The organism is Flagellimonas aurea (assembly GCF_017313785.1).
Lineage (GTDB): Bacteria > Bacteroidota > Bacteroidia > Flavobacteriales > Flavobacteriaceae > Flagellimonas > Flagellimonas aurea.
On record NZ_JAFLNL010000001.1, the window covers coordinates 519043 to 576713 of the forward strand.

Genomic DNA, 57671 nt, shown 5'->3' on the forward strand with positions numbered 1-57671 from the left:
AAAATGGGTGAATCAACCTGTAAAGACCCAACAAAAGGTGTTCAACCACTTGATCACCCAGGGCAAGGGCACCCTTTTTGGCAAGGACCATCAGTTCGCAACCATTACATCCCACCAAGATTTTGTTGAGCGCGTTCCCATACGTGATTATGAGGAACTAAAGGGATATGTACAGCAAATAATTGATGGAAAAGAAGATGTGCTGTGGCCCGGAAAGCCCATCTATTTTGCAAAAACCTCGGGAACCACTTCGGGCGCCAAATATATTCCGATCACCAAACCTTCCATCAAAAACCAGGTGGAAGCTTCCAGAAATGCCATTCTCAATTACATACACGAAACGGGGAACGCCGATTTTGTGGATGGCCGGATGATATTTTTACAAGGAAGTCCTGAACTGGAAGAAAAAAATGGAATCAAGCTGGGAAGGCTTTCAGGGATTTCAGCACATTATGTGCCCAACTACCTTCAAAAAAACCGATTGCCAAGCTGGGAAACCAATTGCATCGAGGATTGGGAGACCAAGGTGGACAAAATTGTCGAGGAGACCGAAAAGGAGAATATGTCCGTAATTGCCGGCATTCCGTCATGGGTGCAGATGTACTTTGAAAAATTGAACTCCAAGACAGGGAAAAAAGTCGGGGAACTTTTCAAAGAGTTTCAATTGTTCATATATGGAGGAGTGAATTACGAGCCATATAGGGCCAAATTTGAAAACCTTATAGGAAGAAAGGTGGACAGCATTGAACTGTTCCCAGCCAGTGAAGGATTTTTTGCCTATCAAAACTCCCAAAAAGAAAAGGGGATGTTGTTGTTGCTGGACGCGGGTATTTTTTATGAGTTTGTCAAGGCCGATGAATTTTTTGATGAGAACCCAAAACGATTGACCATTGCAGATGTGGAACTGGGCGTCGATTATGCCATGGTAATTTCTACAGATGCCGGACTTTGGGGCTATAATCTTGGGGATACCGTTCGGTTTATTTCCAAGAACCCATATAAGATAATGGTTTCGGGGCGCATCAAGCATTTTATTTCTGCTTTTGGGGAACACGTAATCGCTAAGGAGGTTGAAGAGGCACTACGCCTAGCCGTGGAACAGACCGATGCGTTGGTCAACGAATTTACCGTAGCTCCACAGACCAATCCCGTGGAAGGAGAACTGCCCTATCATGAATGGTTTATTGAATTTGAAAGAGAACCATCGGATATGAAAAAGTTCCAGGGCATCATGGAGAAGAGCATGAAGCGACAGAACAGCTACTATTTTGACCTCATCGATGGGAATATTCTCCAGCCGTTGAAGATAAGCAGCATCAAACCAAATGGTTTCCAGGATTATATGAAATCCATGGGTAAACTGGGAGGGCAGAACAAGGTGCAACGCCTTGCCAACGACCGAAAAGTGGCCGATGGACTTCATCCATTTAAAATTAGTTGACTTAGAACAGCTTAACTTTCATAGGAATTCATTTATTTTTGCCAGAAGATATGATGGCAACAGAAGTAAAACAGACCACTAGGGCACAGGAGTCCACCAATGCGATCGAACGCTTGTACATTACCATGCGCCATTTGCTGAACAGGGGATTTTACAAGCCTTCGGGGGTTTCTGGTAATGCTCTCAGAACCGCGCTTTTATTGCTCCGTCCGGAAATTTATGGGACCATTGCTGAGGACAAGGCCGAACTGAACGGGTTGATCTATGTGTTGGAACGCTTGCCCGAAGGGATAGAAGAATGCCGATTCATTAACCTCACTTCCGACGAAGGTTTCGGCAAATCACATTTAAGACCCATTGTGCCTCCAAAGCGAAGAAGAAATTGCTACCGCATCGATGATGAGCAGATGAACATCGAGATCACACGAGGGCGTAGCGACATTTACGATATTTTGACCCACCTGACCTTCTTGTTCGTGGAGTCCGGCAAAATTTCCAAAAGGGTCTTGGTGGACGATGGGACATCTACCATAAGGGACTGGGACAAGCTTACCGAGTTTGTACTGTCCGAAGAAAAAAACAATGAAGAAAGAGAAGTGGCACTGATACACTGTGCCAATATCTTGGGCAGGACCTTTGATGAGGTGGTGGATCTTGAAAACAAGTTAAAGACCCCGGAGGACCCGGACCGCTTTTTAAACGTAATCTATTGGCTGGGCAAACTGGCCATTGAAGAGGAGACCACGGGCAACAAGAGGACAATCACATTCAGTCCGCTGCTAAGAGAGCGGTTGGGCCATCATATCCATGGGGAAAAGTGGGCCGATAAGATCAAGGCGACCCTCAAGGAACACAACTTGATGGACAGACCCCTTCATATCATCAGTGCAAATATGCACAGTGTTATGAACTCGCTCTTTGCCAAAAAGGCATTGGCCGAAGAATTCCCGGACAACGAATCTTTGGATATTTATGAGGCTTTGGGTTCCGACAAGAACAAATCCCTCAACAAGAAGGTAAGGAACTTGGCCCAGAGCAATGGAATGATATTTTTGGAAGATGAGTCCGGCGCCAACATTGACGTTCAGATTTTTGATACTGCCAAATTTGGAAGCAAAAGTTGTTGCTATCAACTTCCGCAAGATGTCGCTGAAGAAGATAAACCCGTTATATTTGTGATGGACTACGCCTTTGGCGAGCAGGCCTACGAGACCATAGATGAACTTTTGAAACCGATGGAAGATGGGAAGGAAAAGGTTTTTCTTAACGTAGATTCGGTCTCCATCATGGGGAAGGCGGGCATCTTGGAAGGGGGCAAGGGGGATTTGATGATTCCTTCCGCCCATATTTTTGAGGGCACGGCGGATAATTATCCCTTCAACAACGAACTCAAGGGTTCGGATTTTGAAGGGCATGGGTTAAAGGTAATGGAAGGAACCATGGTGACCGTATTGGGCACATCGCTTCAAAATAGGGACATTCTCCAGTTTTTCAATGAATCCACTTGGAACGTTATAGGATTGGAAATGGAGGGAGTGCACTATCAAAAAGCAATACAATCGGCCTCACAGATACGAAAGAGCATAAAAAAAGATGTCAAGGTAAGATATGCTTACTACGCATCTGACAATCCTTTGGAGACCGGGAGCACGTTGGCTTCGGGCGGACTGGGAACAACCGGGGTAAAGCCCACATATTTGATAACGGACAGAATTTTAAAACAAATATTCAATTCATAGGTATGGCAGACCAACCAGTAAATCAGAATAATTCGGACGAGATAGACTTGGGGCAATTGTTCCAGATGATCCGAAATGGATTCAATAAGTTAGGAATACTTTTTTTACGTCTTTTTCTATATCTAAAAAAGAGTGCATTGATACTCATAGGTCTGGTTGTTTTGGGTGTGGCCATAGGGTTTGGGTTAAAGTTCATAACCACCGAAAAAGTACAATTAGATGTTATAGTAAGGCCCAATCTGGAAAGCAAGGATTATTTATATGATGTTATCTCTGAAATAGAGTCCAACATCAAGGACAAGAATCCAACTTTTTTGAATAGGCTCGATATCACAGAGGCGGACCTAAAGGGTTTTGAAATTTCGATTGCTGCTGTAAAAAAGGAGGAGGCAGAGGATAATGAGAAGCAATTGGAATATTTGGAAGTGCTTCAAAAATTTCAGAACACGGATTTGATCGCTGATGTGATCAGAGAGGAATTACTAAAGAAAACGGAGCTCAACCATAGGATAACATTTACCTATAAGAACTCCAACGGCGAGGAAATAGCCCGTAAGCTTTTGGACTATATCAATTCCAATGGATATTTCACGGAACTCTTATCCGTACAAAAGGAAAATTCAAGGGAGAGGATTGAAAAAAGCGAGGTGTTGATTTCTCAGATAGATACGATTATCCAGAATTACTCCAATAACCTGAACAAACAGAGCGCCTCACTTGAAACCGGGAAACTGGTATTCCAAAACGAAGAAAAGCTTAATGTTACAGGGCTTATCACCTTAAAAACAGAGCTGATAGAAGATATAGAGGAAAAGAAAATGGAGCTAAAGCAACTTAACGGCCCCATTAGTGTAATCAATTTTGGAAACCCCCATCAAGTCAGTAAGGCGTTCTTTGGAAAGAAGATAATTGTTCTACCGTTATTGTTCCTTGGGGTATTCTTTTTGTTGTCTTTCCTAAAGTACCTCAATAGGAAAGCTTCAGAAATTGAAGTTTAGAACATTTGTATGGTTAAGGTTGTTGTAACAGGATCTGATGGTCAACTCGGAAAGACTTTTGCTGAGGTTGTGTCAGGTCTGGATGCTATTTCCTTTGATTTTAAGACATCCAATGAGCTAGATATAACCTATGGTGACCAATTACGGGACACTTTTGAAAAAGAACACTATGATTTCTGTATCAATTGTGCCGCGTATACTAATGTTGAACAGGCAGAAAAATACCCGGATTTAGCGTATCAAGTCAACGCAGAAGGGGTCAAAAATCTAGCAGAAGTTTGCAAAAAACACCACACTACTTTGATTCATATATCCACTGATTATGTTTTCGATGGCAAAAAGGACGGGGGCTATACTGTGGAAGACAAAACCAATCCCATCAATGTATATGGAAAGTCCAAGTTGGCAGGAGAAAAAGTTATTCAACAAATTCAACCCAACCATTACATAATTCGCACATCTTGGTTGTACAGTAAAAAATATGGACATAATTTCTACCGTACAATTTTAAAGAAGGCACTGGCCGGAGAGGATTTGTATGTTACAGATGCCCAAAAAGGTTGTCCTACAAACACAGAGTCATTGGTCAAATTTATTTTGAACGAAATCGTATTGGGAGAAAAACCTTTTGGGATGTATCATTTTACGGATGGGAATCCCATGACATGGCACGATTTTGCCAAACAGATATTGAAAGAGAACGGGCTGACGGAGAAGGTAGATCTTGTATTGGATTCGAATTATCGTACATTAGCAAAGAGGCCAAAGAACAGTGTTCTCTTATAATCCAAACGCAAGGCCATAAAGGCGTATAAATGTGATTAGATGGATAAAAAAAATAGTCCAAAAAACATTTTAATTACGGGAGGAGCCGGTTTTATCGGCTCTCATGTGGTCCGACTGTTTGTAGCTGAATACGGGGATTATCAAATTTTTAATCTAGATGCTTTGACCTACGCGGGAAACTTGGAAAACCTGAAAGATATAGAGCAAGCCCCAAACTATTCATTTGTTAAAGGAGATATTACTGATGCGTATTTTGTTAATGACCTTTTCTCCCAAATCAATTTTGATGGGATAATTCACTTGGCCGCGGAATCCCATGTAGACCGATCTATATCTGACCCCTTATCTTTTGTGCGCACCAATGTTTTGGGCACCGTCAATTTATTGAACGCCTCATTACAGTTGGCCAAGGACAACACTGATTTTTTATTTTATCATATCAGCACCGATGAGGTTTTTGGAAGCTTGGGACGGGAAGGTTTCTTCAACGAAAGTACGGCATACGACCCCAACTCGCCTTACTCGGCATCCAAGGCAAGCTCTGACCATTTTGTAAGGGCATATGGTGAAACCTATGGTTTGCCTTACATAATCTCGAATTGCTCCAACAATTACGGCCCCAATCAATTCCCTGAGAAATTGATTCCCCTATTCATCAACAATATCATAAAAAACAAGCCATTGCCCGTTTATGGTGATGGGAACTATACCCGGGATTGGTTATATGTAAAGGACCATGCCGAGGCCATCGATTTGGTATTTCATAAAGGAAGAAAAGGAGAAACCTACAACATTGGCGGTTTCAATGAATGGCGGAATATAGAATTGACCCGCTTGCTATGCCAACTAATGGATAAAAAACTTGGAAGAAAGGAGGGAACTTCAGAAAAACTGATAACCTTTGTAAAAGACCGCCCAGGACATGATTTAAGGTATGCCATTGATGCATCCAAAATAAACAAAGAATTAGGGTGGAAACCCTCGGTCACCTTTGAAGAAGGGCTCGAAATGACCATAGATTGGTATTTTGAAAACCAGGAATGGTTGGACCATGTTACCTCAGGGGACTATTTGGAATATTATATAAAGCAATATCAAACACAATGAAGGGAATCATTTTGGCAGGAGGAACAGGAAGCAGATTGCACCCACTTACCCTTTCGGTAAGCAAGCAGCTGATGCCCATTTACGACAAGCCGATGATCTACTATCCCCTTTCTACTTTGATGTATGCAGGAATCCAGGAAATATTGATTATTTCCACCCCAAAAGACCTTCCGCTGTTTAAGGACCTTTTGGGAGACGGAAAAAAGTACGGATGCTCCTTTTCTTATGCAGCTCAAGAATCCCCAAACGGATTGGCAGAGGCATTTATCATAGGAGAGGAATTTATTGGCAAAGAAAAGGTTGCCTTGATTTTGGGAGACAACATTTTTTATGGCAGCGGTTTGTCCAAATTGTTGCAAACCAACAATGACCCAGACGGTGGCACCATATATGTATATCGAGTAAATGACCCGGAAAGATATGGTGTGGTGGAGTTTAATGATGAGGGAAAAGCCATAAGTATCGAAGAAAAGCCCAAAAAACCTAAATCCAATTATGTCGTGCCAGGCATATATTTTTATGATAATAATGTAATCTCCATAGCCAAGAGCATTAAACCTAGTGCTCGGGGAGAACTAGAGATTACCGATGTAAACAAGGAATATTTAAGAAGGGGAAAACTCAATGTGAGCATACTGGACAGGGGGACAGCATGGTTGGACACCGGAACGTTCCAGGCACTTATGCAAGCTTCACAGTTTATAGAAGTTATTGAAGACCGTCAAGGATTGGTGGTAGGGTCCATAGAAGCTGCCGCTTTTGAGATGGGCTACATCGATGAGAACAGTTTCAGGAAGCTAGCAAAACCTTTGATTAAAAGTGGTTATGGTGAGCGATTATTGGGAATTTTGAACAAGGAGGCATGATCAAAGCAACAGAGACCAAGTTAAAGGGTTGTTTCATCATTGAGCCCACCATTCATGAAGACGAAAGGGGTTATTTTTTCGAGAGCTACAACCAAAAAGATTTTTGTGAAGCGATAAACCAAGAAGTAACTTTTGTTCAGGATAACCAGTCCTTTTCAAAAAAAGGAGTGTTGAGGGGGTTGCATTTTCAAAAAGGAGAGCATGCCCAGGCAAAATTGGTTTCAGTGTTAGAGGGAAGAATTCAGGATGTAGTGGTCGATTTGCGTAAAAATTCCCCTACTTTTGGCGAGCATTTATCCATTGAATTGAAGAGTGAAAACAAAAAACAATTATTTGTTCCTAGAGGTTTTGCACATGGATTTTTGACTTTGAGCGATTCTGCAACTGTCTTTTATAAGTGTGACAACCATCATAAGAAAGAAGCTGAGGGGGGTATAGTTTATCGGGATATAGATTTAGGCATAGAATGGAAAATCAATTCTAAGAATTTGTTGCTTTCTGATAAAGACCAAAAGGCACCAACCTTGAAAAATTATTTGGAAACCGGACAGTTCTATCAAAACTATTCAAAGAAGTAGGTAGTTTAACAGTCAGCTAATAATAAATTTTTGAAGAAAAAAAACCTTATTGTTTTTGGGACTCGTCCAGAGGCCATCAAAATGGCTCCTTTAGTAAAGCAATTTGAGAATTATACGGATGAATTCGAGACCAAAGTTTGTATTACTGCGCAACATAGGGAAATGTTGGATCAGGTTCTGTCTTTTTTTGAGATAAAACCGGACTACGATCTTAACCTTATGAAACCCAATCAAAACCTCTATGGTTTAACGGCAGACATCATCTTGAATTTAAAAGAAGTTCTCGAAGAGTTTGAACCGGACTATGTTTACGTACATGGTGACACCACAACAACAATGGCTACAAGTATTGCAGCCTTTTATTCTGGGTCAAGAGTTTGCCATGTTGAAGCGGGGTTGAGAACCTTTAACAAAAAATCTCCTTTCCCAGAAGAAATGAACCGATGTGTCACGGGAGTAGTCAGTGACATTCATTTTGCGCCAACGGAAACATCTAAAGAAAATCTTTTAAAGGAAAACAAGCCTTCAGATTCGGTTGTAGTAACAGGTAATACAGTAATTGATGCGTTGAAGATAAGCGTTGCTAAAGTGAGTTCTAGTACATATGAGGATGAGGAAATCAACAGGTTGTCACAGATTTTGAACGCGAATAAAAAATTAATTTTGGTGACGGGGCACCGTCGAGAAAACCATGGAGAAGGGTTTTTGAACATTTGCGAAGCGTTAAAAGAAGTTTCCCAAAAATATAGTGATGTTCAAATAGTTTATCCAGTACACTTAAATCCTAAAGTTCAAGAACCTGTATACAAAATACTTGGTGATTTGCCGAATATAGAATTGATTGCCCCTTTATCTTACCCTTCATTTGTATGGCTCATGAACCAATCGTATTTGATAATAACCGACAGTGGAGGTGTACAGGAAGAAGCACCTAGTTTGGGGAAACCAGTTTTGGTAATGAGGGATACAACAGAAAGACCGGAAGCCGTTGATGCTGGAACAGTTATTTTGGTGGGCACAGATAAAAATCTAATCGTTTCGAAAGCATCAAAATTGTTAGAAGACGAAGATGCTTATGAAAAGATGACAAAATTGCATAATCCTTATGGTGATGGAAAAGCATCGGAACGGATTGTTCAATTTATCAATAATCATAGCTTATGATTGTTGAATTGACGAAAAATAGAATTGGAATTCTAAAACTGCTACCTATTGCCCTAATGGCAATTGGCAATTTTATGATATTGTCTGCCCAAAAAACATATTATGTTTCCTTGTCAGGAGACGATGACAACAGTGGTTTGTCCCAATCCAAACCTTGGCGCACCATTCCATATGCGGCATCTTCAAAAAGTCCAGTTAAACCAGGCGATACAGTTTTTATAAAGGCAGGTGACTACAGTAATGAGAACGTTGTTTTTGAAAGAAATGGTAGAGCTAATAAGCAGATAACTTTTGAAGGATATTCATCCATACCTGGGGATGCCCCAAAACTAAATTGGGAATATGGAGATGGTCTGAATCCGGACAAGATGCCACTATTGGATGGCAACAACAGGACTTCAGGTATAGGGATATCTTTGCACAACAGAAAATATATCAACATAAGAAACTGTGTTGCCGTGAACATGAAAATAAACGGGTATGAATTGAGGTACAGGGGGGTTAAAAACAACCTTATTGAAAATTGCAAGGCAATTAATTGTGGGTATTCGATTAGAGATGGCGCCAGCTATAATACAATCAGAAATTGCACATCTGATGGCGCAGCCTCCTCAATTTTATTTTTTGACACAACAGAAGATGAAGGCGCCCAATATGCCGGCAGATTTAACGTTTTTGAGAATTGTGTTTTCCGAAACTCCAAAGAGAATGCCATAAAATTTTTCCATTACAATCCTGCAACAATGTCGATTGTTGACAACAACACTTTTATGAACTGTGTTTTTGACGGGGGTGAATTTTTGATAAATGCCGACAGGGAAAATGTAGACAACAAGATGGTCAACTGTATTGTCACCAACGTAAAAAACTATTCTAGAAGCACCTTTTTTTCGGTAAACCCCTTTGAAGTGAATTTTGACTTTGAATTCACCAATTTTTGGAACAATGGTTTTGAGGCACCTCAAGGAGTAAGTATAACTCCATTCGACCCAAATTTTGTTGATTTGAAAAATGGGGATTATCACTTAACGGAAACATCTCCTTGTATCGGTATTGGGACCCTAAAAAATGCCCCTCAAATAGATTTTGATGGACAAAAAAGGAACAAGGAGCAGATAGATTTAGGACCATTTATGTTTAAAGGCACAAATAAAACCCAAGAAAAGTAAAAAAAATGAATCAACCAGAAGTTGTAATGATTGGGATGGGCTACATAGGCTTGCCAACAGCTGCATTGATTGCCCAGAATAAAAGATATGTCCACGGAGTAGACATTAATCCGGAGGTGGTAGAAACGATTAATGCCGGGAAAATACACATTGTAGAACCTGAACTGGATGAAGCAGTATTAAAAGCGGTGACCCATGGGTATTTGAAAGCAGCTATTACACCTGTAAAGGCAAACACTTATATCATTGTTGTTCCAACACCATTTAAGGATAAGAATCAGCCCGACATCTCTTTTGTTAAAGCTGCAACCTTGGCAATAATACCATTATTAAAGGAGGAGGATTTATATATTATTGAGTCAACCTCTCCCATTGGGACCACTGAGCGAATGTTGGAATTAATATACGAACATAGGCCCGAACTTAAAGGAAAACTTTATGTAGCCTATTGCCCAGAAAGAGTATTGCCCGGAAATGTAATGTTTGAGTTGGTAAACAATGATAGGGTAATTGGAGGGGTTGATGATGTTTCAACAGATAAAGCTGCTGAATTTTATGCGCAGTTCATAAAAGGAACACTACATAAAACCAATGCAAGAACTGCTGAAATGTGCAAGTTGGTGGAAAATTCATCAAGGGATGTTCAAATCGCTTTTGCCAATGAACTATCATTGATATGCGATAAAGCTGGAATAAATGTTTGGGAACTGATTTCGTTGGCGAATAAGCACCCACGGGTTAATATTTTAAACCCCGGATGTGGTGTTGGTGGGCACTGCATAGCAGTAGATCCATATTTTATTGTTGCTGACTATCCTATGGAGTCAAAAATTATTGGTACCGCCAGGGAGATAAACAATTATAAGTCGTTTTGGTGCGCAGAAAGGATTAAGAACACAAAATTGGAGTTCCAATTAAAACATGGTCGCAAACCCAAGATAGCTTTGATGGGGCTTGCCTTTAAGCCTAATATTGATGACTTAAGAGAATCACCTGCAAAATATATTGTACAAAAGGTATTACAGAATGCACAAGACGAGGAATATTACATTGTGGAGCCAAATATAACGTCGCATAAAGTATTTAAGCTGACAGACTATCAAAAAGCGGTAGATAAGGCAGACATTATTGCTTTTTTGGTTGCACACAAACAATTTAAGGAATTAACGATTGAAAGAGGGAAACAGGTACTTGATTTCTGTGGTATCATGAACAACTAAATCACATAAATATGTTATCAAAGGTCTCAACGAAAGAATTAATGGACACTGTGGTCAAAGGCGGATATTGTTCCGGTTGTGGCGTCTGTACCGCTTCGGAGGGAAGCGTTCTTAAAATGGGCCTAACCTCCAATGGTAATTTTGAACCCTATAAGAGCTCTTCTGCCGCTTCTGAAACACACGTGGTTTGTCCATTTGCTAATCATGATTTCAATGAAGACAATATTTCTAAAAAATTGTTTTCCAATGTAGATCAAATCATGAGGGAAAAAGAAATAGGCCATTTTAGGAGTATTTATGCGGGGTTTGTAAAGGAAGGGGACTATAGGCAAAAAGGAAGTTCAGGGGGAGGGGTCTCATGGCTATGCGCTCAATTGTTCAATGAAAGGAAGGTGGATTTTATTATTCATGTGAAACAATCCGACAATGACAAAAGCGATGTTTTTTATGAATATGACATAAGTTCCAACCTATTGGAACTACAAGAAGGTGCCAAATCGCGGTATTATCCGATAACATTGGAAAAAGTACTGGAAAGAATTAGGAACTATCCGGGAAAGTATGCAATTGTGGGCGTGCCATGTTTCATTAAAGGCATACAACTGTTGAGATTTTCAGAAGAGGTGTTCAAGGAAAGGATTGTCCATACAGTTTCCATTTTTTGTGGTCATTTGAAAACAACACACTACATGGATGTGCTTCTGAATCAATTTGGCGTTCCCAAACAGGAATTGATAAAGTTTGATTTTAGACATAAGATACCCAACAGATCGGCTTCGGATTATGGTACATCTATCCTAACCACCTCCAACGAAAAAAAAGTCAAACTCAACAAGAGTCTGTTTGGTACCAATTGGGGATTAAACCTATTTAAATTGAAAGCATGTGACTATTGTGACGATGTGATTGGAGAAACAGCGGATATCTCTTTTGGAGATGCCTGGCTTCCACAATATTTGGATGATGCCAAGGGAACCAATGTAATTGTGGTAAGAAACCAATATCTGGATGAGCTCATAAAAAAAGGGGTGGAAGAGCAAACCCTTTTTGTAGAAGAACTTTCCAAAGAAGATTTGATAAAGAGTCAGGCAGGAGGGTTTAGGCATAGGAGGGAGGGATTGAGACATCGACTTTTTCTCCAGGATAAAAATAACGAATGGAGGCCACAAAAAAGATACTCTGCTCAGAAACTTGCCGACGAGAAACGAGCTCGTATCTACGAGAATCGAATTAAAATGCAAGAGGTTTCCTTTAGCTCAAAAAACCATGAAGATTTGAGCGCCTTAAAAAAAGAGCTCGAGCCATTTATCGCTATTAATTCCAAGTTGAACAAGGTAAGTTTAACCAAGAGAATATGGAATAAAATCAAAAGGACATTCAACTGGGGACAATAAACCAGGCCTAATGCTTGTCGATTTAGAATCACATTATGAGTTCTTCCAAACTGATTTTAAAAAACACTTCTTTTCTATACCTGAAAATGGTTATTACAATGGTATTATCCTTGTTGATAACCAGAATTTTATTAATTGAATTAGGTGTTGTAGATTATGGAATCTACAATCTTATCATGGGGGTTGTTGGTCTTTTGGCCTTTTTAAATTCGGCTATGGCGCTCTCTACACAGAGATTTTTGTCTTATTTTATTGGGGCCAAACAAGAGCATAAATTAAAAAGTGTTTTTTATTCGAGTGTTTGCTTGCATTTAGGTCTTGCTATTTTGATTCTTATGGGTTTGGAGATTTCAGGGCTTTTTTTGTTTGATGGGTTTCTGACCATTCCACAGGACAGGATATCGGCTGCAAAGTTCACATTCCAATGTTTGGTGGGCACCTCTTTTTTAACCATTGTTTTTGTTCCTTTTGATGCTTCCATTATCTCACACGAAAAGTTGGCGTTCGAGTCCATTGTTAGCACAGTTGAAGTCACTTTAAAATTGGTGTCCGCATTTTGGATATCCATGTTGTCCGAAAGCAAGTTGGAAATGTATTCTTTTAGCATCTTGGTTATAACCTTAGCTACAAGGTTGATCAAAGCATTCTATTGTTATAGCAACTTCGATGAATGTCGGTCACTATCAATTAAGCTTTTTGATGTGAGAGTTTTTAAAGAAATGTCATCCTTTGCTGGTTGGAATTCTTTTGGGGCTTTATGTGGCGTTGCCAAAAACCAAGGGTTGGCTGTAATAATGAATCTGTTTTTTGGAACCGTTGTAAATGCATCATTCGGAGTTGCCGCACAAGTGGGAAGTCAAATATTTAGCTTTTCGTCCAATATGCTAAAGGCCGTAAACCCCCAAATAATGAAAAATGAGGGTAAAGGTGAACGCAAATTTATGATTTCACTTTCGTTGAGAGCAACCAAGTTCAGCTTTTTCCTCTTGTCTTTTCTGTTGATTCCCTTTGCGTTCAACATCAACTATATTTTCAAAATTTGGTTAAAGGAAATACCTGAAAATACAATTATCTTCTCGTTGCTCTATTTGGGCGGCACTTTAACCAACCAATTAACCATTGGGCTTCAAACAGCGATTCAATCAGTTGGAAATATTAAACTTTATCAGTCTATTGTAGGAACTATACTGATTCTTAACCTACCAATAGCTTACCTTATCTTTGAACTGGGTTACCCTGCCTACTATGGCTTAATTTCTTTCATTATGATAGAGCTTTTGGCATGCTTGTTTAGGTTGATTATTTCCAAAAAAATATTGGGATTGTCGTTAAAACTCTATTATCATAGTGTAATTTTCAAAATTATACCACCTTTCTTGCTTACATTGTTGGTTTGTTCAATACCCGCATATTATTTGCCAGATAATTTAGTTAAGCTTATTATAATCGGATTTATTTCAGTGTTAATATATGCTTTTACGTTTTACCAGTTTGGAATGGATACCTTTGAACGCGAACAGTTGAAAAAAATAAAGGATAAATTACCCAAACTTAAATCATGAAGAAGAGTCTTAGAGTAGGAATTTTAACGTTTCATTATTCCAACAACAATTTTGGTGCGCTATTACAAACCTATGCGATCTTAAATGCGGTAAAGGAATTGGGATTGGATGTTAAGATTATTGATTTTAAGCCGAAAACGTCCAATGGTCTCAAACAACAATTGTTCGATTTAATTCGATTTTTGCTAGGATATAATTTCACAAGATTCAGGAATAAGTATATTGATATTCTTCCCATTGGCAGCGATATCAGTGATTTGAACAAAGAGTTGGACACCTTTATTGTTGGCAGTGACCAAGTATGGCGTTACAGGGAACAACATGATAATCTGAGGCGCTATTTTTTTGATTTCGTAAACCGACAGAATAAAAAAGTATCATACGCTGCCAGTTTCGGTTTGGATGAATGGGAAGGTAATGAGGAGATTACTAATGAAATTGGCAATTTGGTACAGCGCTTTGATCATATTTCTGTGCGTGAAGCTTCTGGAGTAAAAATATGCAATGATATCTTCAACGCAGAAGCTGAATTGGTTCTTGATTCGACCTTGCTCTTGGACAAGAGCCATTATGAAAATATTGTAAAACGAGAAATAAAAGCTAAAAAAGGCAAAAACAATTTATTGTCTTATATGCTTTTGGACGATTCGAAGGAGAACAAATTATTTTTTAAGGCATTTGCCAAAAAAAACAACCTAAAATTTAAAAAAATCAAGGGGTTAAAGATTTCCAACAAGTATGACTTTTGGTTATTTAACAGTGTTGCAAAATGGCTTTATTATATTGGTAAGAGTGAAATAGTTGTAACAGATTCGTTCCACTGCACCGTATTTTCCATAATTTTCAACAAGAAGTTCATTGTGTTGTCCAATCCCAATCGAGGCATTACCAGAATAGAGAATCTTTTGGGACTTATAAACAGAAAGGACAGGTTATTCCATAATCTAAAGGACATTGACGAAAAAGTCCTGCAGGACGACTTTGATTATGAAAAAATAGATCAGATAATGCAAGATGAAAGAACTAGTTCCTTGGGGTTCCTTAAAAAATGTTTATTAGGATAATCAATAGTACTCTGGGCAGAACTACAATATAAATACGTGAAAAAGAAAATCTGTATCATAAGAGCAAGTGATATTACCTTTATTTCGAGGGTGCACAGAACTGCTCAAGCACTTCAACAAAGTGGCAAATACCAAGTAAATGTGTTGAGCATTATGCCCAGAGGAGGCAAGCCCATATCAGAATATCCGTATGAAACAACATATATTTCCATAAAATCCCGAGCGCTTAAAAGTTCACTTTTTTCCATCTTCAGAATTTTAGAAGGGATGGCCAGGTTATATTTCAGCGCAAAAAAGCAAAAGGCTGATATTTATATACCCATTGGAATTGAAGATTTGGTAATCGTATATGTTATTTCAAAGTTTTTCAAGACCAAGTTCATATATTCTGCGAATGAACTGGAAGGTGACCGAAAAAGGGTGGGCAATAAAAAATTGAATAAGTTTTTGAATCGACAGGTCATTAAAATAGAGAAATGGATGTTGAATAAATCGAACGGGGTAATAGCTGCAGATCTGGAAAGGGCAAAGTTGATGGAAAAATGGTATGGTCTGGATAAAGTTGAGGTTATTAGAAATGTTCCCTCTTATGTGGATGTGGACAATGAAAACCTGATCAGGAAGGAACTAAACTTACCAAAGGCAAGTAAAATATTATTATACCAAGGTATGTTGTCTCCTGGAAGAGGACTGGAAGTATCGATAAAAGCCTGCGCAAAATCTAAAACCCAAAATAAAATCCATTTGGTTCTTCTGGGATTTATTACAGAAGAATACAAGGACAAGTTATTAAAAACAGCTGGTGATTTTGGATTCGCCAACTTGCATATTTTGCCCCCTGTACCTTGGAAAGAACTACTTTTTTGGACCAAAAGTGCAGATATTAGTTTAGTTTTAATCGAAAATGTCTCTATTAGCTATTATCTGGCAGCACCGAACAAACTATATGAAACCATAATGGTCGGAGTACCCTACATAGCCAGTAATTTTCCGGAAATAAAACACGTGCATGAAGTTGCAAAAGCGGGGATTCTGGTGAATCCTGAAAATGTAAACGATATAACCGAGGCAATTGATAAATTAAATGAGGACAAATTATTATACAAGAGTTGTGTTAAGTCTTCAAAATTTGCCAAAACGGTCTTTAACTGGAGCATAGAACAGAAAAAACTGTTGCAAATAATGGAGAATATTGATATTCAATGAATTTATAACAACGACCAAACATGATATTGGCCTACATCATATATCTTTTATTGTTGGTATTATTGTTTACGGTTTCTTCCCATAACCAAAAATTACTTGTTGCCCGCAACAGCCTGGTTCGTATTGGAAAAAGAACGACCATTTGGAGATGGCCCCTTATGTTGGGCCTTTTTGTATTGATGCTCGTAATTGGTCTTAGGTATGATGTGGGGGTTGATTTTTTAGGATATAAACATGATTTTGATGGTATAGCGGAGGGTAATGGCCAATGGAACAGATATGAACTCGGATATTGGTTAGTTGGACGTGTACTTAGTGCTTTAGGGCTGGGCTCGTGGAGCCTTTTCATGTTTACGGCTCTTATTACTTGGTATTATTTTATTAAAAGTTATGAGGTTTTCCCATATCTTTTAAAATGGGGTTTGTTTTTTGCCTTCACTACTGGATTCTTTTTTGCGTCCATGAACGGGATGCGGCAAACCATCGCCTTGGTCATCTTCATGTACGCAATTAAATATATCGAGGAAAAATCCTTGCTAAAATATTCCTTGTACTTATTGCTGGCATCTTCCTTTCACACCAGTATTTTGATGGCATACCCATTTTATTTTTTCATTAACAAAATTTCCTTTACTGGCAAAAAGTGGGTTTTCATCTATATTGTCACCTTTATAATTGGTGATAGGATAGATGTCAGGAGCTTGGTAGTTTATGGAGCTTCAAAGATTCCGAAATACCAACATTATGTAACACGTTTTTTACAAGACTTCGACGAGCCATTGAGTATGGGTTTGGGGGGAATCTATTTTTTCTTGGTTGGCCTCCTTGTTATTATCCTTTCAAAAAGCTTTCTACAGAAAAACCCCAGGCTCAAAATCTATTACAATTTATATTTTTTTGGTGCCATACTTTATAATTTCTTTTGGAAGTATGAGATTTTAGGACGAATCTATTATTTGTTCATTTGGTTTGAAATTTTTTGTCTTGCGGCAATTGCGTATTATTTGGGCAGGTCAAAGTACAAGCTATTCCTATATTTGTTATTGATAACCCAGATTTTATTTTTTATGTACAAAATATTGAAGGGGGAAAACCAATGTGCACCATTTCAATTTATACCAATAAATAACTGATAACTATTAGTTTCGAATGATAAAATAAGGTATATGAAAAAACTCATTTATTATTGGGCTAAATTTTTTAAAAAAATAAGGGGCAGTGCAATAGCGCACTCAAAAATTCATCCTACATCAAAGGTCGAGGCAGGTACCAGTTTTGTAAACTCCTCAATGGACAAACATTCATTCTGTGGCTACAATTGCGACATAAACCATGCCGAGATAGGATCTTTTTGTTCCATAGCCAATGGAGTCATAGTTGGTGGAGGGATGCATCCAATCGATTGGGTTTCCACATCTCCTGTGTTTTATGAAGGAAGGGATAGTGTAAAAAAAAAATATGCCACACACAAGCGTAAGGAAATCCTTGAGACAAAAATCGGCCATGATGTTTGGATTGGTCAAAATGTACTTATAAAACAAGGCGTTACCATTGGGACGGGGGCAGTGGTGGGAATGGGTAGTGTTGTCACAAAAGACGTACCCCCATACACGATTGTAGGTGGAGTACCGGCCCTCGAGATAAAGAAAAGATTCTCAGAATCGATTATAGCCGAACTGTTAAAATCTGAATGGTGGAACTTTACTGATGAGAAACTTATAAGGTTGGCAGTTTATATTAGGGACCCAAAACTTTTCATCCAAAAAATGAATGAATGAAAATACTACACTGTTGTTTGGCGGCTTTTTACATAGATAATTATGGATATCAAGAAAACATTCTGCCTAAGCTGCATAAAATACAGGGGCACGATATTGAAATCGTCGCATCTACAGAAACCTATTTGGACAATAAGGCACTAGGATATGTGGAACCAAGTGTTTATGTTAACGAAAACGGAATCCCTGTTTCCAGAATTCCATATGTAAGCTGGTTGCCTCACATATTAGTAAAGAAATTAAGAATTTACAGCGGTCTTGGAGAGGTACTGTCCAGATTCGAACCAGACATTATATTTTTGCACGATTCACAATTTTTGAGCATCAATCAAATTGTACGTTATGTGAAGAAAAAAAAGGATGCCAAAGTATATGTGGATGGGCATACAGATTTCATAAACAGCGCAAGAAATTGGGTTTCCAAAAACATTCTACACAAAATAATCTATAAGTATTGTGTAAAAAAAATAGAGCCATACACCACAAAATTTTACGGCACCTTACCTTTGCGGGTCGAATTTTTCAAAAATGTATATGGAATTGATGAAAGAAAAGTTGAACTTCTCGAGTTGGGAGCTGATGATAGCTCATTTGATTTTGCTCGACGGGAAAACATTAGAAAGAGCACGAGGAAAAAATTAAAGCTGGAAGAAAATGATTTTGTCATTGTTACTGGAGGCAAGATTGATAGAAGGAAGAATATTCATTACTTGATGAGGGCAATGGAAGTCTTAAAGACAGACAACATCAAGCTTATTATATTTGGATCGCCCAACAACGAGATGAAAGCTGAAATAGAAAGGTTGTCCGCCAACAAAAACATAATATTTTTAGGGTGGCTTTCATCTCAAGATATATATTCTATTTTGTTTGCTTCCGACCTTGGCTTTTTTCCGGGTACCCATTCAGTATTATGGGAACAATCTGTGGGAGTTGGGCTGCCATGTGTTTTTAAGAAGTGGAACAACATAGATCATGTAGATGTGGGTGGAAACTGTGAATTTCTTGATGAGGTCACAGTGAAAAGCATAGCAAATAAAATATTGGACATATACAAAAACAAAGAGCTATACTCAAAAATGAAAGCAAATGCTATGGGAAGGGGAGTAGAAAGATTTACCTACTCCAAAATAGCCAAAAGAGCGATCGAACAATAATTAAGTAAAAACGTAAAGAGGAATCTATAATGGAATATCAGATATGCACAAATTGTGTAATGGATACAACAGACTCAAAAATTGTTTTTGACGAAAATGGAGTATGTGACCATTGCAATACATTCTATAATGATATTTTACCCTATTGGCACACGGATGAACGAGGGGAAAAAAGATTGAAGGAAATTGTGGCCAAAATAAAAAAGGAAGGAAAGGGGAAGGATTTCGATTGTCTAATGGGAATGAGTGGGGGAATAGACAGTTCTTACTTATTATATGCCATGAAGGAAAAATATGGTTTAAGACCTTTGGTGTTTCATGTTGATGCCGGATGGAACTCACAAATTGCCGTCAATAATATTGAGCGTTTGGTGGACGGTCTTGGTCTCGATCTTTATACAGAAGTCATAAATTGGGAAGAAATAAAAGATTTGCAGTTGGCGTTTTTTAAATCAGGAGTGCCACATATAGATACACCTCAGGATCACGCATTTTTTGCAACCATGTATAAATTTGCCTCTAAGCATAAAATCAAATATATTCTTACTGGGGGCAACTATTCAACAGAATGTGTTAGAAATCCATTGGAATGGATGTATTATCAGTCAGATTCGATTCAACTAAAGGATATTTATAAAAAACACGGTACCGGGAAACTTAAAGATTATCCCGTAACCAATATCTTGTGGCATAAAGTATATTTGCCATATTTTAAAGGAATAAAGCTGATTAGGCCATTGGACTATATTCCATACAATAAGGATGAGGCCATGCAATTTTTGGTTGACAATTATGGTTACCAAAAATACCCTCAAAAACATTTTGAATCACGCTTTACCAGATTCTATGAAGCATATTGGCTGCCAAAGAAATTTGGATATGACACAAGAAAAGTTCAGTTTTCAAGTTTGATATTAACAAACCAAATGACTAGGGAAGAAGCATTGGAAGAACTTGAAAAGCCTGCTTACAACCCAATAACTATAAAACAGGATTTTGAATTTGTGGCCAACAAATTGGGCATATCCGTAGAAGAGTTGCAAGGCTATATGGATGAGCCCAACAAAACATATAAAGACTACAAATCACAAGAAAGCATCTATAACATTGGAGCAAAGGTGATGCGGATGTTTGGACTTGAAAAAGGAGGAAAGCGATGATAAAAATCGTAAATTATGGATCTGGGAACATTCAGGCCATTTTAAATATTTATAAACAGTTGGATATAGAATGTGTAGTTGCTGAAAACCCAGAACAACTTGGCGACGCTACAAAGCTGATTTTACCTGGTGTTGGTGCTTTTGACGAAACAATGCAGGAGCTTTTGGATTCTGGGTTTCAGGCTGAATTAAACCGATTGGTACTGGAAAACAAAATACCGGTCTTGGGAGTTTGTGTTGGCATGCAGATATTGGCAAAACGCAGTGATGAGGGAAAACTGCAGGGTCTAGGTTTCATCGATGGGGAAGTAAAGAAGTTTGACAGTAACATTTTTGAGCACAAACCTCACTTGCCGCATTTGGGATGGAACAGTATCGAGCCAGTAAAAAGGCATCCTATTTTTGATAATATAGGATTTGAAGAAGGGTTTTATTTTCTTCACACCTACTATTTTTCCTGTAGTTCAAAAGATGATATCCTAGCCACAACCGAATATGGACTTGAATTTTCTTCAGCAGTGAACCACGAAAATATTTTTGGTATGCAATTCCACCCAGAAAAGAGCCATAGCAACGGGATTCAATTATTTAAAAACTTCGCAAACCTATAATCTATGCTTCGCTCAAGAATAATACCTTGTTTGTTGGTAAAGAACAAAGGACTTGTAAAGACTGTTCAATTCAAGGAAGGTAAGTATGTCGGCGACCCCATAAATGCGGTAAAAATATTTAATGAAAAGGAAGTGGACGAACTTATGGTCCTCGATATCGATGCCACAAAAGAAGGAAGGGAACCGGACTTTGTAATGATCGAAAACCTTGCCAACGAATCCCGAATGCCATTATGCTATGGAGGAGGTGTTAAAACAGTGGAACATGCCAAAAAAATTATTCATCTGGGGGCAGAAAAGGTAGCACTTAGTTCAGCTGTAATTGAAAATCCAAACTTAGTGACCGATATCGCGAACGCAGTTGGAGTGCAAAGTGTTATTGTAGTACTAGATGTAAAAAAGAAGGGGTTATTCGGCAAGTATCAGGTATACACAAACAACGGTACTAAATCCACAGGAAAGAATCCTGTAGATCTTGCTAAAAAATTTGAATCCCTTGGAGCAGGAGAAATTGTAGTCAATTCCATTGACAATGATGGTGTAATGAAAGGTTATGATATTAATTTAATCGACTTGGTAAGATCTGCAATAGATTTACCATTAACTGTGTTGGGAGGAGCCGGTAGCTTGGAAGACATTAAAAATGTTATCGCCAAATACAAGATTATTGGTGTGGCAGCCGGAAGCCTATTTGTTTTCAAGGGAAAGTTTAAGGCCGTTTTGATAAACTACCCCAATAAAGATGAAAAAAGAAAATTACTGAGCTAAATGAAGCAGATAATCCAAGATATAAAGAACGGGGAAACAATATTGGAAGAAGTGCCAGTACCCAAGGTAAAATCAGGTCATGTTCTGATCAAGACCAAAAAATCGTTGGTGTCCCTAGGTACTGAGCGTATGTTGGTCGAGTTTGGAAAGGCAAATTTTATCCAAAAAGCCAAACAACAACCAGATAAAGTAAAAATGGTTTTGGACAAAGTAAAGACCGATGGCCTAAAGCCTACAATAGATTCTGTCCGCAATAAACTGAACCAACCATTGCCTCTAGGGTATTGTAATGTGGGCGAAGTAATTGGTGTAGGTAAAGGTGTAACGGAATTTCAAATTGGTGATCGTGTTGCCTCGAATGGAAATCATGCAGAATATGTGAACATCCCCAAAAATTTGGTGGTTAAAATTCCTGATAACGTTACTGACGACGAGGCTACTTTTACTGTTATTGGCGCCATTGGGTTGCAAGGTATAAGATTATTGAACCCAACTTTTGGTGAAACTATGGTAGTGGTTGGTCTTGGTCTTATAGGTTTGGTAACAGCTGAACTGCTTATGGCAAATGGATGCAATGTTATTGGTTTTGATTTTGATCCCGATAAGGTAAGGATAGCCGCGGAAAAGGGTATTAAGGCCATAAATCCGGCTGAGGGTACCGATCAAGTAAAATTTGTTGAATCTTATACCAAGGGAATAGGTGCCGACGGAGTAATTATTACCGCATCCAATAAAAGCAATGAGATTATTTCACAAGCAGCCAAAATGTGTAGAAAAAGAGGAAGGGTTGTCTTGGTTGGGGTTATTGGTCTAAACATTAGTAGAGCAGATTTTTACGAAAAAGAAATTTCATTCCAAGTATCTTGTTCCTATGGCCCTGGAAGATATGATGAGGAATACGAACAAAAAGGTAATGATTATCCAATCGGATATGTCCGTTGGACCGAAAAAAGAAATTTTGAAGCCATATTGAACGCGATTTCAAAAGGCACTGTAGATGTAAAACCTTTAATTACTGAGCGAGTACCATTAAAGGACTTTCAAAATATTTATGGAGATATGAGCGGTTCCAAGTCAATTGCCTCAATTTTGGAGTACAATCAGGAAAGTGAACCAAGCAGTACCGTAACCATAAAGGAAACTTCCTTTGAAGGTAAAAAGGGGATTATTGGAATTATTGGAGCTGGTAACTTTACAAGCTCAACCATTTTACCCAATTTAGAAAAATTGAATGCCCATATAAAATATATTGGCAGCTCAGGGGGGTTATCCTCCACGATTATGGCTAAACGCCATTCAATCGCGAAGTCCACTTCGGATTATCATGAGATCCTGGGAGATAATGAAGTGGATTTGGTCTTAATTACAACAAAGCACAATATGCATGCACCAATGGTGCTGGAAACCTTAAAATCGGGAAAAAGTGTTTTTGTTGAGAAACCTTTGGCATTGACCTATTCCGAAATTCAGGAAATAATAGATGTATATAGAGACCAAAATGTTAGTTTAAACGTCGGCTTCAATAGAAGATTTGCCCCGATTGCAAAAAGGATGAAACAATTATTGGGCAATAATAATAGCCCAATGAATATCGTAGCAACTATGAACGCCGGATTTATACCCTCGGATGTTTGGGTACATGACATGGAAATAGGGGGGGGCAGAATAATTGGAGAAGCCTGTCATTACATCGATTTGTGTAATTATTTATCAGGGAGCAATGTTAAAGCTGTATGCATGAATGCGATGGGGATGAACCCAAAAGAAAACACGGATAATGCCAGTATTCTTCTAAAATACGAAAACGGTGCCAATGCAACAATCAACTATTTTTCAAATGGCAGTAAAGCATATTCCAAAGAGCGTGTAGAAGTGTATTCCCAAGGAAGAACCATGATCATGGACAATTGGAGAAAATTGAAGACTTATGGTTTTAAGAACGGGAAGAACATGTCCTCCAAACAGGACAAAGGGCATTTTAACCAGTTTAAAGAATTAATACATCAACAGCAAAATGGGGGGAATCCAATTATTTCATTTGATGAAATAATTAACACAAGCAAGACCTCCATTGCAGCTATAGAATCTTTACAAAGGCAACAATGGATCACAATTGAATAGATGAATGGTTAAAGATAAATATCTTGAAAAAGTAACTTTTTGGGTCACTGGCATATTTGTTTTTTTACTGCCGTTAGATGTCAAGATATTGGTGCCATTAATAGGATTGATGATATTAATGGCAATCTTTCGTGCAAAACGGTCTGGTATCACAAACAACATTCAAACATTCAAAAGCTCCTTTATATTTTTCATTCTTCTTTTTTTGTGGCAATTGATTACAATAGCATGGTCAACTGACACATCAAATGGATTAAAAGCAATTGAACACAGGTTGTTTTATCTAGCAGCCCCCCTCTTGTTTTTATTGGTCAAAAAGTGGCCATCATTCCAGATGATGCGAATTTTTGTAATAAGTAACTTTTTGATATGCCTCTACTGTTTTGCCCATTTGGCCCATTTTTTTATCACCGAAAAGTTTTATTTCATTGACCGTACGATCAATGAAGGCATAACTCTGGAAACTTTTCATTATATAGCATACCATGGTGGCGCAAACTTTGTCGTGTTCGATGTGCACAGGCTATACTTTTCCTTTTCACTGCTATCTGCCTTTTTGTTTCTTTATTTTAATAAGGATATTTTAAAAAATAGAGTTTTCAGATATATTGTTGCCTTTACATTCATATTTGTAATCTTCTTATTGGTGTCCAAAATTGCCATCATGCTCTTGGTGGCCCTATTGTGTTACATTACCTACCAAAAGCTTAGAAAGAGCAAGGCAAAAAAGCGAATGATAATCATGTCGGTTTTCATTCTTATTATGTCTTTGGGATTTTATTTGGCAAAAACCAGGTTCCGTCAGTCCATTGAACAAATGGGGGCCATTAACGAAAAGAAGGAAGGAAGCCTAATAGAACGTTTTCAATACACAAAGTGTTCCCTGGAGCTTATTGGCGAGGCACCCGTATTTGGTTATGGCATTGGCGACATCAATACTAAAATGAAAGAAAAACTGATAAAGAATGACTTTACATTTCTTCTACATAAGGGCGTATATGACCCACATAATGAGTTTTTAAAAACGTATATCGGGTCTGGGGTTATTGGATTTTTTTTATTTTTTGGAATTTTTATATCAATTTTTCGCAGGGCATATTACAATCAGAATATTTTACTCATGATCTATACAGGAATCGTTTTTATCGTTTGTATGATTGAACCGTTTTTAAGCAGACAAGCAGGGATTTTACCCGTGCTTTTTTTTATTGGACTGCTTACCTACAATGAAAAGAATACTTTGCTGGCATGAATTTTTTAAAGCTCATCAATACTATTAGATACCTGCGCCAAAAGCAGGTTTTTTATCGACTATATTATTTGGCAAGAAAAAAGTTTGGCAATACAGCTTATAACAAACCATTGATAAAGGAAATTGAGCCATTGAAATGGAATGACCCTGTATTTTTTGCTGATTCTTTTTTTTTGGAAAAAACATTTTGCTTTCTAAATGTTTCACACCAGTTTCAGGGACAGATAGATTGGAACTATAGTGGCTTTGGAAAATTGTGGACCTATAACCTTAATTATTTTGATTTCCTCAACCAAAAAAGTATAACAACAAAAAAGGGCCTTGATTTAATCAAGGATTACATGGAGACCAAAAAGCAATTGCAAGACGGGCTTGAACCCTATCCAATTTCGTTGAGAGGGATAAACTGGATAAAGTTTCTTTCAAGAAACCAGATAAAGGACCATGCTATAAACGAAACCCTTTACAAGCACTATCAGAGGCTGTACCACAATCTGGAATACCATCTATTGGGAAACCATCTCTTGGAAAATGGATTTTCGCTATTTTTTGGAGCATACTATTTCAAGGATGAACAACTTTACCAAAAGGTAGAATCTATTCTAAAAACAGAATTGGAGGAACAGGTTTTGAACGATGGTGCCCACTTTGAGCTGTCTCCCATGTACCATCAGATTTTATTGCATCGTTTACTGGACTGTATAAATCTTGCCCAATCAAATCCTTGGAGGTCTGACAGACTGTTACCATTATTAAAGGAGAAGGTTGTAAAAATGCTTTCATGGCTTCAAACGGCAACTTTTTCCAACGGCAATATTCCTATGGTAAATGATAGTGCTTATGAAATTGCCCCATCATCCCAAACTCTTTTTAATTATGCCAAAGAACTTGGTATTAATTGGAAATCCGGTAGATTGGATGATTCTGGATATCGAAAGTTCGAAAGGACCAATTTTGAAGTTTTTATGGACGTGGGAAATATTGGTCCAGATTATCAACTGGGTCATGCGCATTCCGATACTTTTAGTTTTGAACTGTATGTGGACCAGAAGCCAATACTTGTGGATACAGGAACTTCAACTTATGAAAAAAACCAATTAAGACAGAAAGAGCGAGAAACCGCCGCACACAATACTGTTAAAATAGGCAACAGAGAACAGACACAGGTTTGGGGTGGTTTTAGAGTGGGCAAAAGGGCCAAGGTCGTTGAACTTGAAGAAGGGGATAGTTATATTAAAGCCTCTCACAATGGATATTACCCTACCCTTCATGAAAGAGAGTTTAGGATTGAGGATAGTGGATTCAAAATAATTGATAGTATCAAAAACCAAAAAGAATGTGCAGTCGCACATTTTCATTTCCATCCAAGTATCATCAATATAGAACAAGAGGAGGATTCAGTCATTTTGCAAACAGAAGGAATTGTGATCTTTTTTAAAGGAGAGGGAATAAAGGTTTCCAATCAGTCATGCCATATTGCGGAAGGCTTCAATATCCGAAGAAGCGCAATTAAAATTGAGGTGAGTTTTAATCAAACTTTAGAGACAACCATAAGAAAAGTAAATAGATGAGAATTCTTTTTCTAACGGACAATTTCCCCCCCGAATTCAATGCCCCTGCTTCACGCACTTATGCGCACTGCAAGGAATGGGTAGAACAAGGGGCAGATGTAACGGTCATTACCGGAGCACCAAACTTCCCAAAAGGGAAGGTTTTTGAGGGCTATAAAAATAAACTGAGACAAGAAGAGTGGATCGACGGTATCAGGGTAATTCGGGTTTGGACCTATATTGCCGCCAACGAAGGCTTCATAAAAAGAATTGTGGACTATAACAGCTTTATGATTTCAGCAATATTCGCAGGTCTTTTTATAAAAACAGATTTGATTATAGCCACGTCTCCACAATTTTTTACCGCTATAGCAGGTAGATGGCTGTCCATTTTAAAAAGGAAAAAATGGATTATGGAGGTGAGGGACATTTGGCCAGAATCCATAAAAGCTGTAGGTGCTATGAAGAGCAACTTTATCATCAGGTATTTTGAGTATTTGGAAAGAAGAATGTATAAAACTGCCTATAAAATTGTTACTGTCACAGATAGCTTTAAAAAGCAATTGATTGAAACGCATAATATTCCATCCAGTAAAATAGGAGTGTTTAAAAATGGAATCGATGACTCGCTGTTTCAACCATCGCCAAAAAACCAAGAGATTTTAAAAAACCATGATTTAGAGGGAAAATTTATAATTGGGTACATAGGTACCCATGGGATGGCACATAAACTCGATTTTGTATTAATCGCCGCTAAGGAAATCAAGGACCCGAATATTCATTTTTTGTTTTTGGGCTCAGGAGCGGAGAAAGAAAATCTATTTAACCTAAAGGAAAAACTAGCATTAAAAAATGTTACGATGTTGGATTCGGTACCCAAAAATAAAGTTGGCATGTACATTTCAATCTTAGATGTAGGACTCGTAAACCTCAAGAAGTCGACAACCTTTAAATCTGTGATTCCATCAAAAATATTTGAGCTGGCGGCCATGCACAAACCTATACTCTTGGGTGTGGAAGGAGAATCTAAAGAATTGATTGAGAGCTATGGAATAGGTGAATCCTATGAACCTGAAAATAAAGAGGAATTTATAAATAAGGTGAAAAAGCTAAAAACTGAAAAAAACAAAGAATATCCGTTTGATACCTTTGTGGCTGATTTTAAAAGAAATAATATTGCAAAACAAATGCTATTGTTCATGAGTAAATAGCGTAAATTTTAAGTAAGATGAACTTTCTGGAAACAGCGGTCTTAGTTTTTATTGGATCCTTCCTCTTAGTGTATCTCACAATCCCCAAAATAATAGGTGTTGTGGAATACAAAAGGTTAATGGATGACCCAAACCAAAGAAGTTCACATAGTCGGAGAACACCAACATTGGGAGGGGTTTCCTTCTTTTTCACAATCATTATTGCTCTATTCTTTATTAAGAACTGGCACGAACATACCGAAGACATATTCATCATTCCCGGTCTCACCATCTTGTTCATTGTTGGTTTAAAGGATGATATGGTAGTACTGTCTCCCGGGTCAAAACTAATTGCTCAAGTGATTGCAATTGCTTTTATTTTGGTTAACGATAGCTTTGGAATAGAATCATTGAACGGCTTTCTCAATATCTATGAGATTCCATATTATTTATATCTGGCAATTGGAGGATTTTTAATGCTTACCATTATCAATTCGTATAACCTAATTGATGGAATAGATGGGTTGGCTTCAATAGTTGGTATAGTGATTATGGTTATTTACACCACAATTTTCTATTTGTCTAAAGAGTATTTTTTTGCATTGATAGCCATTACAATGAATGCCTGTTTAATGGCGTTTTTTGGATTCAATATATCATCAAGCAAAAAAATTTTTATGGGCGACACCGGCTCTTTAATCGTCGGGTTTATCATAAGCGTTTTGACATTGAAGTTTCTGGCCCTTGAACCAACAGCTTATGGAGAGCTTCCATTTTTGCTGGAAAATGCGCCATTGATAGCAATAAGCATTTTGATAGTTCCTCTTTTTGATACAGCGAGAGTGTTTGCGATCCGGTTGGCAAACAAAAGAGGGCCATTCTCTCCAGATAGGAACCATGTACACCATGTACTTATAGATTTTTGGGGGCTTTCCCACAAACAAGCAAGTTTTATCATAGGCTGTTTCAACATCATCTTTGTGGTGCTGTTTATTATTTTGGGAAGCAAGGCAAAGAATACAGGAATGGTGATAATGCTTGTCAGTGTTGTAATTTTTTTAGCCTATATATTTTTCAGGTACAACTACAACTTTACCACGTTAAAGCAGAAGATTCGGTTGAAAAGGAAAATAGAGTCCATTAAGGGAAAAAAGGAAAACCCTGCTAAAAACAAGAATGATCAAGAATGAAAAAAACACTAATAACCGGAGCTGCAGGGTTTTTAGGCTCACACCTTTGTGATCGGTTCATTGCCGAAGGCCACCATGTTATTGGCATGGATAACCTGATTACAGGGGATATCAAGAACATAGAGCACCTGTTCCACCTAAAGCGGTTTGAATTTTTTCATCACGATGTTACCAAATTTGTCCATGTTCCGGGCAAGATGGATTATATCCTTCATTTTGCATCTCCTGCAAGTCCAATCGACTATTTAAAGATTCCCATCGAAACTCTCAAAGTTGGTTCCTTGGGAACACTCAATCTTTTGGGATTGGCCAGAGATCACGGAGCACGCATTTTAGTCGCCTCCACATCCGAGGTGTATGGTGACCCGTTGGTACATCCCCAGAATGAGGAATATTACGGAAACGTGAGTCCCATTGGGCCGCGAGGAGTATATGATGAGGCCAAACGCTTTATGGAATCCATAACCATGGCCTATCACCGGCACCATGGACTGGACACCCGTATCGTTCGGATTTTTAACACCTACGGATCTCGAATGCGCCTTAATGACGGCCGAGTGGTTCCCGCTTTTATGGGTCAGGCCCTTCGTGGAGAGGATTTGACCGTGTTTGGGGACGGCTCGCAATCCCGATCCTTTACCTATATCGATGACCAAATTGAGGGAATCTATCGCCTTTTGATGAGCGATTATGTAGAACCCATCAACATCGGTAACCCGGATGAAACCACTATTTTGGAGTTTGCCGAAGAAATCATCAAACTGACGGGAACCGACCAAAAAATCGTGTTCAAACCATTGCCGCAAGACGACCCCATGCAACGTCAGCCCGATATTTCACGTGCCAAGGAAGTTTTGGATTGGGAACCCAAGGTACATCGTTCCGAAGGCCTCAAAAAAGTATTCGAATACTTTAAATCCCTTTCGGATGAAAAGTTATGGGAGGCCCACAGAGAGTTTTTACCATAAATCACTCGTCAAATGTCATTTCGAAAAGAGGGGCGAAGCGACGATTGAGGAATCTGACTTATTGTAGATTTCTCGCATTCGCTCGAAATGACAACCACGCTCCGTAATGGCTTAGTGGAAATTTGTGCAATTCGTGTCGAAAAGTAAGCCCAGATCATTTGCAAATAACCCTTAAATTAAATTTGAATTGAGTTATTTTTGCCAAAACATCGAATCATGAATATCCTGGTCTTGGGCTCTGGCGGTCGCGAACATGCCATTTCCCTAAAAATCTCTCAAAGCCCTAAAACATCCAATCTTTTTGTAGCGCCCGGCAATGCGGGCACCTCTCAAATTGCCACAAATGTTGAGGTGGGCGTGAACGATTTTGAAGCCATCAAACAATTGGTGCTCAAAGAAAGCATAGAATTGGTAGTAGTAGGACCGGAAGATCCTCTGGTAAATGGGGTACATGATTTTTTCTTGAAGGATACCGAACTGAACGCCGTTCCTGTTATCGGGCCGGAGAAAGCTGCTGCAGAGCTCGAGGGGAGCAAGGAGTTTGCCAAGGAGTTTATGATGCGGCACAATATTCCAACGGCAGCTTACGAAAGTTTTACGAGTGAGACATTGGAAAAGGGGTATACCTTTTTGGAAACCCTAAATCCACCGTACGTACTAAAAGCGGATGGACTTGCTGCAGGAAAAGGAGTTTTGATCCTTCAAGATCTGCAGGAAGCCAAGGACGAGCTTAAATCCATGTTGGTCGATTCCAAATTCGGGAACGCAAGTGCCACGGTGGTCATCGAAGAGTTCTTGGACGGTATCGAACTGAGTTGTTTTGTATTGACGGACGGAACCAATTACAAAATCCTTCCCACCGCCAAAGATTACAAAAGGATAGGTGAGGGAGACACCGGACTCAACACGGGCGGCATGGGGGCCATTTCCCCGGTTCCTTTTGCCGATTCGGTCTTAATGGGCAAGATAGAGCGCAAAATCGTAAAACCGACCGTAGACGGGCTTAAAACGGATAATTTACCTTATGTGGGCTTTATCTTTATCGGATTGATCAAAGTCGGCGATGAGCCCAAAGTAATCGAGTACAACGTTCGTATGGGAGATCCAGAGACCGAAGTTGTGATTCCGCGCCTTAAAAGTGATCTTGTGGATGTGTTATTGGCAATGGCGAACGGCACCCTTGATCAAATTGACCTTCAAATCGATGAAAGAACGGCAACCACGGTTATGGCCGTATCGGGAGGCTACCCTGAAGCCTACGAAAAAGGCAAGGAAATCACAGGGGCAGAAAACATTCAAGATTCTATTGTTTTCCATGCGGGAACTAAAATGTCCAACGGAAAAGTAGTGACCAACGGAGGGCGTGTAATAGCCGTTACTTCCTTTGGAAAAGACTTTAAGGAAGCATTGAAAACATCCTATCAAAACATGGAAAAACTCCATTTTGATGGAATGTATTACCGAAAAGATTTAGGATTCGATCTAGATGTATGAGTGGGAGCTTATGCTCTTGTCCTCTTCACCGTTCTCGTTGAAAATCTTCAACTGGCCCATCCAGTACACCATCGCCACAAAACCGATGATCATAAAAATCCAGTTAATGGAGTTGGAACCCCACCAGCTGTGCATAAACCGGAAAAAATCCAATGGTGCGAAAAGGTAGTTTACAAATAAGTCCTCTATACCGTAAAAAAACTTGCTCATCTTGGCTATATTTACTTTACAAAAGTAGCAAAAGATAGGATGATTTCAAGCTTTTTCGGAAAAACTAAACCCATAAACAATATAGTTCTCGCCAGTTTCCTGTTCCTATTCTATTTTACCAATGTTTTTTTTCAACTGGGAGATCAAAGGATCAATCAGGTTATTCCCTTGGAAATGATGCTGTTTGCGGTTTTGTTGGTCTCGGTTTTCATCACCAATCAAATTGTAAGAACGGAAAAGGCAACAGAGTCAAACTCCTATGCGATGCTCTTTTTTGTACTTCTGATTGTTACGTTTTCCGATGAATTGGTGCTTCAAAACGTACTGTTCGCCAACTTCTTTTTGCTCTTGGCCTTCTGGAGGATATTGTCCATCAAATCCACAAAAAACGTAAAGCACAAAATTTTTGATGCCTCCCTATTGATTGCCATTGCAAGTTTGTTCTACGATTGGGCCCTTGCCTTTATGCTCCTCGTTTTTTTTGTGATCGGGGTCTACGACCGTAAAACGTTCAAAAATTGGTTGGTTCCATTGTTGGGGGTAGGTACAATTTTTATACTTACGTTCACCGTTTTGAAACTAAAAGGGTCAATGAACTTTTTTGAGGACCATTATCAATTTTCCTTGGGCCTTTTTACCAGCAAATCCTTCTTTCAGGTATTGAACATAAAGACATTGATCTATCTGATTTTGACCATACTCGTTTCCATTGCCGTGTTCATTAGGTTGAGAAACGTGAGCGGAGGAAAATTACTGTTGCTTCGGATCGTGTTTTTAATCTTTGTTTTGGGCACCGGTATTATTCTCTTTACCCCTGCCGATGCATCGCCCGTTTTGCTTACCTTTTTTCCTGCCGCCGTATTTTTTACCAATTATTTTGAAGTGATGAAAAAAAGAAGGCTTCAGGAAGCTTTAATGGTAGGCTTTGTGGTATTGGCCTGTTCGCTTTTTGCCGTTCACCTCAACTAAATATGGCATAAAGCAATATCTTTGAACAAAATTTAAGCTATGTTCAGCGATTTTGCATTCAATATATTTCAAGAAAGTATTGATACCTATCACATCAAGGACGATGTGTGCCAAGAATTCAGCAACCCTTATCCAAAGGATAAAGTGGAGCATTTGCTATATAGGAAAAACTGGATAGATACCGTGCAGTGGCACTACGAAGATATTATTAGGGACCCAAAAATAGATCCTGTTGCCGCGTTGGACCTCAAACGTAAAATTGATGCCAGCAATCAAGATCGTACGGACTTGGTGGAATATATCGATAGTTACTTTTTGAATAAATACCAATCAGTACATGTAAAAGAAGAGGCCACCATCAATACCGAAAGCCCGGCCTGGGCCATAGACCGTCTTTCCATTCTCGCGTTGAAAATATATCACATGCAAGAAGAGGTAAACCGTACCGATGCATCACCAGAACACATTAATAAATGCAGTGAGAAACTAGCGGTGCTTTTGGAGCAGAAAAAAGACCTTTCCACCGCCATTGACCAGTTGTTGGCCGATATTGAGGCAGGGGAAAAGTACATGAAAGTCTATAAACAGATGAAAATGTACAACGACGACGAACTTAACCCGGTGCTTCGTGGTCAAAAAGGGTAAACATACCCATATCTTGGTCATTCGCTTATCCGCTATGGGCGATGTGGCAATGACCGTTCCTGTGCTCCGTGCACTCATCGATAAATATCCTGAAATCCGCTTGACCATCCTCACCAAAAAGAACTTCATGCCCATATTTGATGGCTTGGAGCATGTGCAGGTCAAAGAGGCCGATGTTAAAAATAGACACAAGGGTTTGATGGGGCTTTGGCGTCTCTACAAAGAATTGAAACCCCAACAGTTTGATGCCGTTGCGGACCTCCATAATGTGTTGCGCAGCCGTATACTCAAAAAGTATTTTGCCCTGGACCGTCTTCCTTTTGCCCAAATTGATAAAGGAAGGAAGGAAAAAAAAGCACTCACGCGATCTAAAAACAAAGTTTTTGAGCAGCTAAGGACAACCCACCAGCGCTATGCCGATGTTTTTGGACAATTGGGATTCCCGGTTGACCTATCAAATGCCAAGCCATTAGAGCGTATTCAGCTTTCCGAAAAAGTGTTGGGACTGGTAGGACAGGATGTGAAAAAATGGGTAGGCATTGCCCCCTTTGCGGCTCACGAAGGCAAAATGTATCCATTGGAATCCACCAAGGAAATCATCAAAAAATTGGATGATACCGAAAAGTATAAAATTTTGCTTTTTGGCGGTGGAACCAAAGAAATTGAAGTGCTGGAAGGTATGGCCCAAACCAGTGAAAATGTATTTTGCATGGCGGGTAAATTGAATCTTTCCGAAGAACTACAACTCATCTCCAATTTGGATGTAATGCTGTCCATGGACAGTGGCAATGCACACATGGCGGCCAATTACGGCATTCCCGTGGTTACTCTCTGGGGGGTTACCCATCCGTTTGCCGGGTTCTATCCATTTGGGCAGCCCTTGGAAAATGCGCTCATGGCCGACCGTGGTATCTACCCTTTGATTCCGACCTCGGTTTATGGTAACAAGGTGCCCCAAGGGTATGAGAACGCAATGGAAACCATCAAACCAGAGCGAGTATTGGATAGATTGACGGGCATCTTGGACAATTGAGCAACCAATTATCGGTTATTGCATCATTTTATATAAAATCGATTATCTTAACTTTCCGTGTCCGTTTTTGGACATTGACCGAAGTCATATAAAAACAAGCTATGAAAAAAACGAACTTGATATTTACCATGTTTCTGGGAGCTGTTCTGCTCTCTTGTTCCTCTGAAGAGCCTACAACAAATCCTGAACCGGTTCCTAGATTGAACATTACTTTTATCATGGATAACGAGGCTGAAAGGTTGGACAATTTGGGCAACCCTGTATCGGTTCCCGAAGGAAATGCAGCGCAAGACCCCGATTTTGAAGTTCTAGGGTTGCATTTTATGGGCCTGTATCCGGACAAGTTCACTCCCTATGATGAGGGTGTCACCATCACTTCGACCGCAACTACGGGAAGCGGGGGAGCCACTGCCATCGATTTTAACAGCGAAGTGTTTTTGAATGAAGAAATCAACACCTTCAGCATTCCATTGAGTTACGTAGCCTCAGGCACATATGAATATTTTAGGGCTTCTATTGGGTACCAGAAATACAAAATCGTATACAACCTTGAGGGAGCCGAAACGGAAATTCCCGACTGGCCGGATGGCGTCGACGATAATATTGATGTGGATGCCACTGTTGGATCTTTTTTGGGTTACAACACTTATATCGGCAATTATACCTTGGACAAACTTACAGTAGATGTCAATGGGAATAAGGCCCAAGGGTATTTTGGCCTGGAAACCCAAGGGAATATTAACGGGTTTGTCCTAACGCAATTAACACAAGGCAATGCTCCGCAAACCACGGTGCCCAACCCAATAGATGATACTTCCCCGGTTCCGGAGGGTTCATGTGTAGTGACGGGACAATTTCCATCGGCTTTGGTGATACCAGCAAATGCATCCGAAGACATTAATATTGAAGTGGTCATATCCATCAACCAAAGTTTTGAATGGGAAGATGGTAACGGCAACGGTAAATATGAACCTCTATTGGGTGAAAGCGTCGTGGATATGGGCACAAGGGGCGTGTTCCCTTCCGTAGTGGATTAAGCCACCGTTCCCTGGCAACTACTACCGGCCCCTGCGGTGCAGCCGTAGCAATGTTGAGAAATGATAATGTCCCGATTACTGAGCACATCATCATTGTAATCCTTGATGTGTTTTACTTTGCTCGCCACTTTTAGGTCCAACATTTGATTGAAATCGCAGTCGTATAACCAACCGTCCCAACTTACAGAGATGGTATTGGTGCACATTACGTTTTCAACTGCGGCCGGATTATAGGCCTCAACCAAGGAATACATATAATCCTCGTAATTGTCCGAAGCGATGAGGTAGTCCAAGAACCGAGAAATGGGCAGATTGGTGATGGCAAAAAGATTGTGGAAGTCGATGTCAAAATCCTCTTTAAGCGCTTTTTTGAAATCATGTTCCATAGCCGCTTGGTTAGCAGGCAAAAACGCTCCTGAGGGATTATACACCAAATCCAAGCGCAAATCGCTGTTTGGCATTCCATAACCCACTTTGTTGAGCATTTGTAATGCTTTTATGGATTTGTCAAAAACCCCTTCTCCCCGTTGCTTGTCCGTTTTACCCCGGGTGTAGTGCGGCATGGAGGATACTACGTGTACATTGTGCTTTTTGAAAAATTCCGGTAGGTCGTGGTACTTTTTATTGGCCAAAATGATGGTCAAATTGGAGCGTACGATGAAATCTTGGATGCCCGCTTTGGACGCTTCCTCCACAAACCACCTAAAATCCGGGTTCATTTCCGGAGCTCCACCGGTAAGGTCCAAAGTGTGCGCTCCGGTGTTGCGGATGACCTCCAGACATTGTTCCATGGTTTCCCGCGTCATGATTTCCTGTCGGTCGGGGCCGGCATCTACATGGCAGTGCGCACAGACTTGATTGCACATATATCCCACGTTGATTTGGAGCACTTCCAACTTTTTGGGCTTTAACGGGAATTGACCTGTTTCTGCAATTTTATCCTTAAAAAACGGAAGTTCTCCCCCGACAAAAAGGTCGCCACTCAATATTTCCAATTGTTTTTGGGTATTGGCAAGCTCATCTTCCCGTGCTTTCAACGATTTTTTAGCTGCTTTTTTTATGTCTGTGAGTATGCTTTGCGTCATATCTACTTTTTATAATCCTAGAGGAAACCTTGATGTTCCACTTGAAATATTTTTCAGTCCAACTCTTTCAAAAGAAGCGCTCCAGTACTACATGGAAAGTTTATCGTACTTGTTCATCATTTGAACACCATGTACCAATGTTGCACCGCTTTCTATAGCTGCACCGGCGTGTACTGCCTCCATCATCTCTTCCTTGGTAATGCCACGTTGCAGACCATCTTTGGTATAGGCATCTATACAGTATGGGCACTTTACCACATGAGCCACGGCCAGGGCAATCAAGGATTTTTCGCGGGCACTGAGTGCACCTTCCTCAAAAACCTTTCCGTAGTAGTCAAAAAACTTTTTGCCCAGTTCCTCGCTCCACTCTGTGATGTTGCCAAATTTTCTAAGGTCTGCTGGGTCGTAATATGAATTGGCCATGTTCTTCTATTTAATGTTTTACCTAAACATACAACAATTATCATTAATCATTTAGGTCGAAAGTATTTGTGCAAGATTACAGATCCTGAAAAATAAATATCTCGTGATACAGGAAATCTGATTATTAGATATCTAAAAAGAAAAGAGCGACAATTGTCGCTCTTCTGCTAATTCAAATTATGAAGGAAATGTTTATTTTGAAGGTAACACAACAGTATCCACCACATGGATAACCCCATTGGATTGGTTCACGTCGGCGATGGTTACAGTGGACACGTTTCCGGCACCGTCCTTGATCATGATCATACCTTTGTCCATCATGGCGGTCAAGGTATCTCCGTTCACTGTGGTAAGCTCGGCCATGCCGTCACCTTTCTTAATCCATTTTTTCAAGTCTTTGGCGTTGTATTTTCCAGCCACCACGTGATAGGTAAGTACTCCTTGCAATTTTGCCTTGTTTTCTGGTTTGAGCAATGTAGCTACCGTTCCATCAGGCAATTTTTCGAATGCACTGTTGGTAGGAGCAAATACGGTGAATGGACCTTCACCTTGTAGAGTTTCTACCAATCCAGCAGCTTTTACGGCAGCAACCAAAGTAGTATGGTCTTTAGAGTTTACGGCATTGGAAACAATATCCTTGCTTGGATACATGGGGGCTCCCCCTACCATTTTAGTTTGTGAAAAACCTGTAGTGATGGTCATAAATCCAGCACAAGCAATTAGTAATGTTAATGTTTTAATAGATTTCATGAGATTAAATTTTTAGTTTATATAATCACTTACGGAGTTTTGACTAAATGGGTTTGGTTTTTTGATTGTAGCGAGGTCTTTTAATCGAAATACAATGTTGTAGTAACCTTGGAAAACTATCATTATGTTACCTTTACACGGTATTACTTTTAAGAAATGCTTGAAGATAAATCCATAGGCTTGGTGCTTTCCGGGGGAGGTGTCCGTGGCATGGCACATATAGGACTTATAAAGGCCATGCGCGAACATGGAGTCGAGGCTAAAGTAGTGGCCGGAACAAGCATTGGTGCTCTAGTGGGTGCGCTATATGCCAACGACAATTCGGTGGAGGATATGCTCAAGTTCTTTAAAGAGACCCCATTGTTCCAGTATAGCTTTTTTGCCATCAACAAACCCGGGTTTATCGACACGGAGCGGTATTTTAGCATTTTTAAGCATTTTTTTCCCGAGAACAACTTCAAAAGTTTAAAACGCCCTCTTTTTGTGGTCGCAACAGATTTATTGAAAGGTAGCGAGAAGGTGTTTTATGAGGGGGAACTCATCAAACCTTTATTGGCATCAGCCGCCTTACCGCCCGTTTTTAGCCCCGTAACCATTGATGATGTACTGTATGCCGATGGAGGAATCATGAACAATTTTCCAAAGGAATATGTACATCATATTACAGACTATACCATTGGGAGCAATGTGTCCATAACCGTTCCCTTGGAAAAAAAGGATTTGAGAAATTCCTTTCAGTTGACAGCAAGGGTCACTAGTTTAATGATCCATGCATCGAATCATGAGAAGATGATGGAATGTGATCTATTTATCGAGCCTAGCGAATTGGAGACCATAGGCGTTCTTGATAAAAAAGGTATCGAAAACGCTTTCAATATAGGGTACGAACATGGAAGCAGGGCCTTGGAAAAATTGTTGACCAAGACCTAGTTAGGCCATTTCAATCTATACATCGTCATAATCCACCTTTATACTTGGGGTGGTAGGATGCGATTGACAGGTGAGGATAAACCCTTCTTCAATTTCGCTGTCGGTAAGGATCTGGTTTCTTACCATTTCCACCTTCCCTTCGGTAAGTCGCGCAATGCAGCTACTGCAAACACCGCCTTGGCAAGAGTACGGAGCATCTATATCTTCTTTTAGGACTGCATCCAACACCCGTTCCTTTTTGTCCATTACAAAGGTAAAGGTCTCATCGTCCAAAAGAACATCCACTCTAGTTTTGCCTTCCAGTTCTTCAGCAAGCTCGTCATCGCCATCATCATCCGTGGTAAAGAGCTCAAAATGGATTTTTTCCTTGGGAACACCATTGTCTTGTAAGGTATCCGTTACCTGATCTATCATTTCTTCTGGGCCACAAAGGTAAAAACCATCAAACTCGGTTCCCTTGAACTTGTTTTTGAGCACAAAATTCACGGTCGAACGCTCTATCCGTCCAAAAAGGGCATCTTCCTCGGTGGACCTGCTGTACACATACTGTACAAAAAAGCGGTCTCCATAACGTTCCTTAATGGATTGTATGGTCTTAAAATACATGGTCTCTTCGGGAGATTGATTTCCGAAGACCAAGACAAAATTGCTTTCTGTGTTGCTCTCCAAAACTGTTTGGGCAATGCTCATGATGGGAGTAATACCGCTTCCCGCTGCAAAAGCCGCTATCTTTTTTGGAGAAGAGGCATCAAAAATAAAGCGCCCTTCGGGGACCATTACCTCAATTTCGTCCCCAGCCTTCAACTGCTCGTTGGCAAAGACGGAAAAAGTTCCCCCTTCCATTTTTTTGATACCCACCGTCAATTTTCCAGACGAAGGTGGTGATGAAATGGAATAGGCCCTGCGAAGTTCCTTTCCATCCAAAGAGAATTTTAAGGTAATGTATTGACCAGCTTTAAAGCTGTAATCCTCTTTTAAGTTTTCCGGTATGTCAAAGGTAAGGGCCACGGCATTTGGCGTCAATCGGTCCACCGCGGCTATTTTTAGGGCATGAAAATGACTCATGTATCGAATTTTGCTGCAAAATTAAGCATTACATACTTTTTGCACGCCTATTTTTATAAAAAGCATGTCTCTTCTGTAACAAATCCGATAAATTAGACACCAACTAAAAAAACGCCAACCATGCTCAAACATTTTATTGGACTCCAATGGAAGTCTTTTTTTAGGTCAGCAACTTTTAAGACCGAGATTTGGTTTAAGATATTGATGGCCTTGGGGGCCCTATACTTTATTGTGGTTTTCCTAGGAATGGGTGTCGGAGCCTTTTTCTTGATCAAGGAAATGGAAATTGGGGATCCGCTTCGTGTTGTCAATCAGTTTATGATCTATTATTTGGCCTTTGACCTAGTGTTTAGGTACATGCTGCAAAAAATGCCCGTCACCAATATCAAACCTTTGCTCTATCTGCCCATTAGCAAGAGCAAAGTGGTCAATTTTTCATTGGGAAAAACGGTCATATCCTTCTTTAACCTTGCACATGCCTTCTTCTTTATTCCGTTTAGTATAGTTTTACTTGTGGAGGGATATCCACCTTTGCAAGTCGTAGGTTGGCATCTGGCATTAATGGCCATAATTTACTGTAACAACTTTATCAATGTAATGGTGAACAACCAGAATGTGGTTTTTTATGTCATTGCGGCATTGTTCATTGTTGCGGGTGCATCACAGTATTACCAATGGTTTGATATTACCATCTATACCGGTCCAATTTTCGATTTTTTCTACGACATCCCTTGGACGGCGATTATCCCTTGGTTGATTTTGATAGGATTGTATTATGGCGCCTTTGCCTATTTTAAAAAACATATGTATCTGGATGGCGGTTTGGCCAAGAAACAGACCGAGGCCAAGACCGAAAACCTCGAATGGTTGGATCGCTTTGGGAATTTGGGAACCTTCCTGAAGAACGACATCAAACTGATAAAACGAAACAAACGATCACGTTCTGCCGTAATTGCAGGCGCCTTCTTTATATTTTATGGACTCCTGTTTTTTACCGGGGCTTTGGAAGTTTACGATGGCCCTTTCTGGAAAATCTTTGCAGGGATATTCGTTACCGGCGGTTTCCTGTTCAGTTTTGGGCAGTACGTGCCCAGTTGGGACAGTAGTTATTACCCCTTGATGATGAGCCAAAACATCAAATATCGCGAATACCTCTCCTCAAAATGGTATTTGGTGATTATTGCGACCATTATATCCACCATTTTGGCCACTTTCTATATCTATTTTGGATGGGAAGCCTATGCTGCCGTTTTGGTAGGGGGCATTTATAATATTGGTATAAACAGCTATCTGGTGCTTTGGGGCGGAGCTTACGTCAAAACCCCGATAGATCTTACCTCCAACAAAAAGGCATTTGGAGACAAGCAGGCTTTTAACGCAAAAACGCTTCTGCTCACTTTACCAAAATTGGTATTGCCCATCGGTATTTATGCCATTGGCCACTTTTTGATCAACCCCATGGCCGGATACATTTTTGTGGCCGTTTTTGGTTTACTCGGGTTCGTTTTCAAGAACAAAGTGTTCACCATGATCGAGGGCATCTATAAAAAGGAGAAATACAAAACTTTACTAGCATACAAACAGAAATAACACACCATTAATATAAAATACATGATCACAGTTCATAATTTGACCAAGACCTACGGTGAGAACACCGTTTTGAACATTGACCGCTTGGAGATTCCCAAAGGACAGAGCTTTGGCTTGGTCGGGAACAATGGAGCGGGGAAAACAACGCTTTTCAGTTTGTTGCTCGATTTGATTCAGCCCTCATCCGGCCATATCATCAATAAAGATGTGCAAGTGGACCAGAGCGAGGATTGGAAACCCTTTACCTCTGCCTTTATCGATGAGACCTTTTTGATCGGGTACCTCACCCCCGAGGAGTACTTCTACTTTATCGGGGAGCTGCGCGGCAGGAACAAGGCCGATGTGGATGCCCTGTTGTCCAATTTTGAGGATTTCTTTCACGATGAGATCTTGGGCCAGAAAAAGTATTTGCGGGACCTTTCCAAAGGAAACCAAAAGAAAGTGGGCATTGTGGCCAGCTTTATCGGCAACCCCGAAGTGGTGATCTTGGACGAGCCTTTTGCCAATTTGGACCCGACCACCCAAATCCGATTAAAGGGAATCATCAAAGATCTGGCGGCCAAAGATGGGGTCACTGTTTTGGTTTCCAGTCACGATTTGATCCACGTAACCGAAGTTTGTGAACGGATCGTGGTGCTCAACAAGGGCGAAATTGTGAAGGATATCCATACCTCTGCGGAAACCATGAAGGAACTCGAAGCCTTCTTTGCAGGCTGATGTTTGAAAAGCGACATTAAAATTCTTGCATTTTATCGATAAGCCTTATAATAATCCGCTCATTTTTGAGTTTAAGGTTACACAAGATTATCGATAATTTTGAAGCTTCATCATACATTTTTAGGCGCCATGGTTTTGGGAGGACTTGCATTCAATGCCTGTTCCACCCAAAAGGACAAGTTCATCAATCGAAATTGGCACGCCATCAATACCGAGTTCAATACCTTGTACAACGGTAACCTGGCCTTTCAAAAAGGGCTGGAAGAAATCAATGCCAACTACCGTGACGACTATTGGGAAATCCTTCCCGTGGAGCGACTCAAGGTGACCGATGAGATAAAACTGGACTCCGAGGACAACAACCCCAACTTTCTTATTGCAGAGGAAAAGGCCACCAAGGCCATCCAAAAGCACAGCATGGACATCAAGGACGAGGAGCGCAATCCACAGATCGATGAAGCGTTTCTTTTGTTGGGGAAGTCCCGCTATTTTGACCAGCGTTATATTCCCGCGCTGGAATCTTTCAACTACATCCTTAGAAAGTACAGCAAGAGCGACAAATTGAACGAAGCCACCATTTGGCGGGAAAAAACCAACATGCGGTTGGACAACCCCGAAGTGGCCATTAAAAACTTGAAGCGACTTTTCAAATACGAAAAGCTGAAGGACCAGGAATATGCCGATGCCAATGCGGTTCTCGCCCAGTGCTATATCAACTTGAATGCGCCCGATACCGCCATTCAAAAATTAAAAATATCTCAAGCGTACACCAAAAAGAATCCCGAAAAGGGAAGATACCTGTTCATAATCGGGCAGTTGTACGACCAATTGGGGCATCAGGACAGTGCCAACTATGCCTACAACAAGGTCATAGAGCTCAACCGTAAATCACCACGGGTGTACATGATCAATGCCTATTTAAAGACAATACAGAACACCGAACTTGCTGAAGAAAACCGAGAGGGGATGTTGGAATACCTCACCGATTTGGAAGAGAACCGGGAGAACCGGCCCTTTTTGGACAAAATCTACCGTCAAGTGGCCGATTATCATTTGGCCTACGAAGAGGATAGTTTGGCCTTGGCTTATTATAACAAATCGATTCAGGCGACCCAAGGAGAACGCAAGTTGTTCGCCTTGAACTATCAAAGTTTGGCAGACTATTATTTTGATAAGGATGAATATCGATTGGCAGGTTCCTACTACGATAGTACTTTGACCAACCTGAACGAAAACACAAGAAAGCATCGCAATATCAGTAAAAAACTGGACAACCTAGAGGATGTAATCAAATATGAGGATATCGTTCAGCACGCCGATAGTGTGATTACATTGTACCAAATGCCCGTTGCAGAACGAACCGCTTATTTTGAGGACCATATTGCCGAGATGAAACGCAAGGAAGAAGCGGAGGCGGAGAAACAACTGGAACGTACCAATGCCGGTTTTGCTACGTTTGCCAACAGTAAGGGCGGTAAAGAGAATCAGGGAAAGTTCTATTTCTATAACATTACCAGTCTGGGCCACGGCAGAAACGATTTTAAGACCCGTTGGGGCACAAGGAATTTAGAGGACGATTGGCGCTGGAGCAACAAATCCAAAACCTTGGTTTCCGAAGCAACAGGAGAGGAGATTGCTGCCAACGAAGAAGTGTTGACCGAGGACCAAAAATATTCAGTCGACTATTATTTGGAACAAGTGCCCACCGATGTGGCCGTTATCGATAGTTTGAAGGGTGAACGCAATTTCGCCAATTATCAATTAGGACTGATTTATAAAGAGAAGTTCAAGGACAATATGCTGGCCGCTGCCAAATTGGAGCGCGTACTGTCCTCCAATCCCGAAGAGCGTTTGATTTTGCCATCAAAATATAATCTGTACAAGATTTACGAGGAATCCGGAAGCCCATTGGCAATGGACATGAAACAGAACATTATTACCAATCACCCGGATACACGCTACGCAGAAATTTTGTTGAACCCACAGGCTGTACTTGACGGAAATACGGATAGTCCTGATGCGAGGTATGCGGCCTTGTTCAAAAAGTATGAACAGCAGCAATTTTTGGAAGTTATTACCCAATCGGAAGAATATATCAACCAATTTACTGGAGACCCCATTGTGCCCAAGTTCGAGATGCTGAAAGCGAACGCCATTGGCCGTTTGCAAGGTTTTGAACCCTTTAAGGAAGCTTTGAACTATGTAGCACTCACCTATCCCAACAATCCCGAGGGCAAAAAGGCCGAACAGATGGTAGAGGAACAACTCCCCAAATTGGAAACCAAGGAATTTTCCCCAGAAACAGGTTCCACAGGAGCAGGAAACTGGAAAGTGGTTTTTCCGTTCAAGATCAAGAATGATGAAAATGCGACCAAGCTCAAAAACCGTTTGGTCGAGGTAGTGGACGAACTAAATTACAAGAACATTGTATCCAAGGACATCTATAATTTGGAAGATGAGTTTGTGGTGGTACATGGGTTTCCATCCCAAGATTTCGCCCTGGGCTTTGCTGAGCTTATAAAAAACAATAAGGACTACCTCATTAAAGATGAGAATTTTGTAGTTTTATCCGACAATTATAAAATTATACAGGTCCATAAGAATTTGGAATCATACAAAGCACAATTTTAATCCCCAAAACCCTAGAACACTATGTTTTCTGACAACAAAAAACCACGACCTATGAATGAATTTGGCGGGCAGCCCAACAGAATTGAAAAGAACACTAAAATAAAAGGTGATATTACTTCGGAAGCCGACTTTAGAATAGATGGCAAACTGGAGGGCAATGTGACCACGTCCGGTAAGGTCGTTATCGGAAAGGATGGCTATATCAACGGAAAAGTAGAATGTGTGAATGCTGATATCGAAGGTAAATTCAATGGTGAGCTCAATGTAAAGGACCTCCTTTCCTTAAAATCTTCTGCATATATCGAAGGCACCGTAAGCGTAGCAAAATTGGCCGTAGAACCCGGGGCAACCTTCAATGCCGCCTGTACCATGGGCAAGGGTGCTGCATCTGCATCCGCAACCAAAATGCAGTCAACCACAAAGAATGAGCCAGCAAAAGCCTCCTAAAAAGTATAAAAAGACAATCAATACAGCCGCCCGTTTGTCTGGTTCCGCCATTCAAATGGGCGTTGTCATTTATTTGGGGGTATGGGGCGGTAAATGGCTGGATGGTCATTTTCGGACGGAAAGAGTATTCTTGCCCATCTGTACTGTACTTGCGGTTGGTATTTCCATATATTTGGTAATTCAACAGGTCAAAAAAATCAACGATTGAAGTTAAGGACTTACCCTATTCGATTTGTTTTCCTTTTGTTAGTAGGATTAATAGCCTTGTTCTTTGCACAGTCATGGATTTTGGAGGGCAAGGGCCATGACCCGCACTCATTACATGTTATAAAGAGCTATGTGCTCAACCTGATAATGGCTTTGATCGTTTTTTTTGCCATTTACATTTTCAGGAACAAATACAGGGACTTGCTCGGCTTCTTTTTTTTAGGGGGGAGTCTTCTAAAGTTTGCACTTTTTTTCATTTTTCTATACCCCTCCTATATTTTGGACGGCACTCTGGAGCGTTTGGAGTTCCTTGTGTTCTTTGTACCCTATGGATTTGCGCTCGTTCTGGAAACCTACTTTTTGGTGAAACTGCTTAATACTGTGTAACAAAGGGTGGATTTTATTCAAAAAAAACAAAGAAAAAAATAATACCCGAAAAAGCTTTTTTCTTTTGAAGGAGCAATGTATTTTTGCACCAATTTTTGAGGACCCATAGTTGGATCATATGCGATATTCTTTTTTCAGTAAAAAACTAGTTGCCGTAATTTTTTTAATTGCGGGATTTGTATCGGCCCAAAATCATGAGGGAGAAGAAGTTGAAACCGGTGCGCATGATTTAAAGACCCAAATCAAGGAATATATCGATCATCACTTGTTGGATTCGTATGACTTCAATCTGTATTCCTACACTACGGATGAAGGAGAGCACAAATACATCGGATTCCCGCTTCCTGTGATTCTTTGGGATAATGGACTCAAGGTTTTTTCTTCTTCACAGTTTGAGCATGGGGAGGCCGTAGCTGAAGTGGATGGAAATCACTACGCACTTTATCACAACAAAATATACAAGACCGATGCCGAGGGAACCATTAATTTTGGTGGTCATCACGGAGACGAAACCCATACCGAGGATGCTTTTGGCGAGGATTTGGTAGTGGATGATGCCCATCCGACCAACGAAAAGCCACTGGATTTCTCCATTACCAAAAATGTTGTTTTTATAATGGCCGTTGCGCTTTTGATGTTTTTGGTTTTCCGTTCCATGGCGAAAAGATATCAGAAGAGCACCATGCCAAGAGGTGTCGGAAGGTTTTTGGAGCCTTTGGTACTTTTTGTTCGTGATGAGATTGCCATTCCAAATATTGGAGAGCACAAGTACAAAAAATACATGAGTTATTTGCTTACCGTATTCTTCTTTGTGTGGGTCATCAACCTATTGGGGCTTACCCCACTTGGTGTAAACGTAACCAACAATATCGCCGTTACTTTTGCCTTGGCGATGATCACTTACCTTATCACAACTTTTACGGGGAACAAAAACTACTGGAAGCATATCTTTTGGATGCCCGGCGTACCGGTTCCCATGAAGATTATATTGGCGCCCATCGAATTGTTGGGGACGTTCATCAAGCCATTTTCATTGATGATTCGTTTGTATGCCAACATCACCGCAGGTCACGTGGTATTAATGAGTATTATCGGGTTGATGTTCATATTTAAGAACTGGATAGGAAGCCCATTGTCCTTCTTGTTGGCATTCGCACTTTCTTTGTTGGAACTGTTGGTGGCGGCATTGCAGGCATATATTTTTACTATGTTGTCCGCCCTATATTTTGGTATGGCGGTGGAAGAAGACCATCATTAATTAAGAGTAGAACGTTTAATATTTAAATTCATATATCATGACAATTCCAAACATCGTAGGTGCTGGTTTGATCGTAATCGGAGCAGGATTGGGTATCGGTAGAATCGGTGGACAGGCAATGGAAGCCATTGCACGTCAACCTGAAGCTTCTGGTAAGATCCAAACAGCAATGTTGATTGCGGCAGCCCTTATTGAAGGTATCGGTTTCGCAGCTCTTTTTGCAGCTTAATAACCGTTAAAACATTGATGAAGGCCATAGCGGTTGGCTATGGTCCTTCATTGATTTTAAAGTGATAGAGTTTAAAGAATTCATATTTTAAGATAAATGGAAAAGTTAATCGAACAGTTTTCCTTCGGGTTGTTTTTCTGGCAATTGTTGCTTTTTGTGGCTCTTTTGTTCTTGCTTAGAAAGTATGCATGGAAACCCATCCTTGGAGCGGTAGAGAAACGTGAGGAAGGCATTAAAGGTGCACTTGAAGCTGCAGAAGCTGCAAAGAAAGAAATGCAGAACGTAACAGCCGACAGCGAAAGACTGTTGCAAGAAGCGAGAGCCGAAAGGGATGCATTGCTTAAAGAGGCAAGGGATATAAAAGCAAGCATTATCTCCGAGGCCAAAGAGCAGGCTCAGGTAGAGGGGAATAAGATGATCAAACAGGCCCAGGCAACCATAGAGAGCGAAAAGAAAGCAGCCGTAGCCGATATCAAAGCGCAGGTAGCGAGCCTATCTTTGGAAATTGCCGAAAAAGTAATCAAGGAAGAACTGTCCGAAAAAGGTAAGCAACAAAAGTTGGTCGAGGACATGTTGGGCGATATTAAACTGAACTAAGGAACATGAACCAAAACAGGGCAGCCATACGCTACGCAAAAGCAACCTTGGATTTCGCAGTCGAAAGCAAAGCGGCCGATGCCGTTGAAAAAGACATGCGGGAGATAGCTGCGACCATTTCCGAGAACGTGGAGCTTCAACATTTGTTGGAGAGCCCGATCATAAAGTCGGAAGTGAAAAAGAACAGTTTGTTGGAAATCTTCAAAGGAGCCAACGAAATTACAAAGGGGCTTCTTCAAACCTTAATAAGTAACAAACGAATTGCCATGTTACAAGAAGTGGCCTATAAATACATCATCCTTCATGAAAAATTGAAGGGCGAAGAGGTAGCTTATGTAACCACCGCCGTTCCATTGACATCCGATTTGGAGAAGAAAATCTTGGATACGGTCAACAAGGCAACAGGAAACAAGGTAACACTTGAGAGCAAAATCGATGAGAGCATCATCGGGGGATTTGTACTTAGGGTGGGCGACACCCAATACGATGCCAGCATCGCGAACAAATTGAACGGATTAAAAAGAGAATTTACAAATAGTCTATAAAAATGGCAGGAGTAAAAGCCGCTGAGGTATCAGCAATTTTGAAAAAACAGTTATCAGGTTTCGAGGCATCCGCTTCTTTGGATGAAGTAGGCACCGTATTACAGGTTGGTGATGGAATTGCCCGTGTATATGGACTTGCCAATGTACAATACGGCGAGTTGGTGGAGTTTGATGGTGGAATGCAGGGAATCGTTTTGAACCTCGAAGAGGACAACGTAGGTGTGGTACTGCTCGGGCCGACCAAAGAGATTACGGAAGGCACTACGGTAAAAAGAACTGAGCGTATTGCATCCATTAACGTTGGTGAAGGAATTGTTGGCCGTGTAATCGATACCTTGGGAAACCCTATCGATGGTAAAGGCCCGATTGCTGGCGAGACTTACGAAATGCCCTTGGAACGTAAAGCTCCAGGTGTAATTTTTAGACAGCCCGTGAACGAGCCGTTGCAAACAGGTATCAAGGCAATCGACGCCATGATTCCCGTTGGACGTGGACAAAGGGAGTTGGTGATCGGGGATAAGCAAACAGGTAAAACAACCGTTTGTATCGATACCATCCTGAACCAAAAAGAATTTTACGATGCGGGTGAACCGGTGTATTGTATCTATGTTGCCATAGGTCAGAAAGCATCAACGGTTGCCGCCATTGCCAAGACTTTGGAAGAGAAAGGTGCTTTGGCCTATACCACTATAGTTGCCGCTAACGCTTCCGACCCTGCTCCAATGCAGGTATATGCTCCCTTTGCCGGCGCGGCAATCGGCGAGTACTTTAGGGATACAGGGCGTCCAGCCTTGATCATCTATGATGACCTGTCAAAGCAGGCAGTAGCATATCGTGAGGTATCCCTTCTTTTGAGAAGGCCCCCAGGACGTGAAGCATACCCTGGTGACGTTTTCTTCTTGCACTCCAGATTATTGGAGCGCGCTGCAAAAGTGATTGCAGATGACGAAATTGCGAAGACCATGAACGATCTTCCGGAATCCTTGAAGCCTATCGTAAAAGGAGGTGGATCGTTGACAGCACTTCCAATTATCGAGACGCAGGCAGGTGATGTTTCCGCGTATATCCCCACCAACGTAATCTCGATTACCGATGGTCAGATATTCTTGGAGCAAGACTTGTTCAACCAAGGTGTTCGTCCTGCGATCAACGTTGGTATCTCCGTATCCCGTGTGGGTGGTTCTGCGCAGATTAAATCCATGAAGAAAGTGGCAGGTACCTTGAAGCTTGACCAGGCCCAGTTCCGTGAATTGGAAGCTTTCGCCAAGTTCGGTTCCGATTTGGATGCGGCTACCTTGAATGTTATCGAAAAAGGACGTAGAAACGTAGAGATTTTGAAACAAGGTCAGAACGATCCATTTACCGTGGAAGACCAGGTGGCCATCATCTTTGCTGGTTCCAAGAACTTGTTGAGAGATGTTCCTGTGGACAAGGTAAAAGAGTTTGAAAAAGATTACTTGGAGTTCTTGAACGCTAAGCATAGAGATGTGTTGGATACCCTTAAATCCGGTAAATTAACCGACGAGGTTACCGATACATTAACAGCGGTTTGTAAAGACCTTTCAAGCAAGTATAAAAATTAGTCCAAAGTATTCAGTAGTCAGTATTGAGTCGGTAAAAGTGCTCAATACTCAATACTAGAATCTCAATACTAAACAATAGTATGGCAAATCTAAAGGAAATACGTAACAGGATATCATCCATCTCATCAACGATGCAGATAACCAGCGCCATGAAAATGGTGTCTGCTGCCAAGTTGAAGAAGGCTCAGGATGCTATTACGGCGATGCGTCCGTATTCCGATAAGCTGACCGAGCTCTTGCAAGGGCTAAGCGCCAGTTTGGAAGGAGACGGTGGAAGCGAGTATGCCGACAAGAGGCCCGTAAACAAGGTTTTGGTGGTTGCCATTACCTCGAACAGGGGGCTTTGCGGTGGATTCAATTCGAATATCATCAAGCAGAGCAACAATCTGGTATCTAACAAGTACCCGGGCAAACAAGTCGATTTCTACACCATTGGTAAAAAAGGTCATGACATCCTTAGAAAAAGGCATACCATTTTGGGCGACCAGAGCCGTGTATACGATGATTTGACCTTCGAGAATGTTGCCGAGATCGCAGAACTTTTGATGCGTTTGTTCACCAAAGGAGACTACGACAAAATCGAATTGGTGTACAACAAGTTCAAGAACGCTGCCACCCAGATTGTGATGACAGAACAGTTCCTGCCCATTGTTGGTGCGGAAGGTGATGAGGCTATTGCAGCGGATTACATTTTTGAGCCATCCAAAGTGGAAATCGTGAAAGAATTGATTCCTAAATCCTTGAAAACACAATTGTTCAAGGCCATCAGGGATTCTTTTGCCAGTGAGCACGGTGCCCGTATGACCGCCATGCACAAAGCAACCGACAATGCCGCTGAGCTTAGAAACGAACTGAAGTTGACCTACAACAAGGCACGTCAGGCTGCGATTACCAACGAAATCTTGGAAATTGTTGGCGGTGCAGAGGCGTTGAACAATTAAGCCGAACCAAAGTGAGGCTAAATTTTCAATGGCAGAAACGTTGAACAATTAGAAATACAATATTTCATATAATGAAAGGCCACCCATTCGGTGGCCTTTTTGTTTTGAGCTTTTTGGCCCATTTTTCATGGATTCACCCATCAATCATGGAAAACCCCCAGTTTTTTTAAGGTTTTTGTCCAGTCCATAGTCAAAAAAAGTTGTTAGTTTAGTGGGAACACTACCCCTTACTTGTACAGCGTAGCAAAATATAGTTTAAAACCAAAGAGAGTTTACAGTCTAGAAAAGTTCCTAAAAAAAAGTTCTTTAGAGACGCTTCTACTGGAAAACTGGATGCCTATAAAATAATGAAGTATTTTGATGAATTCGTTGTGTTTTTTCTTGTGGACAACGAGTTTCTCAAGGTCAAAGTCCATACATCTTTGTCTGAATGAAAATCATAATACTATTTTGTCAAGTACTTTGTACATGGGCTATGGGCTTTATGTTCGGTAGCACAAATATCCGTAGCCCTTTCTTTCGGTCCAAATCCAACTCAAGACGAGCTCTTTAATAAATGAGATTTTTTTAATTATGAGACTTAAATTACCAACAAAGATTTTGATTCTATTTTTTTCTATTATGCTAGCAAGTTGCGATAGGGAAGAACATATTATTGATGAATCAGTATTTGAACCGACACAAGAAATTACTTCCGACAGGGAATCAATAAAATTTTCTGAACTGCCACCTTATGTCCAATCACAAATTATGGACACAGAAATTTTATTGAAGAAATCCACCACTGGAAACAAGACCGAAAAACCTTTTGGTGAGATTATCCGAACAAAAGTGAATGTGTTAAAAACAAAAGAAAAGGCCACTTCTTACACCTTGGTTATGGAACGGACTGACCAAGAGCGTCTTTATTATGATAATATGGTATTGGTAAAGGATAGTTTGGGAGGTATCCAAAAACATATTTTACGGTATGAACCTGAAGAAGACTGGTTTTTAGAACGAATGTCGGGCAAATCGGGTTATGATAGTTTTACCGGGAAGGTTTCAGTTTACGATGAAAATGGGGGTATGATAACATCTACATTTTTAAAAGAGGGCAAGATAACAAAGGATCAAGCCAAAGGCGGGATGTCCAGTAAGCGGGTTTGTGAGGTGATAGACGTAATTTATGCCGGGGTGGAAATAGATGGTGTTTTTTATGCGGACGTCACCATAAAATATTCATGTTATGAAACAGGAACCGGAGGAGGAGGTCCTTCTGACCCTGGAGGAGGCCCGATTGACGGTGGGCAAACCGTTGAAGATGTGGCAGGGCCTACAACAGTTATAGAAGTTCATATATTCAACAACCTTACTGGCAAGGCCAAGTGTGTGTATGATAAATTAGATGCTACAGGCAAAAAGTTTAGGGATGCCATACAAAAATTTGATGGGGAGTTTCCGGTGGCGCATTTGAAGTATTCAATGGATTATAATCTACCTAATACAACTAATGCCGTCACTAATAATGGTGGAACTAATATTATTGAAGTTAAGATCAATGGAAATACGTTACCTTCTCGAACAGTTTTAGGTTTGGCACGAACTTTGACTCATGAAACAATACATGCTGAACTATACAGAAAGGTTAGATCAGTGGGAGGAAATGTTTCTATAAATGATTTTCCAGGGATATATGATTATTATAGAAGATATGTAAAAAACTGGCAGCACGAACAAATGGCTGCCCATTATAGACAGACAATAGTTGATATTTTAAAGGAATTTGACAATAACCAACACTCCAATCAATTTTATAATGATCTTGCTTGGGAAGGGTTACAAGGAACAACCTCTTGGAATGAATTGCCAGGAACGGAACAAACCCGTATAAAAAATGTGATTAGCAACTTTAAAAGCACAGGCAATAAAACATGCAACTGAAAATGAAAAAGTTTTTAATTATTTTATTTATAGGATTTTCATATCCCTTTTTGTATTCACAAACCAAGGACATTGTTCATTTATCTTTTAATATAAATAAAGAAATAGGGTGTTCTGTTTCAAAAAAAGTAAATGATAATAAAAAAACACATTTTTATATTAATAAAGAACATTTTGAGTGGAATCCAAAAAGAGAATTGGAAGTAGTCCTGAACTCAAAATTGGATAACATAGATATCTTAAACATCTCATCCTTCCTAGAATTAGCAGAAACTAAAAGAAAAAGTCTGATAAAAGAAGGAGAAAAAGATAAAACAATTAAGATATTATTCAATGATGAGGTGTTTGAAAAAATTTATCTATATGAAATAGATAAGCATGGAATGATTAAAAGGTATGATGTAGTATGGATTGAAGAGATTCAATAACATGAGTCCTCCTGCATGGAATATACCAATCCTCCTGAAAACTATAATATTACAGTTGAATTTAGCAATACTCAATTAGCTAATATATCCGACTTAGGCGGTGCAGTTGCTTTTGCTCATGAAGTAATACATGCTGAAATTTACAGAAAAATGCTTTCAGCTGCTCAAAAAGGAGATTTAGATCCTGCAAATATGAGCCCTCAGGAGCAAGTTAATTATATTAACAATTTAAGAAATGATTTCCCTGGGTTATACGACTATTATTATGATAGATATAAACCTACATGGAATCACAATATGATGGCTCAACATTATAGGTCAGCGATAGCTGTAGATACCCCAAAAATTAGGGCAGGTTTTCTACAAAACATACAATCAAATAAATAGAGTTAAAATAACCATTCATTAATTTTAAAAGGCCACCCATTCGGTGGCCTTTTTGTTTTTCTTAAGGTAATAAGGTTTAGGTAATAATGGCTTTTGCGTAACTTGTAGCCACCTAATCAAGGTTTTTAAAGAAGCAACACCTATTGAATCCATTAAAAAGGCTTTTTAAACAGACATTTATCTATGGTTTGGCCACGGTAATGCCAAGGGTCATTTCTTTCTTCCTACTTCCGCTGTACACCGCAGTTTTCGAGAATGCATCAGGATATGGGCAGTACACCAATATATATGCATGGATTGCCATTTTTAATGTGTTCTTGGCCTATGGAATGGAAACGGCCTTTTTTCGTTTCTATCACAAAAGCAAGGACAAGGCAAAAGTAATTTCAACATCGCTGATATCCTTATTGGGTTCTTCTTTGTTATTTTTGATTTTGGCCCTTTCCCTAAAAGAATGGCTTTCAGGTGTTACCAACATCAATGCCGATTACCTCAAGTTTACCACCTATATTTTGGTGCTGGATGCCGTGGTGATTATCCCGTTTGCATTGCTCAGGGCCAATGAGAAACCTCTGCGTTATGCCGTGTTAAAGACCATTAATGTGGCCATAAACTTGGCTTTTAATGTATTTTTCCTGCTTGTACTGCCACAGATGGTGAAAGAGTCAGGTTCAGGCTTCATGGCATCTATTTATAAGCCCAATTGGGAAATCCATTACGTTTTGATATCGAACGTTATTGCCAGCGGAGTAACATTATTGATTTTGCTTCCCACTTATATCAAGGCGTCCTATAAATTCGACCTTGATATTTGGAAACAAATGATGAAATATGCAGGTCCCATCCTTGTGGCAGGAATAGCTTTTACCATAAACGAGGTATTGGATAAGATTTTGCTTACCGAACTACTCCCATCAGACATTGCAGAGAGCGAAGTGGGGAAATACGGAGCCTGCTATAAATTGGCACTCTTTATGACACTGTTTGGAACCGCTTTCCGCATGGGAGTGGAACCATTTTTCTTTAGTCATGCCAAAAGTGAGAAGCCCCAAAAAACATACGCACAGATTACCAATTACTTTGTAATTCTAGGTAGCATCATTCTTTTGGGGGTTATCGTTTTTATCGATGTCTTGGGAAAATTGCTTCTCAACAACCCTGTGTACTGGGAAGCCTTGGATGTGGTTCCCATTATACTTTTGGCAAGTTTCTGTTTAGGTATTTACCACAATCTGTCCGTATGGTACAAGGTAACGGACCGAACCAAGTTTGGGGCGTATATTTCATCCGTAGGGGCCATCATCACCTTGGTCATCAACATCACTTTGATTCCAAAAATGGGATATATGGCATCTGCATTAGCCACTTTGGCGGCCTACGCAAGTATGATGCTGCTATCCTATCACTATGGAAAAAAATACTATCCCATACCGTACAATATGCGGAAAATTGTATTCTACATGTCCGTATCGCTCGTATTTTCAATACTTTCGTTCTATGTTTTTAATAGAAATTTAATAGCCGGCAGCCTACTGTTTTTGTTATTTTTGGGGCTAGTGTACAAGATGGAAGCAGATAAACTAAGAAGCATTTTTATAAAACGTGAAGATTAAGATCATTAACAAATCGGGCCACAAGCTGCCACATTACGAAACCCTTGCTTCGGCGGGAATGGATTTAAGGGCGGATTTGAAGGCCCCCATTACATTGAAACCATTGGAACGGACAATTGTGCCAACAGGATTGTTTATGGAGCTTCCTGTGGGTTACGAAGCACAAGTGCGTCCTAGAAGCGGATTAGCAGCAAAAAAAGGGATAACAGTACTCAATGCTCCCGGCACCATCGATGCCGATTATCGTGGAAACGTTGGCGTTATCTTGGTCAACCTTTCCAATGAGGATTTCACTGTTGAAAACGGCGAACGCATTGCCCAAATGGTCATAGCAAAGCATGAGCGTGCGGAATGGGAAGAAGTGGAATCGCTCTCGGATACCGATAGGGGCGAAGGCGGATTCGGAAGTACTGGAACCAAGTAAAATTCCTGCGAAGGCAGGAATCCTTTAGGGAAAGGATGTGAACGTAACAAAACATTGAAATCATGAGGTTTTGGAATGTTTATATAATGAGCAACAAACCAAACGGGGTACTTTATATAGGAGTTACCGACAATCTTGATGAAAGAGTAAAAGAGCATAAATTAAAAGTTTATCCGCAATCTTTCACGGCTAAGTACAATTGTGACAAGTTGGTCTATTTTGAGAAGTTTGAAAATGGAGAAGAGGCTGTAAAGAAAGAGAAACAAATGAAAAAATGGAAAAGAGACTGGAAAATCGGATTAATAGAAGATTTTAATCCCAATTGGGTTGATATCAGTCTAAACTGGAAATTGAATTACAATAACTTAAGATGAAACTTGTTGAATCAAGTCGATAATAAACAATGTTTAACACATAAAATAAAGACACCTGCCTTCGCAGGTGTGTGACATATGAAAATAATCGTACCCATGGCGGGAAGAGGGTCCCGTCTTAGACCACACACATTAACAGTTCCTAAACCATTGATTCCCGTTGCGGGAAAGCCCATCGTACACCGATTGGTAACTGACATCGCCAAGGTCTTGGGAGAGCCCATAGAAGAAGTTGCCTTTATTTTGGGCGACCCTGCCTTTTTTGGAGACGATGTGGTTGAAAGCTTAATGGAACTGGCCGATGAACTAGGGGCCAAAGGTTCTATTTACAGGCAGGATCAACCATTGGGAACAGGTCACGCCATTATGAGTGCCAAAGAATCCTTGAGTGGCCCGGCAGTAATTGCATACGCCGACACCTTGATTCGTGCTGACTTTGATCTAGATAAATCCGCTGACAGTGTTATTTGGGTAAAACAGGTGGAGCGTCCCGAAGCCTACGGGGTGGTTCAATTGAACGATGGCAACGAAATAGTCGAATTGGTCGAAAAGCCGCAGGAGTATGTTTCTGATTTGGCCGTAATCGGCATTTACTACTTCAAGGATGTGGAAGTGCTCAAAAATGAACTTCAGCACGTTCTAGATCACGATATTACCCATGGAGGCGAATATCAAATCAACGACGGTATCAAACGCATGATGGAGAAGGGCATGAAATTTGTTCCCGGTAAAGTGGACGAATGGATGGACTGTGGTAACAAAAACGTGACCGTGGAAACAAATCAGCGTATGTTGGGCTTTTTGGAGAAGGAAGGAGAGCAAATGGTGGCCAATTCCGTAAAACAGGAAAACGCCAATATTATTGAGCCCTGTTTTATTGGGGAGAATGTTGTTTTAAAAAACACAACGGTCGGACCTTATGTGTCCATTGGGGCGAACACCGTTTTGGAAAACTCAACGGTAAAGAACAGTCTGATTCAGAGCAATAGCAAGATTAGCAATGCCAACTTGGACAATGCCATGATTGGAAACTATGTGGTGTACAATGGTAATTTTGAGACCATTAGTATTGGAGATTATTCCGTTTTGGAATAACTTTAGAATAGCTTTTAGTTTGATGGGGACTTAGGATGTTTATATGAAAAAGAAACTTCTTGTTTGGTTGGTTTTGGGAGCATCAATACTGATGCAATACGATACCTATGCCCAAGAAGAACAGGAAAGTGCTGATGTTTACCTGGAAGAATATACCGATGAGTTTCAAGAAAACTTTTTTGAAGCATTAAAGCAAAAAGGCATCCAGAACTACGATAGGGCCGTGGATTTGCTCCTGAAGTGTAAGCAATTGGAGCCTGACAACAGCGTGGTGGACTATGAACTCGCCAAAGCCTATATGTTGGATAAAAAATATGTGCAGGCACAAGATTACGCCGTTGCGGCATTGTTATCAGAACCTACCGATTATTGGTATTTGGACAATTTACTGACCATTCTGGACAAACAAGGTAGTCCCATGGAGAGCATTAAAGAACGAATACCTTATCAAAATAAAAAACTGCAGCAGAACATGGCTGTTTCCCTATTCAAAATGAAAAAGTATGGGGAAGCATCGAAAGTGCTGGATGACCTGGAGAGTTCTCAATTGAAATCGAACCTCAAGGAAAAAATAAGCGATTCCCTTCAAAAGGATAAACAACCGGATGCGGCACC

At 40.2% G+C, this 57671-nt stretch carries 58 protein-coding genes (2 of these 58 only partly in view); 52 read left to right on the forward strand and 6 right to left on the reverse strand.

Annotation, left to right across the window (positions count from 1 at the left end; genetic code table 11):
* The 11 genes in view from J0656_RS02235 to J0656_RS02285 are tightly spaced (at most 50 nt apart) and all read left to right on the forward strand, a layout consistent with a single transcriptional unit that may run on beyond the window.
* Positions 1-1441 carry the 3' portion of a GH3 auxin-responsive promoter family protein gene (locus J0656_RS02235; RefSeq protein WP_207031190.1) on the forward strand. It extends 59 nt beyond the left edge of the window, so 1441 of the gene's 1500 nt are visible here — the last part of the coding sequence; its start codon lies off the left edge, out of view; its stop codon occupies positions 1439-1441.
* A 50-nt stretch (positions 1442-1491) separates the two neighbouring features.
* Complete coding sequence (locus J0656_RS02240) at positions 1492-3180, forward strand: DUF6909 family protein (protein WP_207031192.1); 1689 nt, start codon at positions 1492-1494, stop codon at positions 3178-3180.
* 2 nt (positions 3181-3182) lie between these two features.
* Positions 3183-4178 (forward strand): hypothetical protein, encoded by a 996-nt coding sequence (locus tag J0656_RS02245; protein WP_207031193.1) that lies wholly within the window; start codon positions 3183-3185, stop codon positions 4176-4178.
* A 9-nt stretch (positions 4179-4187) separates the two neighbouring features.
* Positions 4188-4964 (forward strand): dTDP-4-dehydrorhamnose reductase, encoded by a 777-nt coding sequence (gene rfbD / locus J0656_RS02250; RefSeq protein ID WP_207031194.1) that lies wholly within the window; start codon positions 4188-4190, stop codon positions 4962-4964.
* Between the two features lie 39 nt (positions 4965-5003).
* Positions 5004-6071, forward strand: a complete 1068-nt coding sequence (gene rfbB, locus J0656_RS02255; protein ID WP_207031195.1) for a dTDP-glucose 4,6-dehydratase — start codon at positions 5004-5006, stop codon at positions 6069-6071.
* Positions 6068-6937, forward strand: coding sequence for a glucose-1-phosphate thymidylyltransferase RfbA (rfbA, locus tag J0656_RS02260; RefSeq protein ID WP_207031196.1), 870 nt, complete (start codon positions 6068-6070; stop codon positions 6935-6937). The genes rfbB and rfbA overlap by 4 nt, the downstream gene beginning before the upstream one ends.
* A complete protein-coding gene (rfbC, locus tag J0656_RS02265; RefSeq protein ID WP_207031540.1) occupies positions 6937-7515 on the forward strand; it encodes a dTDP-4-dehydrorhamnose 3,5-epimerase in 579 nt (192 codons plus the stop codon). Before rfbA ends, rfbC begins: the two co-directional genes overlap by 1 nt.
* A gap of 30 nt (positions 7516-7545) precedes the next feature.
* Positions 7546-8679, forward strand: coding sequence for a non-hydrolyzing UDP-N-acetylglucosamine 2-epimerase (gene wecB / locus J0656_RS02270; RefSeq protein WP_207031197.1), 1134 nt, complete (start codon positions 7546-7548; stop codon positions 8677-8679).
* The gene (locus J0656_RS02275; RefSeq protein WP_207031198.1) at positions 8676-9848 is read left to right on the forward strand and encodes a right-handed parallel beta-helix repeat-containing protein; all 1173 of its coding nucleotides are present in this window, start codon (positions 8676-8678) and stop codon (positions 9846-9848) included. The genes wecB and J0656_RS02275 overlap by 4 nt, the downstream gene beginning before the upstream one ends.
* A 5-nt stretch (positions 9849-9853) precedes the next feature.
* Positions 9854-11068, forward strand: a complete 1215-nt coding sequence (gene wecC / locus J0656_RS02280; protein ID WP_207031199.1) for a UDP-N-acetyl-D-mannosamine dehydrogenase — start codon at positions 9854-9856, stop codon at positions 11066-11068.
* An 11-nt stretch (positions 11069-11079) separates the two neighbouring features.
* Positions 11080-12462 carry a Coenzyme F420 hydrogenase/dehydrogenase, beta subunit C-terminal domain gene (locus J0656_RS02285; RefSeq protein ID WP_207031200.1) on the forward strand — a complete coding sequence of 461 codons (1383 nt, stop codon included), beginning with the start codon at positions 11080-11082 and terminating at the stop codon, positions 12460-12462.
* Between the two features lie 289 nt (positions 12463-12751).
* Here J0656_RS02285 and J0656_RS02290 read toward each other — a convergent pair whose 3' ends face one another.
* On the reverse strand, positions 12752-13069 hold the full coding sequence (locus J0656_RS02290) for a hypothetical protein (RefSeq protein ID WP_207031202.1): 318 nt from the start codon (positions 13067-13069) through the stop codon (positions 12752-12754).
* A 94-nt stretch (positions 13070-13163) separates the two neighbouring features.
* On the opposite strand from J0656_RS02290, the gene J0656_RS02295 reads away from it, so the two are divergent.
* The 16 genes from J0656_RS02295 to purD all read left to right on the forward strand — a co-directional run bounded on the left by J0656_RS02295 (position 13164) and on the right by purD (position 31533).
* A complete protein-coding gene (locus J0656_RS02295; protein WP_207031203.1) occupies positions 13164-14024 on the forward strand; it encodes a hypothetical protein in 861 nt (286 codons plus the stop codon).
* Positions 14021-15088, forward strand: coding sequence for a polysaccharide pyruvyl transferase family protein (locus J0656_RS02300; protein ID WP_207031204.1), 1068 nt, complete (start codon positions 14021-14023; stop codon positions 15086-15088). Before J0656_RS02295 ends, J0656_RS02300 begins: the two co-directional genes overlap by 4 nt.
* 36 nt (positions 15089-15124) lie before the next feature.
* Entirely contained in the window at positions 15125-16294 is a 1170-nt protein-coding gene (locus tag J0656_RS20325) for a glycosyltransferase (protein WP_207031205.1), read from the forward strand.
* Between the two features lie 20 nt (positions 16295-16314).
* Positions 16315-17427 (forward strand): EpsG family protein, encoded by a 1113-nt coding sequence (locus J0656_RS02310; RefSeq protein WP_207031206.1) that lies wholly within the window; start codon positions 16315-16317, stop codon positions 17425-17427.
* A gap of 33 nt (positions 17428-17460) precedes the next feature.
* Positions 17461-18072, forward strand: a complete 612-nt coding sequence (locus J0656_RS02315) for a CatB-related O-acetyltransferase (protein ID WP_207031207.1) — start codon at positions 17461-17463, stop codon at positions 18070-18072.
* 125 nt (positions 18073-18197) lie between these two features.
* Entirely contained in the window at positions 18198-19229 is a 1032-nt protein-coding gene (locus J0656_RS02320; protein ID WP_207031208.1) for a glycosyltransferase family 4 protein, read from the forward strand.
* Between the two features lie 29 nt (positions 19230-19258).
* Positions 19259-20389 (forward strand): N-acetyl sugar amidotransferase, encoded by a 1131-nt coding sequence (locus tag J0656_RS02325; protein ID WP_207031209.1) that lies wholly within the window; start codon positions 19259-19261, stop codon positions 20387-20389.
* Positions 20386-21000, forward strand: coding sequence for an imidazole glycerol phosphate synthase subunit HisH (hisH, locus tag J0656_RS02330; protein WP_207031210.1), 615 nt, complete (start codon positions 20386-20388; stop codon positions 20998-21000). The genes J0656_RS02325 and hisH overlap by 4 nt, the downstream gene beginning before the upstream one ends.
* A 3-nt stretch (positions 21001-21003) precedes the next feature.
* Positions 21004-21768, forward strand: a complete 765-nt coding sequence (locus J0656_RS02335) for an AglZ/HisF2 family acetamidino modification protein (RefSeq protein ID WP_207031212.1) — start codon at positions 21004-21006, stop codon at positions 21766-21768.
* Positions 21769-23889, forward strand: coding sequence for a bi-domain-containing oxidoreductase (locus J0656_RS02340; RefSeq protein WP_207031213.1), 2121 nt, complete (start codon positions 21769-21771; stop codon positions 23887-23889). It begins immediately after the preceding gene.
* A gap of 334 nt (positions 23890-24223) precedes the next feature.
* Positions 24224-25141: an O-antigen ligase family protein gene (locus J0656_RS02345; protein ID WP_207031215.1), complete on the forward strand. Its 918-nt coding sequence runs from the start codon at positions 24224-24226 to the stop codon at positions 25139-25141.
* Positions 25138-26712 carry an alginate lyase family protein gene (locus J0656_RS02350; protein ID WP_207031217.1) on the forward strand — a complete coding sequence of 525 codons (1575 nt, stop codon included), beginning with the start codon at positions 25138-25140 and terminating at the stop codon, positions 26710-26712. The genes J0656_RS02345 and J0656_RS02350 overlap by 4 nt, the downstream gene beginning before the upstream one ends.
* Positions 26709-27902 (forward strand): glycosyltransferase family 4 protein, encoded by a 1194-nt coding sequence (locus J0656_RS02355; RefSeq protein ID WP_207031219.1) that lies wholly within the window; start codon positions 26709-26711, stop codon positions 27900-27902. Before J0656_RS02350 ends, J0656_RS02355 begins: the two co-directional genes overlap by 4 nt.
* 101 nt (positions 27903-28003) lie before the next feature.
* Complete coding sequence (locus J0656_RS02360) at positions 28004-29071, forward strand: MraY family glycosyltransferase (protein WP_288979688.1); 1068 nt, start codon at positions 28004-28006, stop codon at positions 29069-29071.
* Positions 29068-30039, forward strand: coding sequence for a UDP-glucuronic acid decarboxylase family protein (locus J0656_RS02365; RefSeq protein WP_207031223.1), 972 nt, complete (start codon positions 29068-29070; stop codon positions 30037-30039). Before J0656_RS02360 ends, J0656_RS02365 begins: the two co-directional genes overlap by 4 nt.
* Positions 30040-30255: 216 nt before the next feature.
* Complete coding sequence (gene purD / locus J0656_RS02370; RefSeq protein ID WP_207031225.1) at positions 30256-31533, forward strand: phosphoribosylamine--glycine ligase; 1278 nt, start codon at positions 30256-30258, stop codon at positions 31531-31533.
* Here purD and J0656_RS02375 read toward each other — a convergent pair.
* On the reverse strand, positions 31522-31743 hold the full coding sequence (locus J0656_RS02375) for a DUF6341 family protein (protein WP_108245594.1): 222 nt from the start codon (positions 31741-31743) through the stop codon (positions 31522-31524). The two genes, purD and J0656_RS02375, sit on opposite strands and share 12 nt — an antisense overlap.
* A 39-nt stretch (positions 31744-31782) precedes the next feature.
* Between J0656_RS02375 and J0656_RS02380 the strand changes: the two genes are divergently transcribed.
* The 4 genes from J0656_RS02380 to J0656_RS02395 all read left to right on the forward strand — a co-directional run bounded on the left by J0656_RS02380 (position 31783) and on the right by J0656_RS02395 (position 35427).
* Positions 31783-32712 carry a DUF6427 family protein gene (locus tag J0656_RS02380; RefSeq protein WP_207031226.1) on the forward strand — a complete coding sequence of 310 codons (930 nt, stop codon included), beginning with the start codon at positions 31783-31785 and terminating at the stop codon, positions 32710-32712.
* Positions 32713-32751: 39 nt separating this feature from the next.
* The gene (locus tag J0656_RS02385; protein WP_207031228.1) at positions 32752-33357 is read left to right on the forward strand and encodes a DUF4254 domain-containing protein; all 606 of its coding nucleotides are present in this window, start codon (positions 32752-32754) and stop codon (positions 33355-33357) included.
* Positions 33341-34390, forward strand: coding sequence for a glycosyltransferase family 9 protein (locus J0656_RS02390; protein ID WP_313790171.1), 1050 nt, complete (start codon positions 33341-33343; stop codon positions 34388-34390). The genes J0656_RS02385 and J0656_RS02390 overlap by 17 nt, the downstream gene beginning before the upstream one ends.
* A 101-nt stretch (positions 34391-34491) precedes the next feature.
* Positions 34492-35427: a hypothetical protein gene (locus tag J0656_RS02395; RefSeq protein WP_207031229.1), complete on the forward strand. Its 936-nt coding sequence runs from the start codon at positions 34492-34494 to the stop codon at positions 35425-35427.
* Here the strand turns inward: J0656_RS02395 and arsS are convergent.
* From arsS to J0656_RS02410, 3 genes are all read right to left on the reverse strand, one after another.
* Positions 35424-36512 carry an arsenosugar biosynthesis radical SAM (seleno)protein ArsS gene (arsS, locus tag J0656_RS02400; protein WP_207031230.1) on the reverse strand — a complete coding sequence of 363 codons (1089 nt, stop codon included), beginning with the start codon at positions 36510-36512 and terminating at the stop codon, positions 35424-35426. The two genes, J0656_RS02395 and arsS, sit on opposite strands and share 4 nt — an antisense overlap.
* 87 nt (positions 36513-36599) lie before the next feature.
* Complete coding sequence (locus tag J0656_RS02405) at positions 36600-36935, reverse strand: arsenosugar biosynthesis-associated peroxidase-like protein (protein WP_108245588.1); 336 nt, start codon at positions 36933-36935, stop codon at positions 36600-36602.
* A 192-nt stretch (positions 36936-37127) separates the two neighbouring features.
* Complete coding sequence (locus J0656_RS02410; protein ID WP_207031231.1) at positions 37128-37685, reverse strand: fasciclin domain-containing protein; 558 nt, start codon at positions 37683-37685, stop codon at positions 37128-37130.
* Between the two features lie 156 nt (positions 37686-37841).
* Between J0656_RS02410 and J0656_RS02415 the strand changes: the two genes are divergently transcribed.
* Positions 37842-38615 carry a patatin-like phospholipase family protein gene (locus tag J0656_RS02415; RefSeq protein ID WP_207031232.1) on the forward strand — a complete coding sequence of 258 codons (774 nt, stop codon included), beginning with the start codon at positions 37842-37844 and terminating at the stop codon, positions 38613-38615.
* Between the two features lie 15 nt (positions 38616-38630).
* On the opposite strand, the gene J0656_RS02420 is transcribed toward J0656_RS02415, so the two are convergent.
* Entirely contained in the window at positions 38631-39680 is a 1050-nt protein-coding gene (locus J0656_RS02420) for a ferredoxin--NADP reductase (protein WP_207031233.1), read from the reverse strand.
* A gap of 120 nt (positions 39681-39800) precedes the next feature.
* On the opposite strand from J0656_RS02420, the gene J0656_RS02425 reads away from it, so the two are divergent.
* From J0656_RS02425 to J0656_RS02520, 20 genes are all read left to right on the forward strand, one after another.
* A complete protein-coding gene (locus J0656_RS02425) occupies positions 39801-41270 on the forward strand; it encodes a DUF5687 family protein (RefSeq protein WP_207031234.1) in 1470 nt (489 codons plus the stop codon).
* A gap of 21 nt (positions 41271-41291) precedes the next feature.
* Entirely contained in the window at positions 41292-41987 is a 696-nt protein-coding gene (locus J0656_RS02430; RefSeq protein ID WP_207031236.1) for an ABC transporter ATP-binding protein, read from the forward strand.
* A 99-nt stretch (positions 41988-42086) separates the two neighbouring features.
* Complete coding sequence (gene porW / locus J0656_RS02435; protein WP_470295087.1) at positions 42087-44618, forward strand: type IX secretion system periplasmic lipoprotein PorW/SprE; 2532 nt, start codon at positions 42087-42089, stop codon at positions 44616-44618.
* 21 nt (positions 44619-44639) lie between these two features.
* Positions 44640-45065: a bactofilin family protein gene (locus tag J0656_RS02440; protein WP_207031238.1), complete on the forward strand. Its 426-nt coding sequence runs from the start codon at positions 44640-44642 to the stop codon at positions 45063-45065.
* On the forward strand, positions 45043-45273 hold the full coding sequence (locus J0656_RS02445) for an AtpZ/AtpI family protein (protein ID WP_207031240.1): 231 nt from the start codon (positions 45043-45045) through the stop codon (positions 45271-45273). The genes J0656_RS02440 and J0656_RS02445 overlap by 23 nt, the downstream gene beginning before the upstream one ends.
* Positions 45270-45659, forward strand: coding sequence for a hypothetical protein (locus J0656_RS02450; RefSeq protein WP_207031242.1), 390 nt, complete (start codon positions 45270-45272; stop codon positions 45657-45659). The genes J0656_RS02445 and J0656_RS02450 overlap by 4 nt, the downstream gene beginning before the upstream one ends.
* A 118-nt stretch (positions 45660-45777) precedes the next feature.
* Complete coding sequence (gene atpB, locus J0656_RS02455) at positions 45778-46917, forward strand: F0F1 ATP synthase subunit A (protein WP_207031243.1); 1140 nt, start codon at positions 45778-45780, stop codon at positions 46915-46917.
* Between the two features lie 37 nt (positions 46918-46954).
* A complete protein-coding gene (gene atpE, locus J0656_RS02460; RefSeq protein ID WP_053970734.1) occupies positions 46955-47146 on the forward strand; it encodes an ATP synthase F0 subunit C in 192 nt (63 codons plus the stop codon).
* A 96-nt stretch (positions 47147-47242) separates the two neighbouring features.
* Positions 47243-47743 (forward strand): F0F1 ATP synthase subunit B, encoded by a 501-nt coding sequence (locus J0656_RS02465; RefSeq protein ID WP_207031245.1) that lies wholly within the window; start codon positions 47243-47245, stop codon positions 47741-47743.
* Positions 47744-47748: 5 nt separating this feature from the next.
* On the forward strand, positions 47749-48288 hold the full coding sequence (atpH, locus tag J0656_RS02470; RefSeq protein WP_207031246.1) for an ATP synthase F1 subunit delta: 540 nt from the start codon (positions 47749-47751) through the stop codon (positions 48286-48288).
* A gap of 2 nt (positions 48289-48290) precedes the next feature.
* Positions 48291-49871: a F0F1 ATP synthase subunit alpha gene (gene atpA / locus J0656_RS02475; RefSeq protein ID WP_207031247.1), complete on the forward strand. Its 1581-nt coding sequence runs from the start codon at positions 48291-48293 to the stop codon at positions 49869-49871.
* Between the two features lie 80 nt (positions 49872-49951).
* Positions 49952-50812 (forward strand): ATP synthase F1 subunit gamma, encoded by an 861-nt coding sequence (gene atpG / locus J0656_RS02480; RefSeq protein WP_207031248.1) that lies wholly within the window; start codon positions 49952-49954, stop codon positions 50810-50812.
* A gap of 573 nt (positions 50813-51385) precedes the next feature.
* Complete coding sequence (locus J0656_RS02485; RefSeq protein ID WP_207031249.1) at positions 51386-52735, forward strand: hypothetical protein; 1350 nt, start codon at positions 51386-51388, stop codon at positions 52733-52735.
* Between the two features lie 2 nt (positions 52736-52737).
* The gene (locus tag J0656_RS02490) at positions 52738-53163 is read left to right on the forward strand and encodes a hypothetical protein (RefSeq protein ID WP_207031250.1); all 426 of its coding nucleotides are present in this window, start codon (positions 52738-52740) and stop codon (positions 53161-53163) included.
* 15 nt (positions 53164-53178) lie between these two features.
* The gene (locus J0656_RS02495) at positions 53179-53550 is read left to right on the forward strand and encodes a hypothetical protein (protein ID WP_207031251.1); all 372 of its coding nucleotides are present in this window, start codon (positions 53179-53181) and stop codon (positions 53548-53550) included.
* A gap of 143 nt (positions 53551-53693) precedes the next feature.
* Positions 53694-55163: a lipopolysaccharide biosynthesis protein gene (locus J0656_RS02500; protein WP_207031253.1), complete on the forward strand. Its 1470-nt coding sequence runs from the start codon at positions 53694-53696 to the stop codon at positions 55161-55163.
* Positions 55153-55587, forward strand: a complete 435-nt coding sequence (dut, locus tag J0656_RS02505; RefSeq protein ID WP_207031255.1) for a dUTP diphosphatase — start codon at positions 55153-55155, stop codon at positions 55585-55587. Before J0656_RS02500 ends, dut begins: the two co-directional genes overlap by 11 nt.
* Before the next feature lie 62 nt (positions 55588-55649).
* Positions 55650-55961: a GIY-YIG nuclease family protein gene (locus J0656_RS02510; RefSeq protein WP_237688818.1), complete on the forward strand. Its 312-nt coding sequence runs from the start codon at positions 55650-55652 to the stop codon at positions 55959-55961.
* A gap of 78 nt (positions 55962-56039) precedes the next feature.
* Positions 56040-57056 carry a sugar phosphate nucleotidyltransferase gene (locus J0656_RS02515; RefSeq protein ID WP_207031257.1) on the forward strand — a complete coding sequence of 339 codons (1017 nt, stop codon included), beginning with the start codon at positions 56040-56042 and terminating at the stop codon, positions 57054-57056.
* Between the two features lie 43 nt (positions 57057-57099).
* Positions 57100-57671: the 5' portion of a tetratricopeptide repeat protein gene (locus J0656_RS02520; protein WP_207031259.1), read on the forward strand. It continues 346 nt past the right edge of the window; 572 of the gene's 918 nt are visible here — the first part of the coding sequence; its start codon is at positions 57100-57102; its stop codon lies off the right edge, out of view.

Coding starts and splice junctions, on each gene's coding strand:
- J0656_RS02240 (WP_207031192.1), top strand. CDS start 1,492: ATGATGGCAACAGAAGTAAAACAGACCACTAGGGCACAGGAGTCCACC.
- J0656_RS02245 (WP_207031193.1), top strand. CDS start 3,183: ATGGCAGACCAACCAGTAAATCAGAATAATTCGGACGAGATAGACTTG.
- rfbD (WP_207031194.1), top strand. CDS start 4,188: ATGGTTAAGGTTGTTGTAACAGGATCTGATGGTCAACTCGGAAAGACT.
- rfbB (WP_207031195.1), top strand. CDS start 5,004: ATGGATAAAAAAAATAGTCCAAAAAACATTTTAATTACGGGAGGAGCC.
- rfbA (WP_207031196.1), top strand. CDS start 6,068: ATGAAGGGAATCATTTTGGCAGGAGGAACAGGAAGCAGATTGCACCCA.
- J0656_RS02275 (WP_207031198.1), top strand. CDS start 8,676: ATGATTGTTGAATTGACGAAAAATAGAATTGGAATTCTAAAACTGCTA.
- wecC (WP_207031199.1), top strand. CDS start 9,854: ATGAATCAACCAGAAGTTGTAATGATTGGGATGGGCTACATAGGCTTG.
- J0656_RS02285 (WP_207031200.1), top strand. CDS start 11,080: ATGTTATCAAAGGTCTCAACGAAAGAATTAATGGACACTGTGGTCAAA.
- J0656_RS02290 (WP_207031202.1), bottom strand. CDS start 13,069: ATGCTAAAAGAATACATTTCCAACTTGCTTTCGGACAACATGGATATC.
- J0656_RS02300 (WP_207031204.1), top strand. CDS start 14,021: ATGAAGAAGAGTCTTAGAGTAGGAATTTTAACGTTTCATTATTCCAAC.
- J0656_RS02310 (WP_207031206.1), top strand. CDS start 16,315: ATGATATTGGCCTACATCATATATCTTTTATTGTTGGTATTATTGTTT.
- J0656_RS02315 (WP_207031207.1), top strand. CDS start 17,461: ATGAAAAAACTCATTTATTATTGGGCTAAATTTTTTAAAAAAATAAGG.
- J0656_RS02325 (WP_207031209.1), top strand. CDS start 19,259: ATGGAATATCAGATATGCACAAATTGTGTAATGGATACAACAGACTCA.
- hisH (WP_207031210.1), top strand. CDS start 20,386: ATGATAAAAATCGTAAATTATGGATCTGGGAACATTCAGGCCATTTTA.
- J0656_RS02335 (WP_207031212.1), top strand. CDS start 21,004: ATGCTTCGCTCAAGAATAATACCTTGTTTGTTGGTAAAGAACAAAGGA.
- J0656_RS02340 (WP_207031213.1), top strand. CDS start 21,769: ATGAAGCAGATAATCCAAGATATAAAGAACGGGGAAACAATATTGGAA.
- J0656_RS02345 (WP_207031215.1), top strand. CDS start 24,224: ATGATGCGAATTTTTGTAATAAGTAACTTTTTGATATGCCTCTACTGT.
- J0656_RS02350 (WP_207031217.1), top strand. CDS start 25,138: ATGAATTTTTTAAAGCTCATCAATACTATTAGATACCTGCGCCAAAAG.
- J0656_RS02355 (WP_207031219.1), top strand. CDS start 26,709: ATGAGAATTCTTTTTCTAACGGACAATTTCCCCCCCGAATTCAATGCC.
- J0656_RS02365 (WP_207031223.1), top strand. CDS start 29,068: ATGAAAAAAACACTAATAACCGGAGCTGCAGGGTTTTTAGGCTCACAC.
- purD (WP_207031225.1), top strand. CDS start 30,256: ATGAATATCCTGGTCTTGGGCTCTGGCGGTCGCGAACATGCCATTTCC.
- J0656_RS02375 (WP_108245594.1), bottom strand. CDS start 31,743: ATGAGCAAGTTTTTTTACGGTATAGAGGACTTATTTGTAAACTACCTT.
- J0656_RS02380 (WP_207031226.1), top strand. CDS start 31,783: ATGATTTCAAGCTTTTTCGGAAAAACTAAACCCATAAACAATATAGTT.
- J0656_RS02385 (WP_207031228.1), top strand. CDS start 32,752: ATGTTCAGCGATTTTGCATTCAATATATTTCAAGAAAGTATTGATACC.
- J0656_RS02395 (WP_207031229.1), top strand. CDS start 34,492: ATGAAAAAAACGAACTTGATATTTACCATGTTTCTGGGAGCTGTTCTG.
- arsS (WP_207031230.1), bottom strand. CDS start 36,512: ATGACGCAAAGCATACTCACAGACATAAAAAAAGCAGCTAAAAAATCG.
- J0656_RS02405 (WP_108245588.1), bottom strand. CDS start 36,935: ATGGCCAATTCATATTACGACCCAGCAGACCTTAGAAAATTTGGCAAC.
- J0656_RS02410 (WP_207031231.1), bottom strand. CDS start 37,685: ATGAAATCTATTAAAACATTAACATTACTAATTGCTTGTGCTGGATTT.
- J0656_RS02415 (WP_207031232.1), top strand. CDS start 37,842: ATGCTTGAAGATAAATCCATAGGCTTGGTGCTTTCCGGGGGAGGTGTC.
- J0656_RS02420 (WP_207031233.1), bottom strand. CDS start 39,680: ATGAGTCATTTTCATGCCCTAAAAATAGCCGCGGTGGACCGATTGACG.
- J0656_RS02425 (WP_207031234.1), top strand. CDS start 39,801: ATGCTCAAACATTTTATTGGACTCCAATGGAAGTCTTTTTTTAGGTCA.
- J0656_RS02430 (WP_207031236.1), top strand. CDS start 41,292: ATGATCACAGTTCATAATTTGACCAAGACCTACGGTGAGAACACCGTT.
- J0656_RS02440 (WP_207031238.1), top strand. CDS start 44,640: ATGTTTTCTGACAACAAAAAACCACGACCTATGAATGAATTTGGCGGG.
- J0656_RS02445 (WP_207031240.1), top strand. CDS start 45,043: ATGAGCCAGCAAAAGCCTCCTAAAAAGTATAAAAAGACAATCAATACA.
- atpB (WP_207031243.1), top strand. CDS start 45,778: ATGCGATATTCTTTTTTCAGTAAAAAACTAGTTGCCGTAATTTTTTTA.
- atpE (WP_053970734.1), top strand. CDS start 46,955: ATGACAATTCCAAACATCGTAGGTGCTGGTTTGATCGTAATCGGAGCA.
- J0656_RS02465 (WP_207031245.1), top strand. CDS start 47,243: ATGGAAAAGTTAATCGAACAGTTTTCCTTCGGGTTGTTTTTCTGGCAA.
- atpH (WP_207031246.1), top strand. CDS start 47,749: ATGAACCAAAACAGGGCAGCCATACGCTACGCAAAAGCAACCTTGGAT.
- atpA (WP_207031247.1), top strand. CDS start 48,291: ATGGCAGGAGTAAAAGCCGCTGAGGTATCAGCAATTTTGAAAAAACAG.
- atpG (WP_207031248.1), top strand. CDS start 49,952: ATGGCAAATCTAAAGGAAATACGTAACAGGATATCATCCATCTCATCA.
- J0656_RS02485 (WP_207031249.1), top strand. CDS start 51,386: ATGAGACTTAAATTACCAACAAAGATTTTGATTCTATTTTTTTCTATT.
- J0656_RS02490 (WP_207031250.1), top strand. CDS start 52,738: ATGAAAAAGTTTTTAATTATTTTATTTATAGGATTTTCATATCCCTTT.
- J0656_RS02495 (WP_207031251.1), top strand. CDS start 53,179: ATGGAATATACCAATCCTCCTGAAAACTATAATATTACAGTTGAATTT.
- J0656_RS02510 (WP_237688818.1), top strand. CDS start 55,650: ATGAGGTTTTGGAATGTTTATATAATGAGCAACAAACCAAACGGGGTA.
- J0656_RS02515 (WP_207031257.1), top strand. CDS start 56,040: ATGAAAATAATCGTACCCATGGCGGGAAGAGGGTCCCGTCTTAGACCA.